The sequence below is a fragment of the Acinetobacter rudis genome (genome assembly GCF_000829675.1).
Classification (GTDB): Bacteria; Pseudomonadota; Gammaproteobacteria; order Pseudomonadales; family Moraxellaceae; genus Acinetobacter; species Acinetobacter rudis.
This window is the reverse complement of record NZ_BBRX01000025.1, coordinates 1-57,671: the sequence shown is the minus strand read 5'-3', so window position 1 is coordinate 57,671 and position 57,671 is coordinate 1. Positions and strand designations below refer to the sequence as shown.

Below are 57,671 nucleotides of genomic sequence, written 5' to 3'. Positions count from 1 at the left end.
AACTGTAGTAGAAAATAATTACCCATGCGACTCCTAACCATTAGTTTTTATTTCAAATTTGGTTGCCACCAGCAATTGATGGACACGATATTGTATATTGATAGAACCAGCAAAAAAAACAAAAGTATTATTTTTCACTATTTTTTAACTTTATGCTTATAAAAATTAACGCTCATATCTATGATTTATGAATCAATTTACTGATTTGGGTCTCTAATCAAGGATTAAAAAATACTGGTGAGCACAAAGTTAAGCAATTCACACTATTTTTTACTTGAGTTTATCTACGATTTGTTTTTTTCTTACTGACATAAAAAAAAATATTCCCGTACAATGTACGCTATTCATCAAAGCACAATCATTGAGCAATGTGCATTTACAGAAAGATTGGAATAGTTAATGAGTAATCTAGATTCGCGTCCTATTATTTTGACTGGAGATCGTCCAACAGGACAATTACATTTAGGCCATTTTGTTGGTTCACTACGTTCACGCGTTGGTCTACAAGACTCTCATCACCAACACTTACTATTAGCTGATGCTCAGGCGTTCACTGATAATGCTGATAATTTTGAAAAAGTTCGCCGCAATATTATCGAAGTTGCAACTGATTATTTAGCTGTTGGTATTGATCCAACTAAAACAACAATTTGTGTTCAATCTAGCTTACCAGCACTTAATGAACTCACCATGCTATATCTGAATTTTGTCAGCGTGGCACGTCTTGAGCGCAACCCAACCATTAAAGCTGAAATTCAATTACGTGGTTTTGAACGTGATATTCCAGCTGGATTTTTATGTTACCCAATCGCTCAAGCAGCAGATATCACAGCATTTAAAGCCACTGTGGTTCCTGTTGGTGAAGACCAAATTCCAATGATTGAGCAAACCAATGAAGTTGTGCGTCGTATTAATCGCCAGATTGGACACGACCTACTTCCAGAATGCAAAGCATTACTATCAAACATGAGCCGTTTGCCTGGTTTTGATGGTAAAGCGAAGATGTCTAAATCATTAGGCAATACCATCGTCTTGGATGCCACGGATAAAGATATTAAAAAAGCTGTCAATGCGATGTATACCGATCCAAATCATTTGCGTATTGAAGATCCAGGTCAAGTTGAGGGTAATATTGTCTTTACTTATCTCGATGCCTTTGATCCAAATAAAGAAGAAGTTGAAGAGTTGAAAGCGCATTATCGTCGTGGCGGTTTAGGCGATGGTACTGTCAAAAAGCGTCTTGAAGGCGTATTAAAAGAACTCATTGGACCTATCCGTGAGCGTCGCATGGAGCTTGCAAAAGATCCTGATTACATCTTGGACATCTTGCGCACTGGTACAGACAAGTGTCGAGATATTACACAACAAACTTTAGATGAAGTGAAAGCAGGTTTAGGGGTTTTTCGCTTCTAAGTCGATTTATATTGTTGAATATCAATTCATAATATAAATATAGCCTACATGTAGAGAGGATACCTACTTGCGAAAACCTCATATAAATTAACGTGATATTACACTTAATTACGCGAATACCAATGAGTCTGCAGGTGAATTTATCTATTATCTCTACATGGCATGGACTCAGTTGATTCCATATCCTCCAACTTAACCGAAGCTGTGAAAGCAGATTCGTTGTTCTACGCAATGATCACCCCAATCATTGCGTATTTTTTTATCTAAAATTCATAATTTCTTTTTTTCTTGCAAGCCGCTGCTGTAGCTTATAATATGTGCTAATTAAATTTTAAATAAATCTAACTCATTTATTTATCTAATACTATTTCAAATAATTAACTTATTTTACAGATATTACGGGTAATTTATATCTTATGTTATGGCAATTATTTATAGAGCCTGCCAATTTAGTTTTTAGCATCAGTTTATGTTTAATGCTGTTTTTAGGTATTACTGAGGCCATTCTTTTATTAGTTGGCTCAAGTAGCCAAGGTTTATTAGAACAATTTCTTCCTGATCAAATTACTGGCCAACATGTTGAATTACAAACTGTAGAAAATAATTCAGCATTTGTAAGTCTTTTAGAATGGCTATATCTCGGCAAAGTACCTTTGCTGATTTGGTTCGTCATTTTCCTCACGGTATATGCCCTATTTGGCTTCATCGGCCAGTCCTTAATTTATACAGTGTCTGGACACTATTTATCTATCTGGATTGCTGCACCTGCAAGTTTGCTATTGTGTATGCCTCTAGTACGCTTTAGTGCTCTCATAATTGCCAAAATTTTACCTCAAGACCAAAGCACAGCGATCTATAGTGATGAACTTATTGGCAGAACAGGGATAATTATACTAGGTGAAGCTAAGCCTAATTCTCCAGCACAAGCCAAAGTGAAGGATCAATTTGGTTTAACCCACTACGTTTTAGTCGAACCTGAAACAGATACTATTTATGTTCAAGGACAACACGTTGTCTTAACACAACGCACTACACTGGGTTTTAAAGCTACATCAGAATTTATTTAAAAGAGACAATAAATGTTTAATTCAACTTTTTATCAAATTATCACAATTGCAGGGATTATCTTAGCGGCACTCGTTGTTATAGGGATCATTGTTGCACGCCTTTATAAGAGATCAAGTAAAGAAGTTTCTTTCGTACGAACTGGTTTAAGTGGTGAAAAAGTCATACTAGATGGTGGTGCAATCGTACTGCCTGTCTTACATGAAGTTATTCCTGTAAACATGAATACCCTACGTCTTGAAGTAAAACGTGCTGCTGATCAAGCACTCATTACGCGTGATCGTATGCGTGTTGATGTAATGGCCGAATTTTATGTGCGTGTAAAACCGACAGCCGAATCTATCGCCACTGCAGCACAAACGCTCGGTAAAAAAACCATGTCACCGCAGGAACTTAAAGATTTGGTCGAAGGTAAATTTGTCGACTCTTTACGTGCCGTTGCTGCTGAAATGGCGATGGAAGAACTTCATGAGAAGCGTGTAGATTTTGTTCAAAAGGTGCAACAAGTCGTTTCTGAAGATCTATTTAAAAATGGTCTCGAACTTGAAACAGTATCGTTGACCGGTCTAGATCAAACTGGTTTTGAGTATTTCAACCCACAAAATGCCTTCGATGCAGAAGGTTTAACGAAGTTAACTGAAACGATTGAAGATCGTCGTAAAAAGCGTAACGATATTGAGCAAGATGCGGATCTCGCAATAAAAGCTAAAAATCTAGAAACAGAACAAGCACGTTTACAGATTTTACGTGAAGAAGAGTACGCAAAACTTCAACAAGAGCGTGAAATCTCAATTCGCCGTGCAGAACAACTTGCAGAAATTTCAACTCAAGAAGCTGCAAAAAAACGTGAAGCCGAAGAAGCTCAAATCGCTGCAAATCGTGAAGTCGAATTAAAACGTATTGCTTCTGCGCGTGATGTTGAAAATGAAAACATTATTAAAGCTCAGCAAATTCAAAAAGCCCAAGTTGAACAAAAGAAAACCATCGAGCTTGCTGAACAAGACCGTGCAATTGCAATTGCTGAAAAATCTCGTGCAGAGTCAGAAGCCAAAGCTCAGGCTGATTTAGCACGTGCTCAAGCAGTTAAAGCAGAGGAAGAAGTACTTACTGTACGTGAAACACAGCGTGCAGAGCGTGCCAAAGCTGTAGATTTGGTTGCCGCAAAGCAAGAAGCTGAAAAAGATGCAATTTCGATTACAGTTGCGGCAGAAGCAGGTAAAAAAGCAGCAGTCGACGAAGCTGAGGCAATCCGCATTAGTGCTGAAGCTGATGCTGAAAAACAGCGCCTCAAAGCCAAAGGTGAATCTGATGCAAAAATCTTATTGGCCCTTGCACAAGAAAAACAATATCAAGTTGATGCTGAAGGTACTCGTGCTGTCAACGAAGCCAACAATATTTTGTCTACAGAACAAGTAGAAATGCAAGTACGTTTAGCATTAATTAAATACTTGCCTGAGATCATCCGTGAAAGCGTTAAGCCGATGGAAAATATTGATGATATTAAGATACTCCAAGTCAACGGCTTAGGTGGTGTAGGTGGCTCTACAGCTTCGAGTACTGATGAATCAGGACAAGTTGCTCTATCAGACCAAGTCGTAAATAGTGCCTTACGCTATCGTTCACAAGCACCATTAATTGATAGCCTGATGAATGAGTTAGGTATCCAAGGTGGTGACATCAATGGACTAACTCAAAGTCTAAAAAAAACAGCTAGTCCACAAGACTAAACTATTCAGCGTTGAAATGGATTCTCTTTTCAACGCTGTATTTTTATAGAAATTTCCTTATGCAATAATTTTGCAACAAAAGTAAACGAATACTCAAACAGTTAAAAAAATAAAATAAATATTTAATATTCAGCAAGTTATTAACAAACCAACTTCAACCTAGTTTAAAACTTAGGTTGAATTTTTTTTGCAAAATTATTGATAATATTGTTTAGTATGCAAACGTAGACTTTTATTTTATATAGGAAAAATCATGAAAAAAACATTACTTGTTCTATCACTGAGTACACTTGCCTTAGCAGCATGTTCAAAAACAAATCAAAATACAACTGACAGCACGAGTACATCACAAACAGCTGAAGTTACTGCAAGTCAAGTTGTTGAAACAGTAGCTAGCCAAGTCACCGAAACGGCTGCTAGTGCAGTAGAAGCCATTAAACCGTCTGTTGAAGGCAATGCACAAGCCAGCCTTGATTGGAATGGTAGCTATAAAGGTATATTGCCATGTGCAAGCTGTGAAGGTATAGAAACCAAGCTTACTTTAAATGCAGATAAAACATATGAGTTATCTCAAACCTACCTCGGAAAAGGTGATGCCAAAGCGATCATCACTAAGGGTAAGTTTAGCTTTGATAAAACAGGCAACATTGCAGTACTCGATGAAGCAGCAGAGAAAAGCCAATACTTCGTTAGCGAAAATCACATCATTGCACTCGATCAAGATGGCAATATTATCCAAGGTAACTTAGCTAAAAACTATGAACTACAAAAACAAAGCCACTAATCTTTCTTTTTAACAGTATTTGTTTTTTAAAATTACGAGGTGCCTATTGGCACCTCGTTTTTATTTAAACATCAGATATAAAAAAACCCTGTAGTTGATAACTACAGGGTTTTTTGATTACCAATCGCTACTTAAGCAGAGAATTGGTTCATTGTGTTTTTAGCATCATCATGTGCTTTCAACGCGTTGTCACCAGAGAAGATTTCTTTGTGATCATCACCGATGTCAGAACCCGCCATTGCTTGGTGTTTAACACAAGCGATACCACCACGGATTTCTTTACGTTGTACGCCAGCAACATAAGCCAACATACCTTCTGAACCGAAGTAACCTTGTGCAAGCTCATGAGTAGAAAGCGCTGCAGTGTGGTAAGTCGGAAGTGTGATCAAGTGATGGAACACACCAGCTTCACGAGAAGCATCAGCTTGGAATGTACGAACTTTTTCGTCAGCATCAGCAGCTAATTCAGTGCTGTCATACTCAGCGCTCATTAATTTAGCACGGTCATATGCAGAAACGTCTTTACCTTCAGCAACCCAACGGTCATAAGCTTGTTGACGGAAGTTCAATGTCCAGTTAAATGATGGGCTGTTGTTATAAACAAGCTTCGCATTTGGAACAACTTCTTTAACACGGTTAACCATGTGAGCGATTTCATCTACGTTTGGAGTTGCAGTTTCGATCCAAAGTAAATCAGCACCGTTTTGTAAGCTAGTTACGCAGTCAAGTACTACACGGTCAATTTGCGTGTTTTCACGGAATTGATATAGACCAGAAGCTAAACGCTTAGGACGGTGTAATTTACCATCACGTTTAATTAAGATTTCGTCTTCTTCTGCATCAGCGATATCAACTTCAGAAGTTTCTAAGTAGCTAATGTACTGAGAAGCAATGTCACCTGGCTCTTTAACCACTGGGATTTTTTGAGTCAAGTCAGCGCCTTCAGAGTCAGTACGTGCAACGATCACACCGTCATCTAGACCCATTTCAAGGAATGCATAACGTAATGCATGGATTTTAGCGATGAAGTCTTCATGTGGAACAGTAACTTTACCAGCTTGGTGACCACATTGTTTAGCATCAGAAACTTGGTTTTCGATTTGTAGTGCACAAGCACCCGCTTCGATCATTTTCTTAGCAAGTAAGTAAGTTGCTTCTTCGTTACCGAAACCAGCATCGATGTCCGCAATGATTGGCACAACGTGAGTTTCAAAGTTATCGATTTGTGCAGTGATTTCAGCTGCTTTAGCAGTATCACCAGCATCTTGTGCTTTTTTAAGTGCACGGAACAAATCGTTTAATTCTTTAGCGTCAGCTTGACGTAAGAAAGTATAGATTTCTTCGATCAATGCAGGAACAGAAGTTTTCTCATGCATAGATTGGTCAGGAAGTGGACCGAACTCTGAACGAAGTGCAGCAACCATCCAACCAGAAAGGTAGATATAACGTTTATTTGTAGTGCCAAAATATTTTTTGTTGGCAATCATTTTTTGTTGTGCAATAAAACCGTGCCAGCAGCCTAAAGACTGAGTGTATTTGCTTGAATCAGCATCATATTCAGCCATATCACGACGCATAATTGCTGCAGTGTATTTTGCAATGTCTAAACCAGTTTTGAAACGGTTTTGTAATTGCATACGTGCTGCATCTTCAGGACTGATGTCCGCCCAAGTATTTCCAAATTTCGCTTTTAATTCACGAATTGCATCAATCGCTGTTTGGTAAGTTGTCATGATATTTTCCTGTATTAATTTTAGGATTTCATCAGTCGAAGTACTAAATCCAATGTATAGGATACTGTTTAGATTTAGACCGCTCCATTGCTATGAACACAGCTTAGTTTGAGTGGCCTAATTAATCCAATATTCTAGCCTGATTCTCATTATTTATTTAAAAAATACATAGATCAAAGTCGTATTATAATTATGATGACTTTTATAATATATTGTTTTTTAATATTTTTATTTCAGGCATATGATATAAAAAAGTTCAAAAACCAACCATTTCACTTTAGTTTAATATTTTTATGCCTTCACGCTGACCATTTAACTTAGGACTTTGGCCTAACATAAATGAACCTTTAACTCTTTATTGATCGATCAAAAAAACATCTAAAAAATTAAGTGCATAATCATCAGTGCTTTTTATAAAGCCTTTACACAAAAGGCTTTAGTTATGGCATAATGCTGGACGATTTCAAAAGTTTATTTCCGGTATTTATTTTATGAATCTAGAGCGGGTCGATCTCAACCTCTTAATTTATCTAGACATACTTTTACGTGAAAAAAATGTAACTCGCGCAGCAGAACAGTTAGGGGTAACCCAACCTGCTATGAGTAATATTTTACGTCGCTTACGTAATCTATTTAATGACCCTCTTCTGATTCGCTCTTCTGAAGGTATGACGCCAACTGAACGTGCATTAGAGTTACAACCACGTATTCGTGATGCACTATCTGATCTGTCGATGATCTTGGAACCACGTACTGAGTTTAGACCTTATACCAGTAATCGTGTTTTTCGAATCATGACTTCCGACTACGCCGAAGCCACCTTAGTTCCTCGTTTAATTAAAGCATTACGTTCAGAAGCTCCTAATGTTGTTCTTGATTTCCTTACTCCGAGTGATGTTTCATATCGTGATATGGAACAAGGAAAAGTTGATCTTGCCATTAACCGTTTCAATGAAATCCCACAAAGCTTTCACCAAGTACTTGTTTGGCGAGATAGTTTTTCTTGCCTGCTAAATACCAAACACCCTGCTGCAAACAATCTAAATTTAAAAAGTTATTTAGATGCACAGCATATTTGGGTCTCTAAAACAGGTATGGGCGTTGGTTTTGGTGTTAATCCTGAAAAACAAGCAGGTTTAGGTTGGATTGATCAAGCATTAGATCGTATTGGACAAAAGCGTAAAATTTCTGTTTTTACTCGACACTATCAAATGCCTGCACTGCTCGCAGCGAACGTAGATTTAATCGCAACGCTTCCTTCGCGTATCGCTCGTCTACAAGCCCAAAGTCAAACGTTGAATATTAAGGATCCTCCTTTTTATATTCCAGAATTTGAACTTAAAATGGCTTGGTGCCCACTTTTACACCATCATCCTGCGCATCGTTGGTTACGTCAGTTAATTCTATATGTTGCACGACAAATTATTGAAGAGGAAAATCGCGAATATTTACTCAACAATAATAATTCACAATTGCCTAATACGTTCTTCTAATCGGCAAAATATGCTATGATGCCAGTCCTAATCAAGCTTTAAGACTGGTGTCAAAAAGGCATATGTTGTTTGAAATTATAAAAAAAAATATGTTTAGCAAGACAAATACTTTATAGTTTTATTTAAGTTATCTAAAGCTTGTTATACAAGTTCCTTGTAATTCATCATGCGCTGTTTGATAGTTGCATCGACTTAGTTTAATTTTAACTACAGCCTATTATCCTTATACAGATTTTCGGCTCAAATCATTTTACTACAGCGATTAATCCTTATAACTACAGGTGGGGCATGGATATTTTTCAAAGCATGATAATACTGATCATATTGGTATCATGCTCATTCTTTTTATCTCTATCTGAAATTGCTATCGCTGGCTCACGCAAAATAAAGTTAAGACTCCTTGCTGAGACAGATGAGCGTGCAAATAAAGTCATTTTATTACAAGAAAACTCTGCAGACTTTTTTGCTTCTACGCAAATAGGTGTCAATGCTGTTGCCATTTTAGGTGGTATTGTCGGTGAAGCATCGTTACGTCCTTATTTTTTTGAATTAGTAAATGAGTTTTATCAAGGTAAATGGGCTGAAACAATTGGTTTTAGCTTATCATTTATCACTGTAACGACTTTATTTATTTTATTTGCAGATTTAATGCCAAAACGTTTGGCCATGATATTTCCAGAGAAGCTCTCGATTATGGTGGTTAATCCCATCAATATCTTTATTAAAATCTGCAAACCTTTAGCATGGGTAATTAATATCATTGCTAACTCTATTTTTAGAGTTTTTAAAGTGACAACTAAACGTGATGATAGCCTTACTTTTGATGATATTTCAGCGACAGTAAATGCTGGTGCTCAAGCGGGTGTACTTCAAAAGCAAGAACATCACTTTATTGAAAACGTATTTGAACTTGAAGAACGTAATGTCCCTTCGAGTATGACAACACGTGAAAATGTTGTGTATTTTACTTTAAATGAATCTGAAGAAAGTATTCGCTCTAAACTCGCTGAGTTTCCATTTTCAAAGTTTTTAGTCTGTAATGAAAACATCGATCATGTCATTGGTTATGTAGATGCCAAAGATATTTTGGTGAGAATTTTAAATAATCAAAAACTAAACCAACTCAATGAATCTACAATACGAAATGTACTTACGATTCCAGATACATTAACCTTATCCGAATCTCTAGACCGTTTTCGCTCAAGTAAAGAAAAGTTTGCTGTTGTCATCAATGAATATGCGCTCGTCGTGGGCGTAATTACCTTATCTGACATTATGAGTACTGTCATGGGGGATTGGGGTACACCAATTGAAGATGAGCAACAAATTATTCAACGAGACCCTGACTCCTGGTTAATTGAAGGCAGTACACCAATTGAAGATCTAATGCATGCATTGGCTATTGATAGTATGCCTGACAATGAGAATTATGAAACGCTGGCTGGTTTTATGATGTACCAACTGCGTAAAATTCCACGTCCTGCTGACGTTGTCATCTATGGTGACTATAAATTTGAGGTTGTTGATGTAGACAACTATAAAATCGATCAACTCTTGGTGACTCGCTTACTTAAACAAGCCAATCCACTGACAACTGAAGATGCGAAGGAAAATACCAAAGACTGATTCATTTCTTCACTACAGATTCTTTTGTATTTATAAGGCAGTTAATTGACTGCCTTTTATTTGCCTAAAATAATTAAACACCTCTCTAACTCATTATTTTTTAAGTACCATTTACCATAAAAATGCAAAACACCTTAACATTAAAAATAGATTGTTTAATATTTCTTAAACAATCATTAAAATAATGAATGGTTATGGAGATATCAGTTCAATTTAAATGGGCTGGCTGGTCCAAGATAGGATCAGTACTCTCACCAAAAGAAAATCTCATTAAAAAATAGATCAAAGGACTGCATTATGCTTGCACTTGTAGGGATCTCAATGATCCTCTGCTTTATGTATTTAATTATGTCGAAGCGCTTAAATGCATTGGTTGCATTAATACTCATCCCTGTAATTTTCACTGTCTTGGCTTATTGTCTAGGATTTTACTTCGATAGCTTAAGTCATATCGAAATTACAGCTCTGGGTGAAATGATGTTAGATGGCATCAAAAAACTCGCTCCCACAGGCATTATGCTTTTATTTGCAATTTTATATTTTGCTATCATGATCGATACAGGCTTATTTGATCCCTCAGTAAAATGGATTTTAAAAAAAGTCAAAGGAGATCCACTTAGAGTAACACTAGGTACAGTTTTTTTAACGCTTATAGTTTCTCTTGATGGAGATGGCTCGACCACATATATGATCTGTGTTGCAGCAATGCTCCCCCTTTATCGCCGCTTAGGCATGAGCCCGTTAATTATGGCCGGTCTAATGATGATTGCCAGCGGGATTATGAATCTAACGCCATGGGGTGGGCCTACAGCTCGTGCAGCAAGTGCTTTAAAAGTCGACCCAAGCGCCGTTTTTGTTCCAATGATCATTCCTATGCTTATTTCAATTGCATGGTTATTTTTCGTGGCTTATATGTATGGCCGTTTTGAACGTAAACGTTTAGGAATTATTGAACTGGACATTAGCCATGCTGATAATATTCAGATTTCAAAAGACCCCAGTGCAAATCGAGCAAAATTACGCTGGTTTAATGGACTACTCACATTTGCATTAATGGTTAGTTTAATTTGGGGAATACTGCCTTTACCTATTTTATTTATGCTGGCACTTTGTATTGCACTGGTCGTAAATTATCAAGATTTAGACCTGCAAAAGCGTTTAATTGCCAATCATTCTGCTAGTGCGTTGGCTGTAGTCGGTATTATCTTTGCAGCAGGTGTCTTTACAGGCATATTATCAGGTACGGGTATGGTTGCTGCGATGTCCAAAGAGCTCATCGATATTATTCCAACGAGTATGGGACCTTATCTAGCCCCTATAACAGCCATACTCAGTATGCCCCTCACCTTCTTTATGTCTAATGATGCTTTTTATTATGGTGTCTTACCTATTTTATCTGAAGCAGCCTCTCAATATGGCATTAGTCCAGTAGAAATGGCTCGTGCATCTATTGTGGGTCAACCTGTACACTTACTTTCACCTCTGGTACCTTCAACATATTTACTGTGTGGCCTTGCAGCAATTGAATTTGCTGACCATCAAAAGTTTACCCTTAAATGGGCAGGCCTTACCTGCTTGGTTATGTTGACATCAGCACTCATATTTGGAGTATTTCCTTTTTATTCTGTGCTGTAAATTAGATTTTACTGAAAAGCAAAGGCCATAGATTTACTATGGCCTTTGTATATCAAGAAATATAACAACTATACGATCAAGTATTAATTTACATTAGCCGTAAATTTCAATCAGACGATCTAAGGTAGCCTGATAGTGTATATGAATGTCATCATTTAATAATTTATAGGCGTTATCCAATTGCACCATTGGCCAGCCTTCTTTCCAGAAAGGAAAAATATTATGTAAGTCATAAGTCACGACTGAATCCTCTAGGGTAATTGCTTGAGCAATCTGTGCCAGTACTTGTGCGGTTTCTGCCCCATCAATAGCCAAATAATCAATACCTTTGGCACGCATAATACGAATACGATCTTTTTTATAACGAATTTTTTTAGCTTGGCTGCTATTTAAATGCAGTGCTAAAACAACAGCTTCAATAAACTTCGTTTCAAAGCTTTGATACAAAGATAATAATGCTTGCTTATGTGCCTCTTGACGACCTGCTTTGCCTCCCTGACGAATAAGCTCTTCTGCTTCGCTATTGAGTACATCATCTTTCATTGCTTGTAGGACATCTAAAATTTCAATATCACTTAAAGATGAGGGAGTTTGATCTTGCATGATCGACCTAATTGAGAATAAAAAAGCAATTGTCGCATAAAATTCATTGAAATACTGCGATTAACCACATCAATTAATCCGCCGAAGCGATGAGCTGTACTACAACAGTAATACAGCCTCATCAACTTAAGCTTAGTTCTCAGCAGCAATCACTTCGACCACGATTTTACCGACATGATCACCCTGATCCATTGCGATATGTGCCTGTTGAATCTCATTGAACTTAAAGGTCTTAAAAATCATTGGCAAGCACTTAGCTTGTTGCCATAGTGGCAAGACATGCTCAACAAGTCCTTGATTAATTTCAGCTTTTTCAGAAGTGTTACGTGCACGCATCGTTGAACCAGTGATGGTTAATCTTTTCATCATGATCTGGCCCAGTTTAACTTCTTTGGCCTTTGCCCCACCTAAAAATGCGATATAAACCAAACGTCCATCACGACGTAATAAGTTTAAGTTACGTTCTAAATAAGGTGCTCCAACGATATCTAAAATTACATCCACACCCGCATCTTCGGTTTGCTCACGAATTACCGCTTCAAAATCCGCTGTTTTATAGTTAATTGCATGCGTAAGATGTTCAATTGCTGCAACTTTCTCATCAGAACCAACAGTTGCAAAACTTTTTATACCCAGTGCCTGACACAACATTAATGCTGTTGTACCAATCCCACTACTTCCACCATGAACCAATACAGTCTCTCCTGCTTTGGCACGGCCCATTTGAAATACATTGGCCCAAACCGTAAAGAAAGTTTCAGGAATTGCAGCGGCTTGAACGTAACTTACTCCCTCAGGAATAGGTAAAACTTGTGTCGCTGGAACAACACAATATTCAGCATAGCCACCGCCATTGGTCAAACCACATACACTGTCACCCACTTTAAATTGGTTAACTTCTGCACCTACCGCAACCACTTCCCCAGCAACTTCTAAACCAGGTACTGGCGTTACCCCTTTAGGCATTGGATAAAGCCCTTGGCGCTGTAATATATCTGGACGGTTCAAACCAAAGGCATGTACTTTAACTAAAACTTCATTGGCAGCGGGAGTTGGAATCTGAGTTGTTTCAATCGCTAATTTTTCTGGTCCACCCGCTTCAGTAATAATGACTTGTTGCATTTGGTTTGACATAAGATTTCCCTAAATAATGTTTAATGATCATTTCAACATAAAGCGAGTTCAGAGAGAAGTAAAACACTTCGTGTATTCGCTTTTATTGAATTTATACACTTTAACTTTTATATCCTTTGCTGGACATTTAAGACAAAGCTTAACTTTAGCTTATACTCACTTTAGCCCTGATTTAGATATACCATTAAACTTATGAACACCGTTACTGAATACAATGAAAATAATTTTCAAGACTTTGAACATCATAGCGGATTAGCAGTCATTCGCTTCTATGCCCACTGGTGCACACCTTGTGTACAAAGTAAACCAACCTTTATACGATTGGCGCAGCAGAGTTCAAACAACATTAAGTTCGGTCAAGTTAATATTGATCAATCACCGATATTAACTCAACGTTATCAAATCTATGGTCTACCCAGTATCTTATTTTTTGATCATGGACAGATTGTAAAGCGCATGACAGGCCTCCTGACTTTACAACAATATATACAGACCCTTGAACAACTCGAACTTCGCTCTGAGGTTGATTCAAACTTAAACGATCATCAAGCATAAATAGCAAAAGGCCAATACAAAAATTGCATTGGCCTCTTTTCAAGTTGCATCAACAATGATGAGTCATCATTGACTACGCATTTTGATCAATTAAAGCTGTGTCAGTTGTACAAGCTCGATAATAACTTCATCTAGATTCTCGGCTTCAATTGTTTGATCCGCTACCGCTCCTGAATTTGTCAGTACCAATACACCAGTTTCACGCAGTAAAGCCTGTTGCTCTACAGTTAAATCTGCACGAACAATTGAAACAATACCTTGTTGTAATAACGCACTTTCCAATAACTCAGCCTGTGCAATTACACTATTTGCTACAGCAACTAAAGCCGGTTTTTGTCCCAAACGAGCAGCACGATCTGTAGCGGTGACAACTTTATGTTGTGCTTGCCAATCCTCACTATCTTCAACCATACCCGCAGCAATCGTGACATTACTGAGTCGGTCAATAAAGATAAATGAGCCTGTTGCTCGACTATCGAGATATCGATCAAATACAACGGCTTTATCAAACTCAACAACAACTTCGGCAATCGCATTGAGCTCTAATTGCTCAACCTTGGTATGTTCAAGTGTGTTTACATCTATGCGATAGTTAATCTCAACCACTTTTGCAGGTACAGTTTGTGTACCTAACTTAATGTTATATAGCTTACCAATCGCTAGCGGTTGTTCATTCATCCACACTAAAGTTGCACGTGCACGGCGCGAAATGAGTGGCTGCTCACCCACTTTAACCAGCATATTGCCACGTGAAATATCAATCTCATCATTCAGTGTCAATGTCACAGCTTGACCCGCAAAAGCACGGGGTAAATTACCATCAAAGGTTACAATTTCTTTTACACTTGAACGTTTGCCTGAAGGTAATGCAACAATCTCATCTCCTACAGCAACTTCACCTAAAGCAATTGTGCCTGCAAAACCACGGAAATCTAAATTTGGACGATTGACATACTGTACAGGGAAACGGAACTCATGCTTATTGGCTTGGCGACGTACATCTACTGTTTCTAAAATTTGCATCAAAGTCGGTCCTGTATACCACTTTGAACGTTCAGAAGCATTAACGACGTTATCGCCATTTAAGGCTGAGATTGGCACAAATTGAATGTTGTCTGGTTTACGCTCAGCCAATTGCTCTACAAATTGATGATATTGTGCTTGGATTTCATTAAAGCGATCTTGTGAAAAATCAACTAAATCCATTTTATTGATTGCAACAATAATATTTTGAATACCCAAAAGACTGGCAATAAAACTATGACGACGTGTCTGAGTTTGTACGCCATATCGTGCATCGATTAAGATAATTGCTAAATCTGCGGTTGATGCACCAGTCGCCATATTGCGCGTATATTGTTCATGCCCTGGAGTATCTGCAATGATAAATTTACGTTTATCGGTCGAAAAATAACGATAAGCAACATCAATCGTAATGCCTTGCTCGCGTTCTGCTTGTAAGCCATCAACCAATAATGCGAGATCAGGAGCATCTCCTGTCGTCCCTACTTTTTTGCTGTCTTGTGTAACGGCTTGAAGCTGATCTTCATAAATTAATTTTGAATCATACAACAAACGGCCAATCAGTGTACTTTTACCATCGTCGACATTACCGCAAGTAAGAAAGCGCAATAAGTCTTTTTGTTCATGCTGTTTTAAATAAGTCAAAATATCTTGACCGATCAATTCTGATTGATGAGACATTGCTCAAACTCCAAAAATACTGAAATAGAAAATGAAAGCTGCGTGGTTTAGAAATAACCTTCCTGTTTTTTCTTTTCCATCGAGCCTGCTTCATCGTGATCAATCATGCGACCTTGTCGCTCTGAACTGGTCGCTAACAACATTTCTTGAATAATTTCAGGTAAATTTGCAGCTTCGGACTGTACAGCACCAGTCAATGGATAACAGCCCAATGTACGAAAACGCACTGATTTCATCTCAGGTACTTCATTTGGTTTTAAACGCATACGTTCATCGTCAACCATGATTAAAGTGCCATTACGTTCAACCACTGGACGAGGTGCAGCAAAATAAAGTGGAACAATCGGGATCTGCTCTAAATAAATGTACTGCCAGATATCTAACTCAGTCCAGTTTGAGAGTGGGAAAACACGAATACTCTCACCTTGATTTACTTTGCCGTTATAAATATTCCATAGTTCTGGACGCTGGTTTTTAGGGTCCCAACGATGTTTAGCATCACGGAACGAATATACACGTTCTTTAGCACGTGATTTTTCTTCGTCACGGCGAGCACCACCAAATGCAGCATCAAAACCATACTGATCCAAAGCCTGTTTTAAGCCTTGAGTTTTCATAATATCGGTATATTTAGAGCTACCATGATCGAAAGGGTTAATCCCTGCATCACGGCCTTCTTTGTTTTGATGAACAATAAGATCAAAACCATGTGTTTGTGCCATGTGATCACGAAATGCGATCATTTCTTTAAATTTCCATCCTGTATCGACATGTAATAATGGAAATGGCAACTTCGCTGGGTAAAATGCTTTCAATGCCAGATGAAGCATGACCGCAGAATCTTTACCAATCGAATACAACATCACTGGGTTTTCGAATTCTGCAGCAACTTCGCGAATAATATGAATACTCTCAGCTTCTAGCTGTTTTAAGTGAGTAAATCTTTCCTGATCAATAGACATCGGCAGCACCAAACAATACGCTCTAAGCAACGTAGATAATAAAAATTTGTTTTCATTATAGAGAGTTAGTCTTAGTGGCAATTGCTTGTTTTAAGATATAAATATTACTTTTCGTCATATGATCATTTTGTCGATTTCAAATGTGCACATATAAACCTGTTCAATCTATGATAAACAACTGTAGTTCAGTGCTTGCTTTATGTCACGACACCTATAGATATAACTTATTGTTAATTATATAAAATTACCAATTCTTTCCGATAAAAACTCAATAAATAAACGTACCCGTTTTGGGACATGTTCTTGCTGATAATACACAATATGAATCTTTTGCTCGTTCATTTCTAATTGCTCTTCAAATAAAGCAACCATTCGATTTTGTTGTATATCTTGCTCAACTAAGAAGGCAGATAAACAGGCGATCCCCAATCCTTGCAATACCAATTGGCGTACAGTCTCTCCACTAGATGCTTTGATTTTGGCCTGACTTTGTAAACGCTCACCTGCTATATACAACGGCCATTCATTTAATTTAGGGACTTTGCTAAATCCAATTTGTGTATGTTTTAAAATCTCTGCTGGACTTTGTGGATAGCCATACTGCTGTAGATATGCAGGACTCGCAACGATATATAAACGACTGGTACAGAGTAATTTGGCATGTAAACTTGAGTCATTCAGCTCACCAAATCGAATCGCCACATCTGTTTTATGTTCTAACAGATCAATAACTTGATCATGACTATTTAGCTCAATCTCAATATGAGGATAAAGTGCGGTAAACTCGATCAGCAAGGGTGCAATAACATGCAATACAAAGGGTGTTGCTGAGTCAACTCGAATCAAGCCCGCTGTATCCCGATCAGACTTGAGTAATGCATCCTCAGCTTCATTGAGATCATGTACAATCTTACGTGAGCGTTGTAAAAACAATTGCCCTTCTTGGGTCAGTTTAATTTTTCGAGTCGTGCGCTCTAATAAGGTCACATTTAACTTACTTTCTAAACGTTGCAAAGAGCGACTCACCCCTGAGGTGGTTAATCCTAATTGCTCAGCTGCTGCGACAATTGATCCACTATCAACAATACTTATAAACGCGACTAATTCATCTAGACTTGATTTCATTACAGGCTCTTTCATCAGCTATTGTTGACTTAAAATCAATAATATTTTGCTTATCCTCCTATTTTTTAGCAAGATAAATCACTAGAAAATAGCACTAATTTCAAATTATAGAGTAAATCAACATGTCTCGTATTGTTCCTCAATTTGGTTTAGGTACCTTTCGCCTTTCAGACCAGATCCTTATTGATTCAATCAAAACAGCCTTAGACTTAGGCTATCGTGCGATTGATACCGCACAAATCTATGGCAATGAAGCAGAAGTCGGTCAAGCAATCACTGAAAGTCAGGTCAATCGCAATGATATCTTTTTAACCACCAAAATTTGGACTACACACTACACTGCTGATCAACTAATTCCCAGCTTAAAACAGAGCCTACAAAAATTACGCACAGATGCAGTGGATTTAACTTTAATTCACTGGCCAGCACCTCAGCTTGGTATCAGCGTTGAAGAAATGATGAAAAACTTATTAGAAGCTAAACAATTAGGTTTAACGCGCCATATTGGGATTTCAAACTTTAATATTGATTTAACCCAACAGGCAATTGATGCGATTGGGCGTGAACACATTGCCACCAATCAAATCGAACTTAGCCCTTATTTACAAAATCAAAAACTGGTTGATTTTTTAAATCAGCAAAATATTGATGTAACCTCTTATATGACCTTAGCCTATGGCAAAGTGTTACATGATCCCGTACTACAGCAAATTGCACAGCAACACCAAGCCAATAGTGCACAAATTGCCTTGGCTTGGGCACTACAGCTCGGCTATAGCGTAATTCCCTCCTCAACTCAAGCAGCCCATTTATTGCAGAATTTACAAGCGCAGCAAATTCAACTAAGTGCAGAGGAAATGCAGCTTATAGCAGCACTAGAGCGCCAAGGTCGTGAGGTTGACCCTGCGGAACTTGCACCAGTTTGGGATAAATAAGGTCAACTACCTGAATGAACAAAATCAATTTACCATTACTCGCATTGGCAGTAGGTGCTTTTGCTATCGGAACAACTGAGTTTTCTCCAATGGGTTTTCTCCCAGAAATTGCTGAGAGCTTAAATATATCTATTGCTACTGCAGGTATGCTAATCAGTGCTTATGCACTGGGAGTGATGTTAGCTGCACCGTTTATGACCCTTTTGTTTGGACATTTGCCACGACGAAAAACACTGGTCATACTCATGGCAATATTTACCATTGGTAACTTACTTGCTGCAATAGCCCCTAGTTATTGGGGACTGATGGGCGCGCGTATTATCACGAGCCTCAATCATGGAGCATTCTTTGGGATTGGCTCTGTCGTTGCAACCAGTGTCGTACCGAAAGAACAACAAACCAGTGCTGTGGCTGCGATGTTTATGGGCCTGACTCTGGCTAACATTGGTGGTGTACCGCTTGCGACATGGGTCGGTCAAAATATCGGTTGGCGTACATCCTTCATGGCAATTGTATTACTTGGTGTAATAACCATGTCTGCGCTCTACAAGGCTATTCCAGCAGATTTAGTTGGCCAACGTCCAGATGTTAAAGCTGAGCTTAAAGTACTGATCCGGCCAGCAGTGCTAACGGCCCTGCTGACAACAGTCTTTAGTGCAGGTGCGATGTTCAGCCTTTATACGTATATTGCGCCTAGCCTACAAAATCTCACCCATGCCACGCCAATGTTTATTACATCGATGCTGATCATTATCGGTATTGGTTTTTCAGTGGGAAATCATTTAGGTGGAAAGCTTGCTGATCGATCTTTATATAAGACTCTCATCGGTTTTCTCATCTTGTTAATCGTGGTGATGCTAGTCTTCCCAATCCTTGCTACAACTACTGTCGGCGCGAGTATCGCTCTATTTGTTTGGGGAGTTGCCGCTTTCGCAATTGTTCCTCCTATCCAAATATGTGTTATGTCTGTTGCTCATGAAGCACCTGGACTTGCTGCATCAGTCAACATCGGTGCATTTAATCTTGGGAATGCATTGGGAGCAGCCGCTGGGAGTGCCGTTTTAAGTGTTGGAATGGGCTATGCTGAAATTTCAATCGTTGGTGCTATTCTCGCAGCCTTTGGATTAGTCTTAGTTTACTATCAGGCGAAAACTACGCAGCGTTCAAATGCTGTATTTGAAAGCTAAAATGCCCCTATTCAGTATTATTGGTTAAATGTAAAAAAAAGCTGCTCAATTGAGCAGCTTTTTTGTGTAAATTTTATAGGTGTTAATTAAACATCTTTACGGCGCATATGCGGGAATAAGATCACGTCACGGATACTTGCTGCATCAGCAAATAACATCACTAAACGGTCAATACCAATACCCTGACCCGCAGCTGGTGGTAAACCATACTCAAGCGCTTCAATGAAGTCTGCATCGTAATGCATTGCTTCATCATCTCCTGCGTCTTTTTCAGCAACTTGTGCTTGGAAACGTTCTGCTTGATCAATTGGATCATTTAACTCAGAGAAGCCATTTGCAAGTTCACGACCACCAATAAAGAACTCGAAACGGTCAGTAATATGTGGATTATGATCGTTACGACGTGCAAGAGGTGATGTTTCTGCAGGGTATTCAGTAATAAATGTTGGTTGACGTAGCTCAGTTTCAACTGTTTCTTCAAACACGATTGTTTGTAGCTTACCTAAACCAAAACCAGGCTTAACTTCTTGCTTGAGTTCTTCTTTGGCAAACTTAGCTAAAAACTCACGATCCGCTACATTTTCTGCTGTTAAACTTGGGTTATGTTCCAAGATCGCATCAAACATCGAAATTTTCTTAAATGGACCTTTGAAACTAAATACTTCACCTTGGTATGGCACATCAGTACTTCCCAAGATATCAACAGCCAGTTTCTCTAGCATATTCTCTGTTAAAGCCATCAGATCTTTATAATCTGCATAAGCTTGGTAGAATTCAATCATGGTGAATTCTGGATTGTGACGAGTAGAAACACCTTCGTTACGGAAGTTACGGTTAATCTCAAACACACGCTCAAAACCACCAACCACTAAACGCTTCAAATACAGCTCAGGCGCAATACGTAAATAAAGTGGCATGTCCAAAGCATTGTGATGTGTTTCAAATGGACGCGCAGAAGCACCACCTGGAATCACATGCATCATTGGAGTTTCAACTTCCATGAAGCGTTCTTTGGTCAAAAATTCACGAATACCAGAAACCACTTTGGCACGGATTTCAAAAGTTTTACGTGACTCTTCGTTTACGATTAAGTCTAAATAACGTTTGCGATATTTAACTTCAGTATCGTTAAGACCATGAAACTTATCTGGTAATGGACGTAAAGATTTAGTTAATAACTCAAAATCTTCAATATGTACGTAAAGATCACCTTTACCTGAACGTCCGATATAACCTTGAACCGCGATAATATCACCAAGGTCTAAACCTTTAATTGTCGCCAACACCTCTGGGTCCAATGCTTTACGGTCAACATAAAGTTGAATACGACCCGTCATATCTTGGATCACGATAAATGAACCACGGTTGAGCATCACACGACCAGCAACTGCAACATGAACATGCTCAGCAGCTTCAATTTGTGCTTTATCTTGATCAGCGAATTGATCTTGTAGATCTTGCGCATAATCTTTACGTTTAAACGTGTTTGGCCAAGGGCTTACACCCTTCTCGGCAGCACTATCTTGGATCTGTTTAAGCTTGGCATGACGCTGTGCGATTAAATCGTTTTCGGAAATAGTGGGTTCAGAAGTCGATTGAACGTTTTGTTGCGTCATGTCTGCCTCGATAAGATAAAAAAAGTAAGTTGCGTAGCATAGCAGGTTTACTTGATAATGCGTACAACTTTAGCGTTTTTATCACCACAACCACATGATTAAAATCAGAAAATTCTATATTGAAAGTACTAAAAAAATGCTTCTTACTGGCGTTACAAGTTTATTTATCAGCCATACTTATGCGCAAAGCGTACCCACCACAGCACAATTGTTCAAAATATATAGCCCAGCTGAATCTACAAATATCAAAACTGAAGGTTATATTTGGAAGTTTATACTTCATGCTCATCCTGATTCAAAAACAGTCAGTGCAAAATTACTCAATCCCCATCCAGAACTTATACAGCTTAACCAGCGTGCCTTAGAAATGGCTAAGGCAACGGATTTCATAACATTACAATCAACATATAACTCGAAAAAGATGCATGAAGAAGACCCCAAAAAAATACGTGAATTAACTGATCAAGATGCGTTTAGTTTGGAGATTAAATTTGTTGATGGCCCAGCCTATACCCGAGCACCTCGATTTACCCGCAGTCAAATCTACATTCATCAGATTTGTAAATTTGAAGCTGAAGCGCAACAGTCACAACAAATAAAACTTGAACCATCAAACCAATTTACCCTGCAAATACTCTTGCAAGTTTCACAATCTGGTCAACCTCAGCAATACAAAATACTTACCCCGATTTCAGATACAGCATTTTTAAAGGCTTTTGATTACGATCTAAAATCTGCACGCTTCTATCCTTACAATCACAATGGACAACCCACAAGTTTCACGGTTAAACAGCCATTTACATTTAAATGCCCTGAGATTGCTAAATATGAAAATAATTTCAAATAATCTTTAAAATACTTATGAATTCAAAGTGTTTAAACTATGTTTGCTGTTAAGTTATTGCAATAATTAGCCCAACAAACACACATTTTGACCTATTCAGCCATTCAGATTTTAATGTCAGCGGGTAAACTCCAGTTTTTCTTTACATTTGTATAAGAACTGCGTAACAATTTCATTGCGTATGTACATCAACACGTCATAGCAATATCATGCGGTAAAAGGTATATATCCGACGAGGAATAATGATCCTCTTTAGGTTTTGGAGAAATAGATGAAAAAGTATCAGTGCATCGTTTGTGGATGGATCTATGATGAAGCTGAAGGTTGGCCTGCAGACGGTATTACAGCCGGAACAAAATGGGAAGATATCCCAGATGACTGGACTTGCCCAGACTGTGGTGTTTCTAAAGTAGATTTTGAAATGATCGAAATCTGATCCTCTCTAAGACCATGATTTCATGGTCTTTTTTTATGTACATTTCGCTTAATCATCTTGGAGAACAGCATGCATCCAATCATCATTATTGGTTCTGGTATGGCGGGTTACACCCTAGCTCGTGAATTTCGTAAACTTAATCCAGATCAAGAACTCATCATGATCAGTGCTGATGATGCAGCGAACTATGCAAAACCGACCTTGTCGAATGCACTAGCAGCTAACAAACACCCCGATCAAATTGCATTGGCTGATGCTGAAAAAATGCAACAACAACTAAATATGCAAATCAAAACGCATAGCGTAGTCACAGCGGTTGATGCCGAAGCACATCAGATCCAGATTGAAACCAATGACCAAAGTGAACGTCTTCATTATTCAAAATTGATTCTGGCACTCGGTGCGAGTCCAATTCGGTTGGCACTTTCTGGTGTTAGCCAAGATGAAGTTCCTGCGGTGAACTCACTGGTTGATTACCGAGTGTTTCGTCAGCGAATTGAGCAAAGTCAAAATAAAAATATCGTGATTTTAGGTGCTGGTTTAATCGGCTGTGAATTTGCCAATGATCTACAACATACCGGCCATCAAGTGACTGTTATTGACCTCGCTGCACATGCTTTAGGTCGCTTAATGCCAAGTCATGTGGCACAGGCATTTCAAGAAAAATTAGAGCAAGCAGGTATCCGTTTCCACTTTGAAACGACTGTAAACCAAATTGATAAACAAGATCATGGCTATAAAGTGAGTCTCTCAAATGGCCAAAATATTGAAGCTGACCTAGTCCTCTCAGCTATTGGCTTAAAACCCAATACTCAATTGGCTGAAAATGCACAGATCCATTGTAATCGAGGTATCGTGACCAATCCTATGCTAGAAACCAGTCAAGCTGATATCTATGCCTTAGGTGACTGTGTAGAAGTCGCTGATTTGGTTCTTCCTTATGTAATGCCACTGATGCAACAAGCACGTGCCTTGGCAAAAACCCTCAACAACCAAGCCACAGCAATTCACTATCCAGCAATGCCTGTAGCCGTCAAAACACCTGCTGCACCCTTAACGGTGTTACCTGCTCCACTCAATGTTGAACTCGACTGGCAAACAGAACAATTTGACGACGGTATGCTCTCTAAAGCCACCGATACTCATGGTACACTGAGGGCCTTTGTATTATTAGGTGCGACTGCGGCAAAACAACGTTTAGCGTTAACCAAGTTAGTGCCTGATCTTGTACCTGCACTCTAACTGTCAATTCCAAGGCATGTTCTAACTCAACATGCCTAACTGAAGGACTCATACCATGAACAGTGCTTTACGTTTTGATGTGTCACCTTATGCTTCTTTTATGCAAGAAACAAAAATTGACTTAGGTAACGGAATACAATTGCATGTTGAAATGGGTGGTAAGGAAGATGATCCCGCCATTCTTCTGATTATGGGATTGGGTGCTCAGTTATTATTTTGGCCAGATTTTTTTTGTAAGTTATTAATTGATCGTGGTTTTCGTGTTATTCGATTTGATAATCGTGATATCGGACTCTCTACAAAAATATCACCCACTCACAAACCACGCATTCGTTTACAACAAATGGGCCGCTTTGCACTTGGTCTGAAAAACCAAGGAGCGCCTTATAATTTATATGACATGGCCAATGATGTTGCGTTATTGATCGATCAACTTGGTTTAAAACAGCCACACTTGATCGGTGCCTCAATGGGGGGAATGATTGCTCAAATCGTTGCAGCGCAATATCCTGATAAGGTAGGAAAGCTCGCAATATTATTCAGTAGCAACAACCAAAGTATGTTACCTCCCCCATTTCCTAAACAATTAAGTTGTTTATTGGCCAAACCCAAATCTCGTGATGCAAATACTATTATTAATCACTCATTGAAGGTTTTTCAGGCAATTGGGTCGCCTGGATATATTAATCAAATTGATACATTACAAACTTCGCGTAAGCTTTACCAACGAAGTTATTATCCAACGGGTATACTTCAACAGTTTTTAGCAATATTATGTACTGGTTCTTTATTACATTTGAACAAAAAAATCAGTACTGCCACATTGGTGGTACACGGCTCTCGCGACCGCTTACTGCCACCGAGCCACGGTAAAGCGATTGCTAAAGCAATTTCGGGTGCTAAGTTTGAGTTAATTGAGGGAATGGGACATGACCTCCCACCGCATTTTATCCCTAAACTTAGCAGTTTATTTGCGGATCACTTTCAATCTTAGACTAGGATATTATGGCTGCATTACCCTCTCTTAGACAGCTGTCATACTTGGTGACATTGTCTGAAACCTTACATTTCACACAAGCTGCACGTCGATCATTTGTAACTCAATCGACTTTATCTGGCGGCATTATGGAATTAGAACGTTTGCTTGGTGGTGTCCTGGTTGAGCGCGACCGTCAAAATGTGCGTTTAACGCCATTAGGCGAGCAAGTTGTCGCACGAGCCCGAGTCCTTCTTGCTGATGCTCAAGATTTAATGCGTCTAAGTCGTGAAATGAGCGAACCATTAACGGGTGATTTACATCTGGGTATTATTCCAACGATTGCCCCATTTGTTTTATCGCGCTTACTCGAAGAAGTACATGCACAGCTGCCTAAAATTAAATTGCATCTGCACGAAGCTCAAAGTGAAAAAATCATTGAACGCTTGGAGCATGGCCACTTAGATATGGTGTTCTTAGCACTGCCTTTTGATACGCGTGGCTTAAAAGTTGCAGAGGTTGCTAAAGAAAATCTGTATTTAGTCTGCAACGTCGATGACAGCGAATCAGCAGATGCCAAAAGCTTAAATGATCTTAACTTAGCGCATCTGATGTTGCTTGAAGAAGGACATTGTTTACGTGATCACGCACTAAGTGCCTGCCCAATAGACGAACGTAAAAGTGAGCATCATTTAAAAGCCAGTTCTTTACCCACTCTGGTCGAGATGGTCAATGCAAATCTTGGCTTTACCTTGATGCCTCAAATTGCAACACACGCGAGTATGCTTAAAAATAACGAGCATATTTTAATTAAATCGATTAATGATGCACCTTCACGATCATTGGCCTTGATCACACGTAAAAGTACGCCATTGCATAATGAGTTTGAAGTGTTACTAGAAATCCTACAAAAAATATGTAAAGAAATCTGCTAATTCCAGCTTTCTATACACAGTAAAAAGCCTCAGTAAATAAATTTGCTGAGGCTTTTTACCGTGTAAGCTTAGATCTATTTAGCTTTTACGCGACAACAAGAATTGTGCAATTGCACTCAACTCTGCTGCATCATCGCCCCAAAAACTTAAAGTCTGCATCGCTTGCTGATGCAGTTGCTGTAAATAATCTTGTGCTTGTGCAAGTCCAAGTAATGCCGGATAGGTCGACTTTTCTACTTGCTCATCTTTACCAGCAGTTTTACCCAGCATCTCGGTATTTGCCGTCACATCTAAAATGTCATCTTGTACTTGGAACGCAAGACCGATGGACTGACCAAACTGACGTAAACGAGGTAAAGCCTCATCTGTACCAGAGTAAATGGTTACAGCCGCCATCATAATCGCTGCTTGAATCAAAGCACCTGTTTTATTACGGTGAATTTCCTCAAGATGTGCCTGATCTACTCGTTTTGACTCAGCTTGTAAATCTAACACCTGACCACAGACCATTTTAGAACTTGCTGTCGCTAAAATTTGCATTTGTTTTAATACAATTGATGCATCCACAGTTTGCGCAGTATCAAATAATCGGCTACCCAAAACTTCAAATGCCATCGACTGTAAAATATCACCTGCCAACAAAGCACTATCTTCGCCATAAGCAACATGACAGGTGGGTTGTCCACGACGTAATTGATCATCATCCATGCATGGCAGATCATCATGAACCAATGAATAACAGTGAATCAATTCAACGGCAACGGCTGCACGGCGCACCGCTGCATAATTTGGATTATTCTTAATCAAATGAGAGGTTGCATAACTCAGTGCAGGGCGCACACGCTTTCCACCCAACATCACGGCGTGGTACACCGCAGATTTTAATGGTTCAGGAATTGAAAATGCGGCAAGCGTCGTTTGTAAGTCCGCTTGAATCTGTTGCTGTGCCTGATCAAGCACTTCTACATTAAGCTTTAGAGGGGTCGTCACATTGGCCTCGAATTTTTACTATGCCGAGCATTGAATTGAAGCTCAATCCTCGCACGGTCAAGGAGATTTTCAAGTTAAATCACAGTGATCATGACAATTCATGACTGCAGCGAGTGTATACCAAAAGCAAATGAATTATCGAGTAATTTAGTGCAAGTATATTGAAATGCTTGATTTTAATTCTTGTTTGTAAGACAGAAAAAAGCTGATCTATTAGACCAGCTTCAATGATAAAAGAAAAATGATCGCTATTTAAATTCAATCTATAAATTAAAAACTATCCGCAGGAATACGTACCCAACCTTCCATCAGCACACGCGCACTACGACTCATAATGGCTTTTTTCACCTGCCATTGGCCTGCTTCAACTATTGCCTCAGCACCTACACGCAGTGTTCCAGAAGGATGGCCAAATCGTACAGCTTGTTTTTCACCACCCCCAGCAGCAAGATTGACCAAAGTCCCAGGTATGGCAGCCGCAGCACCAATAGCTACAGCTGCAGTTCCCATCATGGCATGATGCAATTTACCCATTGATAACGCTCGGACCAAGACGTCGATGTCTTGTTGCTCAATCGCCTTACCACTTGAGGCAGTATAGCTTTTTGGCTTTGCAACAAAAGCCACTTTCGGTGTATGTTGGCGTTTTTCTGCTTCTGCTACATCTTGAATCAAGCCCATTTTCAATGCCCCATAGGCACGAATCTTTTCAAAGCGAGCTAAAGCCGCTGAGTCAGCATTGATATCATCTTGTAATTCAGTACCGCTATAGCCCAGATCTTCTGCTTGAATAAAAATAGTGGGGATACCCGCATTAATCAGTGTCGCCTGAAAAGCACCAACTTCAGGAACTTCTAGTGTGTCCACTAAGTTACCTGTCGGGAACATTGCGCCACCATCTTCACCATCATCAGATGGATCTAAGAACTCAATTTGTACTTCTGCAGCGGGGAAAGTTACGCCATCTAACTCAAAGTCACCTGTTTCTTGAACTTGACCATTGGTGATTGGTACATGTGCAATAATGGTTTTACCAATATTGACCTGCCAAATACGTACAGTGCATATCCCATTTTCAGGAATACGCTCGGCTGCAACCAAACCTTGGCTAATCGCAAAAGAACCAACAGCAGCAGTTAAGTTGCCACAGTTACCACTCCAATCAACAAAGGCTTTATCTATTGAAACCTGACCAAACAAGTAATCAACATCATGATCAGTTTTGGTGCTTTTACTCAATAACACGGTTTTACTGGTACTTGAGGTTGCCCCGCCCATGCCATCAATTTGCTTACCATAAGGATCAGGACTACCAATTACACGCAATAATACCTGATCACGTGCTGCACCTGCTTGTTGTGCGGCTAAGGGTAAATCCTCGACCTTAAAGAAAACCCCTTTACTTGTGCCTCCACGCATATATGTGGCAGGTATTTTTATTTGCGCTGCATAACTCATGATCTTACATTCCTTTATATTGTTGTGCTGTATATAACGACGTTATCGACTGTATCATATCCTTTTTTTTCATCAATCTTGAATGGCATGACTTAAGTATTAAAAAATATTTTAATACTCATAAAAACATTCATTAGTAGAGCTAAAATATAAGTAAAGTCTTTTATCTGTCATGATCGCTTAATCTAGGTTTATTACTAGGCTTACTGTGACCAATCTATTACAATCTGTCATTATTTCTCCATAATGAGCGAAGTTAAGTGAGCGAAACATCAGGACAATTAAAAAGGGGACTAAAAAACCGTCATGTACAATTAATCGCCATGGGTGGTGCTGTTGGTACGGGTTTATTTTTAGGTTCAGGACAATTAATAGAACAAGCTGGACCCGCAGTCATTTTAGGCTATGCCATTGGTGGTCTTATCGTTTTCCTCATTATGCGTCACTTAGGGGAAATGATCGTTCATGAGCCTGTTGCAGGCTCATTTAGTCATTTTGCCAATAAATATTGGGGCAAATTCCCTGGCATGCTTGCTGGCTGGAACTATTGGATTTTATTTATTTTAGTTGCAATGACTGAACTCACAGCGGTTGCCAAGTTTATTAGCTATTGGTGGCCCGATGTGCCTGCTTGGAGTAGTAGCTTATTCTTCTTTATCTGTATCACCTTAATTAACTTCGCCAATGTTAAAGTCTATGGTGAATCTGAGTTTTGGTTATCTTTGATTAAAGTTGTATCGATTATCGCGATGATCATCTTTGGTCTTTATTTGATTTTGGTTCCTGGTGTAAGTGATACAGCAAGCTTTAGCCATCTTTGGGCTCATGGCGGTTTCTTTCCAAATGGATTTGAATCATTATTTTGGATGATGGCCTTCTTAATGTTTGCCTTCGGTGGTATGGAACTCATTGGAATGACGGCTGCCGAAGTTGAAGACCCTGAAAAAAATATTCCTAAAGCGATTAACCAAGTCGTATGGCGTATTTTAGTATTCTATATTGGTTCGATCACGATTATCTTATCGTTAATTCCATGGAATAGTTTAGAACTCGGCACACTCGACAAAAGTCCATTTGTTTATATTTTTAATCAACTCGGAATTGACTGGGCTGCTAACCTGCTTAACTTTATTATCTTAACAGCTGCATTATCGGTATATAACAGTGCTATGTATGTGACGAGCCGCATGTTATTTGGTCTTGCTCAACAAGGTAATGCACCTAAAGCTTTTGGTAAGTTAAATAAACATGGAACACCAACCACAGCCGTAATCTTCTCATCTGCATTAATCTTTGGCTGCGTACTTTTAAACTATGTTGTACCAGAAGATGCATTAAGCCACTTGATTTATGTCACTGTTGCGGCATTAGTACTAAACTGGGCAATGATTAGTATTACCCACTGGATCTTTATTCGTAAACAAAAACAATTGGGTATTCAATCAAAATTTAAAGCAATTGCTTCTCCGTTGAGTAATATCGTTGTACTGATTTTTATTGCCATGGTCCTTGGTATTATGTGGAAAGTTGGCTTTAAAGAATCGGTCATTATGATTCCTATTTGGATCGCTTTAATGTGGGTACTCTTTAAAGCTCTCAAACCTAAAAACGACTCAACTTCTTAACTTTTTCTGAGGCAGTATGATTACTGCCCCTTCTTACCTTTTCTTGGGTACAGACATGTGAAAAACTGAAGTCGACGCTTATCATTTATCTTTAAATCACTGGACGACAACCTTGAGCACAACAGATTCCGGACTTAAAAGAGGTCTTAAAAATCGACATATACAGCTCATTGCCATGGGCGGCGCAATTGGTACTGGACTCTTTCTAGGCTCTGCGCATGTCATTCAATCTGCTGGTCCTGCAACCATTTTAGGCTATGCCATCTGTGGTTTTATTGCCTACCTCATTATGCGCCAACTTGGCGATATGATCGTACATGAACCTGTTGCAGGTTCTCTCAGTTATTTTTCAAATAAATACTGGGGACCTTTTGCAGGCTTCTTAGCTGGCTGGAATTACTGGATCCTTTATGTATTAGTTGCAATGACCGAGCTCACAGCCATTGCCACTTTTATTCAATACTGGTGGCCTGATATTCCATCATGGATTATTGTACTGGTCTTCTTTTGTATCGTGACCGTTATCAACCTAGCAAATGTACGCTTCTATGGTGAATCTGAGTTTTGGCTAGCAATCATTAAAGTCTTTGCAGTCATTTCAATGATCTTATTTGGCTTATATTTATTACTTTCTGCTGGCCCAAATTCTACAGCAACGATCAGCAACCTTTGGAGCCACGGCGGTTTTTTCCCTAACGGTTTTAGTGGCATGTTCTACATGCTCGCCTTCATGCTTTTTGCATTTGGTGGGATTGAACTCATTGGAATGACCGCAGCAGAAGCAGAAAACCCAAGTAAAAATATTCCAACTGCAATTAATCAAGTCGTCTGGCGTATATTGGTATTTTATATCGCTTCCCTCGCCATTATTTTATCCCTTGTACCTTGGAACCAATTACAACTTGGTAGCTTAGATCAAAGTCCATTTGTGATGATCTTTAGTCAGCTAGGCATTGGTTGGGCTGCTCACCTACTCAACTTTATTATCTTAACTGCTGCTATTTCTGTTTATAACAGTGGCATGTATGGAAATAGCCGTATGCTTTATGGCTTAGCAACTCAAGGTAATGCGCCTAAAATATTTGCAAAAGTGAATGCACAAGGTGTTCCAAGACCTGCTGTGATCTTTTCATCAATTTTGATTTTTGGCTGTGTGCTGCTTAACTACTTTGTTCCAGAACAAGCTCTTAAAAACTTAATGTATGTTGCAGTAACAGGACTGGTACTCAACTGGGCGCTGATTGCACTCACACACCTTAACTTTATGAAGCAGCTTAAAGCAGAAAATATCACACGCAGTTATCCTGCACTTTGGGCACCACTGAGTAATATTTTGGTCTTGGTGTTTATAGCTATCATTTTATTTATCATGTGGCAGGAAGGACTAAAACTTTCAGTTATTCTAATTCCTGTTTGGATAACAATTGTTTATATTTTATTCCGCATACTTAAATCTCAACAAAAATAATCTGAATTTCAATTTTAAAAGTTATTGTTAAGCAATAACTTTTTTTTTGCTTCGTTTTCCGTTAAATTAGCGATCATCATACGCCCTTAGCTTAACTGGATAGAGCAGTTGCCTCCTAAGCGACCGACGTGGGTTCGAGTCCCGCAGGGCGTACCATTATAGAATACAGCATAATCCTTAATAGTCCTTTAAGCCCTTTATTTATATTGATTTAAACCAATCATTAGTCTTTAATAGTCCATGATGATCCACAACAATCAAGTGTTTTTAGCGGTGTTTTTGACGGTATCGCTAAATCTACCGTTAAAGTGATACCGTTAAAATAGCTAAAACAGTTACACCACTTACAGATTCAAAGATTAAGAAAGCAAAGTTCATAGATAAGACTGTGAAGCTTTCCGATGGTGGAGGCATGTATTTATTGATCGATAAGAACAACAATAAATTTTGGAGATTTGATTATTACCACCCCTACACTAAAAAAAGAAATACCATAAGTTTTGGCTCTTACCCCGAAGTATCTCTTGCAGATGCTAGATCGCGAAGGGATGATGCAAGATCATTACTTGCTCAAAATATAGATCCAAGTGAAAGCAGAAAATTAGAAACCATCAATCAAGTTAATTCTCTTAAAAATACATTTTCTGCTGTTTCTGAAGAATGGATGACTAAGCAAAATTTAGCCGAATCAACTATCGCCAAAAATAAAAAATTCTTTCAGGTTATAGTCGATAATATTGGAGACAAACCAATTAATTCCATTACCCCTATGGATATCTTAAATGTTTGTCGAATCTATGAAAGAGAAGAGAAATATGAAACAGCCAAAAAGATTAAGGTTAAATGCGGTCAAATTCTGCGTTATGGTGTTGCAATTGGATTATGTGAGCGCGATGTAACTCAGGATCTACGTGGTGCACTAAAGACACCAGTCGTTAACCACATGGCTGCCATTACATCACCTAAAGAGTTTGCAGTACTCCTAAGTGATATAGATCACTATGAAGGGACTATTATCACCAAAACTGCACTCAAGATCGCCCCTCTTGTTTTTGTTCGCCCTGGTGAATTGCGGCATGCAAAATGGAGTGAGATAGATTTTGAGAAAAACATATGGTCCTATACACCACCTAAGACAAAATCAAAGACTGGCGTAGAGTTAATCGTTCCATTATCAACGCAGGTAGTTGATCTGCTTAAAGTGCTACAACCAATCACATGTAATAGTGAATATGTATTTCCTGCTATTACTTCAGCATTAAAGCCAATGTCAAAAAATACAATCAATCAAGCTTTACGTCGCCTTGGTTATGAAAAAAAGCAAGTGAGTAGCCATGGTTTTAGGGCATCAGCTCGAACCATGCTTGATGAGGTTATACAGTTCCCAGTGGAAATTATCGAAATGCAGCTTGGTCACCAAGTCCGTGATATGCATGGTCGAGCATATAACCGGACTAAGCACCTAAAAGAGCGCAAAGAAATGATGCAGAAGTGGTCTGATTACTGTGAAGAGATTAAAAGTGGGGTTAAATGAAAAAATCAATCAATGAATCTATAAAGTGTGCTTTGGCTTTGGTGATAGCAACTACACTCACATTTATTGTTGTCATGATTGTTTTTATGGGGTGTTTTCCTACAGAACAAGGAAAACCAAGACCTATTTATGATGCTCTGTATATTGGTGGAACATTCTTTGGTGGTTTTGCTACATTAACTGCAGCTTATATTGCGTCAAGAATGTTCAATGACTGGAAGGATCAACATAACAAAACTATTTACTCTGATTTTTCTATAAAAAACATTTCAATGCTTCAGGAGTTAATAATTAGTTTGAATAAGCATATATCTATAAAAAATGATGTAAATTTTTTTTAGATAGGTTTCCTTTAATAGATTTAAATAATTCACACATCAAAGATAATTTTAATTTAATTTCAGAACTATATGACCGTCAACTTATCCAAACAAAAGAAAAATTAAATAACTACAAAACCTCATCAGAATTAATTTTATTAACTATTGGCGCAAAAGAAGAGGAGTTGCAGCATATTAATGAGATTAATAATAAAATAGAGTTAATATTAGAAGTCAATTCTAAAATATTCATTGATAATATTTTTTTCAGGGAATACCTGAATGCAATTATCACTGAATGTGAAAATTTAAATACTATTCTAAATAGTAAAATTCATATTAATATAATTAAAACACTAACACCTTACATAAAAGCATAAGCAAAGTGCCTTCACTTAAGGGCTTTCACCACAGCACTATGCTTCGCCTGACACTCATTGTATTTAACTACAACATCAATAGCCCACAACAAGATAATACCACCCTGCCCTGATTCTAGTTGCTGTAGATCGGGACAAAGTTTTATATTGGTTCTAACAAAAACATTTCGCATAACGCCCATTATGTTAAATAAGATATATCTTTTTAATATTTTCAATTTTAAAAGGTTCAGTTAATGAGGATGAATCTCCCACAAAGCTATCTATTTCTCTAGGGATAAAATTTCTATCAATAAACAAAGCAATATTTACATATTTTCCATGATCTGAATAATCAATTTGGGTTCCCGTTGTCGTAAGTTCCCCAAAATCAGAGCATATTTCTTCGGGATAAATGATTTTAAAGGATCCCATTCCACCATCATTCATTGGTATGGAGTAGCACTTATCTAACGCTACTGGAATGTTAATTTTTATTTGTGAAATTTCTATTAAGCTCTTGATAATGAATATTTCATCTATCGTTAATAGCTTCATAAATTATCCTGTGTATATTAGTACTGTTTATTTTAAAGATTTCCTAAAATCAACATAATACACCTTATACGAAATTAAGTTAACTATTCATTTTAAATCATATAGTTAAATTATTTCCAAGCGCCTTATTCCGTTGAATAAGGCGTTTTTATTCCTTTATATAGTTTCACTCCTACTATTCAACCAATGTTCCACACTTATTATAAAGAAGACACGAACTATTCAGGCCACCCTCACTCAATCGCTCGATATCAACTGCGTGTCCATCAGCTGCTTCCGCCATCGTTCGATATTCAGCAATACACTTTTGGAGTATATCTGAACTGGTATTGACCTAGTTAATGATGGTTTCGCGGGGAGCTTTGGACATACAGCTTTTGGCTATATCGAATTGCTTTGACAAGCGATCAGCAGTGGACTGAATTCTAAAATCTTCAACCACGACTTGTTTAATTTTAATATTGTAATTTTCTCTGCTTTTAAAAGTTGTTCAGACCATGATTTTTCTTGGCTTCGGCTTTGGTCTTTTCAGTACATTTTGTAATGAAAAACACTTAACCTTCCCTGTTATTTTTTAATTTCCTTCCCCAATACATTAAGATCACACCGAGAACAAATGGAAGATGAATAAATGGAATGAGTTCAACTTCGCGTAATGCTCTTATCGGATTATTACAACCTGGGCTTGAACCTGTAGAGGACATACACCCCATACCACTAAAATACAGAAGTATCATGATCGATAAAAAAATCAGAATCGCACCGAGTGATATTAAAAATATTTTTTTCATGATAATAGTCTTCTTATCAAAAAATGAATCGCTAATAATATTGCCCATATTAAAATAGGAATTCTAAATGTTAATATCTTCAAAGCCATTTTTTTGCTTGTCTATAACATTAGTCAGTCTGATTCAATTTACAACACAAATCCAAGCTGACACATCTACCCAAGTTCCAACAGAAGAACACTGTACAGCATTAATCAATGCCGAAAAATATGAAGAGGGTAATCAATGTTTAGACGCTTTCTTTGAAAATCTTCCAGAATTAATCGTAGATCCAAGTGAAGAATTACTCTCAAAAGCACTTGAACTTAAAATGGACCCAGATCCCAAAAAGCAAACCCAAGCTTTAAAATACTATCTACAAGCAGCACAGACCAATAATCCCGAAGCACAAGTTCAAATGGCCATGCTCTATATGGAAGGTGAATTGGTTCCCCACAATTTAGAACAAAGTTATTATTGGCTAAACAAAGCAGCACAACAACATAATGCTCAAGGACAATTATTACTAGGACGACTCTATCAATCTAACCAATTTAGTAAAAAAGATGGTCAACAAGCCATTTATTGGTTAACTCAAGCGGCAAAACAAGACAATCGTGTGGCTACAGAATTTTTAGGTGATACCTATAGAGATGCTATTTTAGTACCAAAGGATTTGAAAAAAGCCCTGTATTGGTATAAAAAATCTGCGAAGCTTGGTAATAACTCAGCCTTATTACAAGTCGCTCTATTTTATGCACATGGTTATGCGGTCAAAAAAAATCCTGCTAAATCTGAGGAACTGCTAGAGATGCTGTTCTCACCCAGTACATCCAAGCATTTTGAAATGATTGCGGAGCATTATGAACGTGGTACTGAAGGCTTTCCTAAAGATCCTGTTATTGCCAAAAAGTGGTATAAAAAGGCTACTGACTTAGCTAAAACGGAACAATGAATCGTCTTTCAAGACCAGATCAATCAATTTAGGAAATCAAATATGAAAAAAGCAGTTATATTCATCGGCCTGTTATTGCCTATGTTTGCTCAGGCACAAGACTTTAAGTACCAAAAAACTGATAACGGTTATAAACATTACCAAGGACAAAGCACATTGACTGGGGTCTACTCTAGAAATCTAGATCCTGAGTATCTCGATTTTATGGGTGATGCAATTTGTTTTTTTCCAGACAAAGCCTCCGAAAAACTTGTTCCAAATTTTGATCCTAATGTTCGTAGTGCTTGGTTTTGTTTTAGTAATTTCGAGACAGCCAAAAAGACCTTCAAGTTACCTGACAATATTAAAAAGGGTTATTGCAGCTATGAAGGTAAGGCAACCATCACCATCAAAAACTATCAATCCTATATTGAAGAGTCTGAAGGCTTTGACATCACCCAACTGGTTTCTGCTAAAAATATAACCCCTGTTCAGGCCATTAAATGTAATGTCTCTTAAACTTAAGCATTAATTCCACACCATTTAACAATTCACCCTAGCAAAAAAGTTAATTAGAGACAGATATGACCATTCAAAACACTTTAGTTTTACAGCATGCTTTTTTAGAGCAAATGTATAATGATGCCTATTTTCCGAATCACCTTGTAGATCAGGTGAAAGATATTTTACTTAAGCTCTGTGGGCAAATTGAAACTGAACAGCCACAAGATCTTGATAGCTTATATGCTCTGACTCATCAAGCCACTGAAAAAATTAATGATTTACAAGAGGCTTTTGATGAAGAAAATAGTGAAATTGAAACGGTTGCACGTGAAAGTATCGCTGAAGAATTTGATTTTATTGCAGAAGCGTATAACTTTAAAGATGCAGATATCGAAGAACTCATAGCACCTAGAGACTGGTAATAGCTATTCTTTTTGGTCTTTTATGCTGAATTCAATAAAAGGCCAAATTGATAAATTAGACAAAAATGAGTTTCTACAGTGCATGTATTTTAATTCTGAAAAAAAGACAGTGGATTTTTACCCTATAGCCGCATAAAATTGCCCAAGTTTAATTGGTCCTCACGATGATTCATCCTCTATGATGTTCTCAGCCACTCGATGACTGCTTTTTAATTCATATTCAAATCGATCTCTCTGATCCATCAATTGGATCAATCTTCCATTTCAAATACTTATGTCTGTTCAACACATAAGAAAAGTTAGGTACCTGCATGGAAATCAAAGTCAATTTTCTCGATAACCTTCGACTTGAGGCTAAGTTCGATGATTTTACGGTAATTGCCGATCAACCCATCCGTTATAAAGGGGATGGTTCTGCGCCTGGTCCATTCGATTATTTTCTTGCTTCTTCAGCAATGTGCGCAGCCTACTTTGTTAAAGTCTATTGTGCTGCGCGTGACATCCCTACAGATAACATTCGCTTATCACAAAACAATATTGTCGATCCTGAAAATCGCTATAAACAAATTTTTAAAATCCAAGTTGAACTTCCTGCAGATATTTCTGAAAAAGATCGCCAAGGTATCTTGCGCTCTATCGATCGTTGTACTGTGAAGAAAGTGGTACAAACTGGTCCTGAATTTATTATTGAACAAGTAGAAAGTATTGATGCAGATGCACAAGCGCTGCTCATGCCAAATTTAACCTCCGAGCAAAATACTTTTATTGCTGGTAAAGATTTACCACTTGAGCAAACCATTGCCAACATGTCTTCAATTTTAGCTGGTCTCGGCATGAAAATTGAAATTGCATCTTGGCGTAATATCGTACCGAATGTCTGGTCGTTACATATTCGTGATGCACAATCACCGATGTGTTTTACCAATGGTAAGGGTGCAACCAAAGAAAGCGCATTGGCTTCTGCATTAGGCGAATTTATTGAGCGGCTTAACTGTAACTTTTTCTATAATGATCAGTTCTGGGGTGAGGAAATTGCCAATGCAGATTTTGTACACTATCCAGAAGAAAAATGGTTCAAACCTGGCCCAGATGATGCCCTACCGACTGAAATTTTAGATGAATATTGCCTAGAAATTTACAATCCTGATGATGAGTTACTTGGTTCACATTTATACGATACCAACTCTGGCAATACTGCACGGGGCATTTGTTCACTGCCATTTGTGCGTCAATCAGATAAAGAAGTGGTCTACTTCCCTTCTAACCTGATCGAAAACTTGTACCTGAGCAATGGTATGAGTGCAGGTAATACTTTGGCTGAAGCTCAAGTTCAGTGTTTATCTGAAATATTTGAACGCGCTGTAAAACGTGAAATCATTGAAGGTGAAATTACCTTACCTGATGTACCACAAGAGGTTCTCGCTAAATACCCAAGTATTCAAGCAGGTATCGAAGCACTTGAACAACAAGGCTTCCCTGTACTGGTCAAAGATGCATCACTAGGTGGTCAATACCCAGTAATGTGTGTCACCTTAATGAATCCTCGTACAGGAGGTGTTTTTGCCTCTTTTGGTGCCCATCCAAACTTCCAAGTCGCACTTGAACGTAGTCTTACTGAGCTACTACAAGGTCGTAGCTTTGAAGGTTTAAATGATCTGCCTCAACCTACATTTAGTACAAATGCAGTGACTGAACCCAACAACTATGTTGAACACTTTATTGACTCAAGTGGTGTAGTGTCATGGCATTTCTTTAGTGCTAAATCAGACTATGACTTTGTTGAATGGGATTTTACCAACCAAGGAACAAACAGTAATGCTCAAGAAGCAGCTGCCCTCTTTGCCATTTTGGAAGACATGGGTAAAGAAGTCTATATGGCAGTTTATAAACACCTTGGGGCAACCGCTTGTCGTATCTTGGTACCTGATTACTCTGAAGTTTATTTAATTGAAGATCTGGTTTGGGACAACACCAACAAAGCATTAGGCTTCCGTGAAGACATTTTAAATCTACATCGTTTAGACAATGATCGCCTTGAAGCATTGGTTGAACGCTTGGAAGAATGTGAATTAGATGACTATACCGAGATCAAGACTTTGATCGGTATTGAGTTTGATGACAATACAGAATGGGGCCAACTGACCATATTAGAACTAAAACTGTTAATTTACCTCGCATTGCAGCAGTTTGAAGAGGCAAAAGATTTGGTCGAAGCCTATCTACAATACAACACCAACACTGTGGAACGTGGATTATTTTATCAATGTCTTAATGTTGTGCTTGAAGTCGTGATCGATGATGAGCTTGAGCTCGATGACTATGCTTATAATTTCCGTCGTATGTTTGGTGACGAACGTATGGATGCAGCAGTGGGCTCAGTTGAAGGTCATGTCCGCTTCCATGGCTTAACACCAACCAGTATGAAACTTGAAGGTCTAGACCGTCATTTACGTCTGATCGAAAGCTATAAGAAATTACATGCAGCCCGTGCCAAAGCAGGTCCTTTGAGTATTGCTGTCTAATTTACAGTTATTTTAAGCAAAATGAGCCCAGCAGTTGCTGGGCTCATTGTTTTGTCCCTTAATCTACTTCAATTCAACAAAATTAAAATTATATACGCTACAATCTTAGCTTTATTCCTTTGAAATACCACGTTTTATTATCATGAAATACCTGTTACTAAGCTGCCTCATGCTATTCCCCCTCACCAGTTATGCCAAAAAATGTGCAGATTTTAAGACGCAAAAAGAAGCACAAGACTGGTATGAGAAACGCAAAAAATCCGGTCAAACAGGATGGAAAAGTTTAGATCGTGATGGTGATGGTCAGGCTTGTGAGTGTCTGCCAGGTGGAAATGGACAATACTGCCCGAAAAAATAAACTGGGCTGAATAAATCAATGCCCTCCATCGAGGAGGGCATTGATACCATTACAATCTATTGTTAAGAATTAACAGCGACCTTTTTTCTCTTGTCCAGGTGGGCAGTAATAACCTTGACCACGGCGATGATCTCGATTGTTATAATGTCCACGGTGCCCTTCACGATCATACTTTTTATACTCACCATTGCCACGATGTTCATAGCGATCATAACCACCACGATGCTCATAGCGACCAGAATAATCATGACCATCAGGATATACAGCACACGCTGTTAAGAAACTCAAAGGCAATAGAGCCACAGCAATTAAGATTTTTTTCATCGTATTATTCCATGCCTAGATATAACTCCATTATAGGCAGCCCTAGCCTATTGTCATGGTTTATTGCCCTGCTCTGACAATAAACCATCATGCTCTCCATCTGTATGATTAATCCTACACAAAATCTTCTCAGTTCAAATGAAATTAGGCTTTACCCCTGTTTTTGAATTGGTTATGTTGTGTTATTGCTTCTAGATCAATCCAATCCACCTATGACTTCTGTGCTTTTGGCATTACGTAAACAACTTCGATTACAGCGACGCCAACTCAATCGTTTTCAACAGCATCAAGCTGAACAACGTTGTTTACAACATTTACTACGATTACCTGAATATCAATCAGCACAGCATATTGGATTGTATTTACATGCCTTTGGTGAGGTTGCAACACAAGCCCTGATTTGGATGTGCTTAAAACGTGGTAAAACAGTCTATCTACCTGTCATCTGTAATATGAACCAACAATTACGTTGGGTTAAATTGAGTACTGGACTTTATCGTGGGAAGCGTTTTAGTCGTCACCCTCTCGGAATGCAACAGCCAATGCTGCCACATTCTTGGCCTGTTTCTCATTTAGACCTACTGGTTATGCCTTTATTGGCTTGCGACACGCGTGGTCTCAGATTGGGCATGGGCGGTGGCTATTACGATCGAACCTTAGCACATGCACCTCATCGACCATTTCGACTCGGTTTAGCACATGAATTTCAATGGCTAAATGAACAACTCCCAGCCCGTGCTTGGGACCAAGCTATAGATGCATTAATCACACCAAAGCGTCTGCGTCGATTTTAGTATTGAGCAGTCTAATTCATCCACTTTTTAAGTTTTAATTCTTAAAATTGCTATATTTTATAAAATAAATTTGGTCATACCCTTGTAATTTTATAAATACACATCACTATTAAAAAATGGCAACACAGTTGTTACTCATTTGGAGTGCCCATGTCTGAAATCAATATGAATGAAAAAGTCTTAGAATCAGAGATTCCAAGCGTATTACCTCTCTTAGCATTACGTGATGTAGTGGTTTATCCACATATGCAAATCGCGTTATTCGTTGGTCGTGAAAAATCGATTAATGCAGTCAATGTGGCCCGTAACAGTGACAATTTGGTATTTGTGGTTGCTCAAAAAGATTCTCTTACTGAGGAAATTGATCACGATAATCTATACCAATACGGTACTGTCGCTAAAATTGTACAAGTAGTGAATCATGAAAATGATGAAAACTGCATTAAAGTTTTAATCGAAGGGTTATACCGTGCCAAGCTCGAAAAAATCATCGATTGCGATGAATACCTTACAGCTGAACACAGTCTAAATCCGATTCAAGTTCACACTGATGAAAATACTCAACAAAATCAATTACAAGAGTTGCGTAGCCTGTTTGCTCAATATGCAGAAGCAAAACTTCGCAATTCACGTGAATTGATTGCTGCGGCAAACAAAATTGAAGATCTACTTCAATTATTGTTCTTTGTTGCAACACGTGTACCTTTGAACATTGATATCAAACAAAAATTCTTAGAACACGACGAATTTGAAGCACATCTCCAAGAATTGATGGGCTATTTATTGCAACAATCTGAAGAACAACAGATTGAACAAAATTTACATGAATCTGTAAAACGCCAGATGGAAAAAAACCAACGTGAATACTTTCTAAATGAAAAAATGAAAGTCATTCAACGTGAACTTTCTGACATGAATGGTGGTGCAGAAGATGATGTTGCAGAGATTGAGAAACGTCTAGCAGAAGCTGATTTACCCGAACATGTCCGTAAAAAAGCAGAAGCTGAGTTCCGTAAATTAAAAGCAATGCAACCTGTATCTAGCGAAGCAGCTGTTGTTCGTAACTATATTGAAGTGATCCTTGATACACCTTGGAACAAAGCCAGTAAAGTTAGTATTAACCTGAACAAAGCACAAGATATTCTCGATGCTGACCACTATGGTCTAGATGAAGTTAAAAAACGTATTGTTGAATATTTAGCAGTGCAATCACGTGTGAAAAAACTACGTGGACCAATTTTATGTTTAGTCGGCCCTCCTGGGGTGGGTAAAACCTCTTTAGGTGAATCAGTTGCAAAAGCAACAGGACGTGAATTTGTCCGTATGGCCTTGGGTGGTGTACGTGATGAAGCTGAGATCCGTGGTCATCGCCGTACTTATATTGGTGCGATGCCAGGTAAAATCGTGCAATCACTGACCAAGTCTGGTGTAAAAAACCCGCTGTTCTTGCTCGATGAAATTGACAAGATGGCACAAGACTACCGTGGTGATCCAGCATCAGCATTGCTTGAAGTACTTGATCCATCACAAAATGATAAGTTCAATGACCACTATCTTGACTTGGACCTTGATCTTTCAGAAGTGATGTTTATTTGTACCGCAAACAGTATGAATATCCCTGAAGCACTACTTGATCGTATGGAAGTCATTCGTCTCCCGGGTTATACCGAAGATGAGAAAGTCAAAATTGCTGACCGTTATTTAGTGCCTAAAGCCATTAAGAACAATGGCCTTCGCCCTAAAGAACTGACGATCCACGAAGAAGCGATTCGCGATATTGTACGTCGTTATACACGTGAAGCAGGTGTTCGTAGTCTTGAACGAGAAGTTTCAAGTATTGCACGTAAAGTCGTGAAAGAAGCTGTGAGTAAGAAGTCAAAAAACCTACAAGTCGATGTCGATGCGAATAATCTTCCAGACTACTTAGGTGTACACAAATTTGACTATGGTATTGCTGAAGAAGAAGCACAAGTTGGCCGTGTCAATGGTCTGGCTTGGACCTCTGTAGGTGGAGAGTTACTGACTATTGAAGTAGCAACCATGAAAGGTAAAGGTACCTTTATTACGACAGGTTCTCTGGGCGATGTCATGCAAGAGTCGATCAAAGCAGCAATGACTGTTGTTCGTACACGTGCTGATGCACTTGGTATTGAAACGGAGCGCTTTGCTGAGACAGATGTCCATGTTCATTTACCTGAAGGTGCAACACCTAAAGATGGTCCGTCAGCAGGTCTTGCTCTGACCACGGCTTTGGTCTCTGCATTTACTGGTATTGCGATTCGTCCAGATATCGCTATGACAGGCGAAACGAGCTTAAGTGGCCGTGCAATGCGCATTGGTGGTTTAAAAGAGAAGCTACTTGCTGCACATCGCGGTGGCATTAAACTGGTCTTTATTCCTCAAGAAAACGTTCGCGATCTTGTTGAGATTCCAGATAATGTTAAAGAAGGCTTAGAAATTAAAGCAGTGAAAAGTGTCGATGAGATTCTTGAACTTGCTTTAGTTGAACAACCAAAACCTTTAGTCAAAGCACCAATCGTCAAGGCTGAAAATAGCGGTAAAGCTGCACGACACTAAGTTTGAAATATTTGCACACATTTAATCGAGAGGAGTTCGCTCCTCTCGATTTTTTTTGACTTGTAATTATTTCGAGCATCCCCATTTAAGTTTATATCATTTATTTATAGATCCATCTTTGCTTAGCGGTGGTACGAATCTCCAGACGAATCATCGCGTTTTATCGCAGTTTTAAATCCCCCTTTAAAACTGCGTTTTTTTATGCCCATGATCTAGATGATTCAAGGTTATAATAGCCACCTGTTTTTCTTACGCTAAACTTATGAAAATTCGTATCTTGACCATTGGTCAAAAAATGCCGAGTTGGGTCACAACTGGTGTTGAAGATTATCTCAAACGTATTCAACCCTTTGTACAAACTCAAATCATTGAAATACCGATGGCTAAACGCGGCAAAAATGACTCTGAAGCAGATATATTAAAGTATCGTCAAATAGAGGGCGATGCCATACTCGCAGCACTTAAGAACAATGAAGTCTTGATTGCCCTAGAAGTTGGTGGTCGTGAAATGAGTACAGAGCGTTTAGCAGACACCATGAAAGGTTGGATGCTAGAAGGCCACGATATTGTCTTAGCCATTGGTGGACCAGATGGCCATAGTGATGCGGTACGCAAAAAAGCGGCATGGCACTGGTCACTTTCAAAACTCACCCTGCCCCATCCACTGGTACGAGTCATGCTCATTGAGCAACTTTATCGAGCAATGAGTATTAACCACAACCACCCTTACCATCGCGCAGGTTAAACAGCAGTAGCGTTGCATATTTAGCTCGCTCTGTTGAGAGGCAACACCTTCTATCACAATAGATTTTTTTGCAAGATAGTCCATATCTTGCAACATCTTAGGCAGACTCAACATGCACTTACAAACACTTCCAGGCTTATTTATTTCCCATGGTTCGCCCATGCTGGCACTCAACCCTGAACAAGTGGGTCCAGCTTTAGCACGTTTGAGTCTGAATCTACCTCGCCCTCAAGCAATTATTGTCATGTCTGCACATTGGGAAAGTGAGGCGCTTGAGCTTAGCCATGCTATTCGTCCTGAAACTTGGCACGACTTTAGAGGCTTTCCCGAAGAACTCTATCAGATTCGCTATCCTGCACCCGGTCATCCTGAATTGGCTGAAAGTATTATTCAACGCCTAGCAGAAGCAGAGATCACTGCGCATGCCAATAGCACTCGTCCACGTGATCACGGCGTATGGATGCCATTACTACATATGTATCCTGAAGCAGATATTCCTGTGGTAGAAATTTCGATCCCTCATCACTTTTCTGCTGATCAGCTGTATCAACTAGGCCAATGCTTAGCATACTTTCGTGAACAGCAAATACTGATTATTGGCTCGGGTAGTATTACCCATAATCTTGCTGAACTTAGTTGGAGTCGTGATACCCCAACACCGGTATGGGCTGCAACCTTCAGTCAACAAATTATTAGTGCATTAAAAAATGGGGACTATGACAAGGTGCTGCAGTGGCAAACCTTACCCTATATCAAACAAAACCACCCGAGCTTAGAACATTTAGCACCGCTATTTTTCAGTATGGGAACAGGTTCACGTTTTAGTTTGGTACATAGCAGTTTCAGCATGGGTGCTTTAGGCATGGATATTTATCGGTTTGACTAATCAATCACAGCAGATATGTAAATTTAATTTTCAAAACTGATACAGTTTGAAACTTTTAAAAACAAGTTACTACCTTTTGTTTAACGCTGAATACGTTAAGCTAAGCGTACACTCTACTTATGATATTGTTTTGAAATGAAAATTAAATACTTAGCCTTAGCTTTAATTCCTTTTGCTTTAGCAGCTTGCCAGAGCACAACTACTCAACAAATTAAGGATGTAGTAAGTAACGTGGTAACACAACAAAATGCTGCTCAAATTCTACCAAATTATAATTGGAGCTACCAACCAGCTGGTACGAACCACCCTGTCACTCTGAGCTTTTTACAAAAAGACCAGCTTCTAAGCATCGATACCGGCTGTAATATGCAAGGTACTAGTTGGAAAATTGAAAATAACCAACTTGTTACAGGTAACGTTGCTTCAACAATGAAGGCTTGTGAACCTGCACTGATGAAGCAAGAACAACAAACTGGAAAAATCTTCAACCAAGCTAAAATTCCTTTTAACATCACTTGGAATAACGAAGAACAACCTGTGTTAAATCTAACCACCGCTACTGGTGAAAAAATCAGCTTAATCGGTGAAATGACTGATGAAGCAAAATACCAATCAGCTGGTGAAATCATCTTCCTTGAAGTTGCACCTGAAACACGTTCTTGTGTAGGTGTAGGTCCACAAACTTGTTTACAAGTTCGTGAAATTAAATACGATGCTAACGGCCTAAAAACTCATGCTGATAAAGAGTGGAGCAACTTCTACAGCAGCATCAAAGGCTTTGAACATAAAGCGAACCAACGCAATGTATTACGTGTAAAACGCTTTGAAATCAAAAATCCAGCAGCTGACCAATCTAAGTACGCTTATGTACTCGATATGGTTGTTGAAAGCGAGCAAGTAAAAGCGAAATAAGCCTTTACGTTAAGCGCAAAAAAGCCGATGCAAATGCATCGGCTTTCTTTATATGGGTGTATTAAAACTTAAAACACACCTTGAGCAAGCATAGCATCAGCGACTTTAACGAAGCCTGCAATGTTCGCACCATCAACATAGTTGATTGTACCGTCTTCTTGAGTACCAAACTTCACACAGTTACGGTGAATCTCTTTCATGATCGCATGTAAACGCTCATCAACTTCTTCAAACGTCCAGCCTAGACGAATCGCATTTTGAGACATTTCAAGACCAGAAGTTGCCACACCACCAGCATTTGAAGCTTTACCTGGTGCATACAAAATTTTAGCTTCAATAAATTTCTCTACTGCTGCCAAAGTAGATGGCATATTCGCACCTTCTGCTACACACATTGTGCCGTTAGCAAGAAGTTTTTCAGCATCATCACCATCAAGCTCGTTTTGTGTTGCACATGGAAGTGCGATATCACACTGAATACCCCAAGGACGTTGACCGTCTAAGTACTCAAAACCATGTTTAGCAGCAAACTCAGAAATACGACCACGTTGAATGTTTTTCAGTTCCATTACTTCAAGCAATAACGCGTCGGTTAAGCCATCTTTCATGTACACTGTGCCATTTGAGTCAGATAAAGATACAACTTTAGCACCCAAGAACATTGCTTTTTCAGCAGCAAATTGTGCAACGTTACCTGAACCTGAAATAGCAACTACTTTATCTTTAAAAGTTTCACCACGAGTTTTCAGCATCTCTTCTGCAAAATATACAGTACCAAAACCAGTTGCTTCAGGACGCGCTAAAGAGCCACCAAATGACATTCCTTTACCCGTAAATACACAAGCTGTGTCATTACTGAGTTTCTTCATCATACCAGCCATGTAGCCAACTTCACGACCACCGACACCGATATCACCAGCAGGAATATCTGTATTTGCACCAAGATGGCGATAAAGTTCAACCATCAAAGCTTGGCAAAAACGCATAATTTCGCCTTCTGACTTACCTTTAGGGTTAAAGTCAGAACCACCTTTACCACCGCCCATTGGCAATGAAGTTAAGGCATTTTTGAAAGTTTGTTCAAAACCTAAGAACTTCAAAATGGATAAGTTAACTGATGGGTGGAAACGCATTCCGCCCTTAAATGGTCCAATCGCTGAGTTGTATTGAATACGAAAAGCGCGGTTAACTTGAGTATTTCCTTGATCATCTAACCATGAAACGCGAAATTGAATCGCGCGCTCAGGCTCAACCAAACGCTCCAGCAAACCGTATTTTGCATATTGCGGGTTTTTTTCAATGAATGGCCATAGGCTAGTCATTACTTCTTCAACCGCTTGCAAAAATTCAGGTTGATTAGGATCTCTCGCTTTCACGTAGTTTAAGAAATCATTCAAGCTTGTATATTTCAACGCTTTATCCTCAGCAGAATGTGACAAAATATTGCCACTCATTACAATTGTGTTTCGTTTTAGCGAAAATCATTAAATATGTTTTACAAATAATCTACAATAGCTTTCCCAAATAATTTTTAAATAACCATGAATTTCAACATGCTAAATAACAATAAAATTTGTCTATTTAGTCAATTTTCCGATTTCAGTGTGATTTTTTGAGCTACACAAAATCAACATAGCATAGATATTATACGAAACTTGAGCAAGCACTATCATACAGCACATCCCCTAAACTCAGCATTTCGTGCTAGACTGTTTTGGTTTTAATGCACTGTTTTTCCAACCAATTGCCCTTGCTCTGATCTGTTTTACATGAATTTAAATATTACCCTCACTCAACAAGTCGATGCTGTTTTACCACAAACACAATGCGGCCTATGTGGTCATCGCGATGGCTGTTTGCCCTATGCCCAAGCAATTGTGGAAGGTGAAGATGCCAATAAATGCATTCCTGGGGGACAACCTGTTGCAGATCAACTTGCTGAAATTCTCAATAGGCCGATCTTAGTTGCAGAACAAAGTGTTTGGCCGATACAAGCAGATGGTCGCCCACAACGCATGAAAGCTGTCATTCGTGAGGATGAGTGCATCGGCTGTACCAAGTGCATAAGTGCTTGTCCTGTCGATGCTATTATTGGTAGTGGCAAACTCATGCACAGCATCCTGACTGATCTGTGTACTGGCTGTGAACTCTGTATCCCCCCTTGTCCAGTTGACTGTATCGATCTGGTAGAAGATCACTCAACACTTCTGACGGAACAACAGCGCCTAGTCGAACAGGATGAGTTACGTAATCGTTATTACGCACACATTCAACGCCAAGAAAAGCGTCAAAATACCCGTAAAGGTCCTATTGTACGTGCTGCAATTGAAAGTGAAGTCTTTAGCCAATTTGCAGATGTAGAAACACAAGACAACACTGTTGTTGCCAGCGCAGCAATTGCACCAGAACAAGATGCTAAACGTATTATTGAACTTGCTAAGATTCGTTCACAAATTAAGAAACTTGATAAACAATTATCTGTACGCCCAGAGCCTGCTAAGCAACAGCTTTTAGATGAACTCAAAGCAAAACTCACTGTGATTGAGGGAGCCTAATCATGGCAGTGAAAAATATGACCAAAAAGCAGATTCAAACATTTTTTGAACGCCTGCGAGAACAACGACCAAATCCTCAAACCGAGCTAAACTATTCAAGTCCCTTTGAATTACTCATTGCAGTGATGCTATCTGCACAAGCAACTGACCTGAGTGTAAATAAAGCAACTGATCGATTATTTCCAGTTGCTAATACACCTGAAGCAATTTATGCACTGGGCGTTGAAAATCTCAAACATTATATTAAAACCATCGGTCTTTATAACAGTAAGGCTGAAAATGTAATTAAGACTTGTCAAATTTTAATCAGTAAACACCAATCACAAGTTCCTGATAACCGAGTGGATTTAGAGGCTTTGCCGGGTGTTGGGCGTAAAACTGCCAATGTTGTCCTCAATACTGCCTTTGGCCAAGCAGCCATGGCTGTAGATACCCACATTTTTCGCCTAGGTAATCGTACAGGTCTTGCGGTGGGTAAAAACGTGCTTGAAGTTGAACAGCGTTTAATGAAAGTGATTCCTAAAGAATTTATACTTGATGCACATCACTGGTTAATTTTACATGGTCGTTATTGTTGTATTGCACGTAAACCTAAATGTGCTGAATGTATCGTATCTGACCAATGTAATTGGCCAGAACGTTTTGACTTCGGTGCCACAGTACCTACGGGCATTCGTCAAACAAAAAAATCAGTTTAATCACTGAATCATTTTTTGCGTTTTTTACTATTTTGACCCACGTGTTGCTGCGTAGATTTAAGCGCACGTGCTTGCTGTTTTTCAAGTTCAGTTTGTTTCTGTGCGGTACGCAGTAATTTAAAACTTAAAAAACTTAAATAGAGCACTACAGCACTACTTAATAATAACAAGACCACGATCATCATCTTAGACATGTGTAGTTTCCATATTGAAATCTGCATAAACATATAAAAAGAGCCCTAAAACAATAAGGGCTCTTTAATGATTGCAGATTTAAAATCAATCACAAGCAATATAATGATTATGCTTGATCTAAAATAGCAAATAACTCAGCTTGAACTACATCAATTGGACGTAAACCATCGAGTTTGTTGTACTGTGCAGAAACTTCTGACACACCAACACGACCTTGATAAAAACCGACAAGTTTTGCAGTATCGTTATGATAAGCCACTAAACGTTTACGGATAGTTTCTTCTTGATCATCTGGGCGTTGAACAAGGTCTTCACCAGTTTCATCATCTTTACCTTCCACTTTAGGTGGATTATAAACGATGTGATAAACACGACCAGAAGCTGGGTGTTGGCGACGACCAGATAAACGCTGAATAATCTCTTCATCAGGTACAGCAATTTCAATCACATTATTAATATGAATGCCTTCGCTTTCCAAAGCTTCAGCTTGTGGAATTGTACGAGGGAAACCATCTAAAATAAAACCGTTTGCGCAATCTGCATGTGCAATACGCTCTTTGACTAAGCCAATAATTAACTCATCAGAAACTAAACCACCTGATTCCATTACAGCTTTAGCCTTTAAACCCAATTCGGTACCTTCACGAATTGCAGCACGTAGCATATCACCGGTTGAAATTTGTGGGATATTGTAGCGCTTACAGATCAACTGAGCTTGCGTCCCTTTACCTGCTCCAGGTGGTCCTAGTAATATAATGCGCATATAAAAACATCCTCTTCTGTAACATAGTGTTTATGATACCTTTTATCCTAAGTTTGCGAGAAGCACAACCTACTTTAAAGGTACCTCATTATAAGAAAGCCACAAACAAATGAATTAAACCTGCTAAAAAGCCTGTTACCCCACCCAGTAAAATTAAAATCCATTCATCCTCACGAAATGCGGGACGAAGTAAATTTTGGAATTCAGCTGGCGTCAGCTCGCGGATTCGATCTTTAAACATTTGAAATATTTTCTGTGCACGGCTCGCATTAAACTCCGGGTCGCATACAGGCACCATCGTAATTTCAATTGAACGATCAATCAAGTCCGTCTTCAGTCTTGCATATTCACGTGGCCCTAAAGAAAGCTGTAAAGACGTACGAACTAATGGTGTTTCCATAATTTGGTTGATATGGCGTTTAATAATTCGACGTGTTTTATCTTTTTGCGGACCATACATCATTTCGCTCATGATTGACTTTAATGTAATCAAATCTTCAGTTACAACGCTAGCAAAAACATCTGACACTTCCTCTTGACGCTTCATGAAAGCACCTTGGATATTATAAGTACCTAGACGTGGAATCACAGGTTTAATCCATGGGAATTTATGTGATTTTGTTCGCTCAAAAAACTGTGGATAGCGCACATAATGAGGTTCTACAGGGTTAAACACCATCCAGATAGCAATCCAGTTTGTGAGGAAACCCCAAACAGCAGCCCAAAACGGTACGGTCCAATGCCATGGTACTAAAAACCATACCATCATCTGGAAGATACCAAAGATCATTCCAATCACCGCACTGATATGCCAAATGAAATTAATCTCTTTTTGCCCCACTTTAAGGAACATACGAACCATTAATCGACGGTCACCTTCCATTTGGCTCACGACCATATTACGCATGTCGACAAGTGACTCAACGTTCATGACCAGCTCAGTCACTAATTCTCGTAGCACTTTAGGTAATTGTTTTTGAGCCTGAGCATAAATCCGACGCTTAATCGAATAAGGTAAGTTTTCCCAAAGGACTGCATTGCGATCCATCATCACTTCATCGATCAAATGCTCAAGTTCGAAACCAACCTGCTCACCAATAATCCGTGCCATGTCATCTGGGTCCATTGCATCAAGGAACTCGCGCAATGATCCCAATTTTGAAAGCGTATTATCGGTAATAATACCTGAGATTCGACCTGCCTTTCTTGGGACAATGCCCTGCCAGCCAATAGGTAGAGGCCCTAGATGAAATCCCCAAAAATTAATTGGGTAAAACACCATTTTTAATGCCATCCAAACGTGTGCCCAAGTGACCACAGCAGTAACAGGTATAATACTTAAAACTGCAAGATGATCGGGTCGATTTAAAAAGGTTTGCCACAAATCACTGAGGTATTCAAACATGCATGACTCTCGTATTTAATTCTATTCGTAGTCAAATGAAGTATTAAACTGCATCATTTACAAACCAAGACTAAAAGTATAGGCAAACTGAATCACTGGCTTAGATTCAAAAACAGTTACATTGCCTTTAGTAACTTTTTGGCCAGCACCTAAACCAACACTCAGGGTACTTATTCGCTCTTTATTTAAAAACACATAAGAAAAGTCAGCCCCCGCCCCAAGTTGGGTTTCAGTCTTTTGAGCATAGCTTGTGCTTTTTAGATGCCCCATATATGCCCCCAGATAATACCCATTTTGCTCAGTACCTGTAAGTACTAAAGGATATCGAAATCCCACTTGGCCCCCAAATGCATGATCGTTGTTTAAAAAAGCACCTGCTTTAATATAAGCGATCCCATAAGGATTAACCCATTCCATATTTACATGCGCTAATTTCATCGTTAAACCAGCACCAGCGTTCCATGCTGAAGCAGCCTCTTGGGTTTTGAGTTTTGCTTGAAAAAACTCAGATTGAGTCGCTGCATGTGATTGAGTTATAGATATTCCTAAAAATATAAAGGGAAGGATTATTTTCATTCTACCATCCTAGTCTATCATTCTACTTCATCGAAGTTATGTGTTCCCTGCCAAGGACTTTAACAGAATTGATGATGGTCTTATATACAATAAGCCAGAAATTTGATGTCTAAAATGTCAAAACCCTTTTTAATTTACCTAGCTATTTTATTTTTTATTTTTTCACCTCAATCTAAGGTAAAATACAGTGTTTTGCGACTTTCCACCGTATAGAGCTAGCCGAATCCACCTATGAAGCATCAGTTTCCATTAAAAAATGTTCAACAAGAAAAACGTATTTTTCGTAGTCGCGTATTCTTTGCTATCGCCCTAGTTCTATTTAGTTTACTTATTCTTATTGCGCGTTATGCCTATCTTCAGATAGTACATTATGAAGAATTAAGTACAGCTTCAGACAAAAACCGTATTCGTTTACAACCTATTCCACCTGCACGTGGGTATATTTATGACCGTAATGGCATTTTATTGGCTGATAATTTTCCAGTATTTACTGCAACTTTAAGTAAATCAGATATTCTTGAACTTGATGATATTGATGAGATGATCACTCGTCTCACACCGATTTTACATTTGACAGAAGATGATATTCAGCGTTTTAAAAGTCGTATTAAAACAGCAAAAAAAACTGAACGAGTAACGCTTAAACTCAATTTAAATGAAATCGACATTGCTAAGTTTAGCGAAGTTAAATTTCAATTTCCCGGTGTAAATATTGAAACGCAAATGACGCGTTATTACCCTCATGGTGAATTGTTTGCCCATGTGATTGGCTATGTCGGGCGTATTAATGACAAAGAATTAAAAAGTATCGATAAAGAGGCTTATGCTGGAACCAACCTCATCGGTAAAATTGGTGTAGAAAAATCATATGAAGATTTACTACATGGTGTGCCCGGCTATGAATCAATTGAAGCCGATGCCCACGGCAACGTTTTACGTCATTTAGGTCGTAAAGAATCAACGCGTGGCAATGATCTCTATTTATCTTTAGATTATGGCTTACAACAGGTTGCTGCAGAGCAACTCAAAGATAAACGCGGTGCGATTGTTGCGATTGATCCCCGCACGGGTGAGCTTCTGGCACTGGTGTCTAGTCCAAGCTTTAACCCCAATTTGTTTGTAACAGGTATTGGTCACGAAGATTATAGTGCTCTACGTGATAACCTCGACCAACCACTTTATAACCGTGCTTTACAAGGCTCCTACCCACCTGGCTCAACCATTAAACCTATGGCAGCCTTAGCTGGTATCCACTACGGTACAACCGATTGGAATACCTCTATTTCTGATCCTGGATATTTTCACTTACCTGGCGACTCGCATAAATTCCGTGACTGGAAAAAAACGGGACATGGTGTCGTCAATATGCATAAATCAATAGTCGTTTCATGTGATACCTATTTTTATGTTCAAGCTTATCAGTTAGGTATCGAACGTTTAAATACTTGGATGCGTCAATTTGGTTTTGGTGAACAAACTGGAGTAGATTTACCTAACGAAAGTTCAGGTCTTTATCCAAACCCAGAGTGGAAAATGCGAACTCGTAAAGCCAAATGGCTTAAGGGTGAAACCATTTCCGTCAGTATTGGTCAGGGTGCTTTTATTGCAACCCCACTTCAACTGGCGATGGCCACAGCAATTACCGCCAATCATGGCGCCCATGTCACCCCTCATGTACTTCGTGCAACGCGTGGTGCTAAACCCCATGAAATTATTAATGCGCCTACAGGTCGTATCCAATTTAATGGGACTGATGATGACTGGGTAAAAATGCGTAATGCAATGGTTGATGTTATTGAGTCTGGTACTGGCCGGAGAATCAAAACGTCTAATTATCTCATTGCAGGTAAAACAGGTACAGCACAGGTAAAAAGTATTGCTCAAGGCAAGCGTTATAATGAGGCGCTACTCACTAATCGCCAACTTGACCATGGTTTATTCGTTGGCTTCGCCCCTGCTGATAATCCTGAAATCGCGATTGCTGTGGTTTGGGAAAATGGCCGACATGGTGGGTCTGCAGCAGGCCTAGCACGTCCAGTGCTTGACTATTGGATAATGCAACGTAAAAAGAATCCACTTTTACCTGCCAACCATCAAATCACGGGTGGTCTCATGACAGCAGGAATTAAACCTGAAGATGTTCAAGCAAATTTTGCAAGTGGTACAGCTGCTGCAGCAAAAGCAAAACCTACAGTACAACCAACGGTACAACCAGAAAATGACGAAACCATCAGTGAGTAAAAGTACAAATCAACTTCGTATTATTGGTGGCGAGTGGAAACGCCGCCAACTCCCCTTTGCAAGTATTGAAGGTCTACGTCCGACTCCAGATCGTATACGTGAAACCTTGTTTAACTGGTTAATGTGGGACATTCAACAGTCGCAAGTTTTAGATCTCTGTGCAGGCTCAGGTGCTTTAGGTTTTGAAGCACTTTCACGTGGTGCTGCACATGTCACAATGATTGAACCGAATAGCAGTCAATGTCAGTTTTTAAAGCAAAATATTAGCTTACTAAAAACAGAGCAATGTGAAGTCATGCACAGTACCGCTGAACAGGCCTTGACTCGACTGACCGATAATCAGTTTGATCTGGTCTTTTTAGATCCACCTTATAGCCTTGACCTCTGGTCCACACTTGCGAGCAATGTTGATCCAATGATTAAGAAACAAGGATTGATCTATGTTGAAGCGGATCGTGATCTGTCTCAGTTACAGCTGCCTGCTCACTGGAATTTGCTCAAACAAACAAAGGCTGGGGTTGTTCGTGCTGGGCTTTATCAAAAAGCAATATAAACTGGTGATCGGTCTCAGTCCATCTACCAAATATGCACCCAAAAAAATCGTATCAGTTGTCCACGATCGTAGGGAAAGGTTGAGAGATATTCATAACCAATTTTATTAAAATTGTTCAGTCTAAATTCTAAGCCATATCCAAATGAAATATATAAGCTGCCACTGAGTGATTCTAAATCTAGGTTACCAGACTTAAGCCGTGTATTCATTTCATTCATATCATAAGCGGTATAACTAAAGATACGGATTCGATCATTACGATAGACAGGGCTATTTAATACTGAATAGTCCTTTTCTTGGGTGTCATAGGCAATATCTAAAATATCTTCAGCAGCCTGCGTATTAAAATCAAAAATCACCCGTTTTGCGGAATCAGCCACATCAGCATATGTTGCACGGCAAATGGTTGTAGCCAGCAATATAGTGAGCAGTAATGTGATTTTCAAATAATACACAAAGGTTCTCGATTTAATTAGGGTAAAAAGCTTCAATTCCACTGACTGTATTTTTAAATTCAATTTTAATCAAGTAGATATCATTTAATTACTGAACGAATGTACCATAAAAAAGAAGCGCCCTACTGGCGCTTCTTTTCAATCAGTTCAGTTAATGACTTAAGCTAAACCTTTTTCTTTTAACACTTGCAGCATTGTCGAACCAAGTTCTGCCGGGCTACGTGTATATGCCATTCCAGCGCGCTCAAAGGCAGCAAATTTTTCTTCAGCAGTACCTTGACCACCAGAAATAATCGCACCAGCATGCCCCATACGTTTGCCTTTAGGTGCAGTTACACCAGCAATATAACCCACAACAGGTTTAGTCACATCAGATTGAATAAACTCTGCTGCCTCTTCCTCGGCTGTACCGCCGATCTCACCGATCATGATGATTGCGTCAGTATCTGGGTCTTCTTGGAATAGTTTCAATGCATCGATTTGGTTCATCCCTGGAATAGGGTCACCACCGATACCGATACATGTAGACTGACCTAAACCAAGCTTCGTTGTTTGAGCAACAGCTTCATAAGTCAATGTACCTGAACGTGAAATAATACCAATACGTCCTGGTTGATGAATATGTCCTGGCATAATACCAATTTTACATTCATTTGGCGTGATCACGCCTGGACAGTTAGGACCCACTAAACGTACATTATTACCATAAGTTTCAAGGTAGCGTTTAGCTTTTAGCATATCAATTGTTGGAACACCTTCAGTGATTACAACAATTAGACCAACACCAGAGTCAACCGCTTCAACAATTGAGTCTAAAACGAATGGAGCTGGAACATAGATCACAGAAGCATCCGCCTCTGTTTCACGCACAGCTTCTTTCATGGTGTTAAATACTGGCAAACCAATATGTGTTTGTCCACCTTTACCCGGTGTTACACCACCAACAACTTTGGTGCCATAAGCTAGCGCTTGCTCAGAGTGAAAAGTACCATTTTTACCCGTAAAGCCTTGAACCAAAACTTTAGTGTTTTTATTAATTAATACGCTCATGTGATACTCCTTACGCCTTTACTGCAGCAACAATTTTCTCTGCAGCATCAGCTAAGCCATTTGCAGAAAGTAATTTAAGACCCGATTCATCGAGTAACTTAGCACCTAGTTCAGCATTGTTCCCTTCTAAGCGAACAACTACTGGCACAGTGACATGTACTTCTTGAACCGCTGCAATAATTGCTTCAGCGATCATATCGCAACGAACGATCCCACCAAAAATATTGATGAGTACACCTTGTACTGAGGTATCAGCCAAGATGATTTTAAATGCTTCAATTACACGCTCTTTAGTCGCACCACCACCAACGTCAAGGAAGTTTGCTGGTTGACCACCATAGAGTTTAATAATATCCATAGTCGCCATAGCCAAGCCTGCACCATTGACCATACAACCGATGTTACCTTCTAATGCAACATAGTTAAGATCAAATTCAGAGGCTTTAAGCTCACGCTCGTTTTCTTGTGATTTGTCACGTAATGCCGCAACTTCAGGTAAACGATATAGTGCGTTTGAGTCGATACCTACTTTAGCATCTACACAAAGAATATCGCCGTTTTCACGAACTGAAAGTGGGTTGATTTCGAAAAGTGCAAAGTCATTTTCTACAAATGCTTGGTAAGCAGCAGACATGATTTTCACGAACTGGCTCACTTGCTTATCTTTTAGACCTAAAGCAAATGCAACTTCGCGTGCTTGGAATGGTTGTAGGCCGACTAAAGGATCGACTTCAACTTTAATAATTTTTTCAGGTGTTTCTTCTGCAACTTTTTCAATTTCCACACCACCTTCAGTAGATGCCATGAAAGTAATACGACGGCTTGAACGATCAACAACTGCACCTAAGTACAATTCACGTTCCACAGGATAAACATCTTCAGCCACGATGATGCTATTTACAGGCTGACCGGATGCGTCTGTTTGATAAGTGACTAAACGAGTGCCAATAATATTATTTGCAAACTCAATAACGTCTTCTTTTGATTTAGCAACTTTTACGCCACCAGCTTTACCACGACCACCAGCATGGACTTGAGCTTTCATGACTGCAAATTTGCCGCCTAATTGTTCAAAAGCTGCAACAGCCTCATCGGCATTTGTTGCAAGAATACCTTCTTGAACAGGCATTCCATACTTTTTTAACAGCGCTTTAGCTTGATATTCGTGTAAATTCATTTAATTACCTTCAACTACTTGTTACTTTGTTATGACCTACTCAATACTTAAACGTCCTTCGCAATAAGCATGAGCATTTATTTAATATGATTTATGTATATGGCAAAACAGTGACCACATAAAAGATGAGCGGCCTAGACCGCTCAACAATTTAATTACTTACGTTTACGTTGAATCGCATGAATGGCACGACCATCTACTGCAAGTGCAGCT

The 57,671-nt window shown here is 39.0% G+C and carries 55 protein-coding genes and 1 tRNA gene (1 of these 56 running past the window's edge); 34 read left to right on the top strand and 22 right to left on the bottom strand.

Going from position 1 to position 57,671, the window contains the following annotated elements; genetic code table 11:
• Positions 1-26: the 5' end (the start) of a cation:proton antiporter gene (locus Aru01_RS07320; RefSeq protein WP_016655325.1), read on the bottom strand. 1,474 nt of this gene lie to the left of the window's left edge; 26 of the gene's 1,500 nt are visible here — the first part of the coding sequence; its start codon is at positions 24-26; its stop codon lies beyond the left edge, outside the window.
• A gap of 373 nt (positions 27-399) precedes the next feature.
• On the opposite strand from Aru01_RS07320, the gene trpS reads away from it, so the two are divergent.
• The 4 genes from trpS (at position 400) to Aru01_RS07300 (ending at position 4,989) form a co-directional block, all read left to right on the top strand.
• Complete coding sequence (trpS, locus tag Aru01_RS07315; protein ID WP_016655324.1) at positions 400-1,413, top strand: tryptophan--tRNA ligase; 1,014 nt, start codon at positions 400-402, stop codon at positions 1,411-1,413.
• A gap of 416 nt (positions 1,414-1,829) precedes the next feature.
• On the top strand, positions 1,830-2,480 hold the full coding sequence (locus Aru01_RS07310; protein ID WP_016655323.1) for a YqiJ family protein: 651 nt from the start codon (positions 1,830-1,832) through the stop codon (positions 2,478-2,480).
• 12 nt (positions 2,481-2,492) lie between these two features.
• Entirely contained in the window at positions 2,493-4,205 is a 1,713-nt protein-coding gene (locus tag Aru01_RS07305; protein WP_016655322.1) for a flotillin family protein, read from the top strand.
• A gap of 253 nt (positions 4,206-4,458) precedes the next feature.
• A complete protein-coding gene (locus Aru01_RS07300; RefSeq protein WP_016655321.1) occupies positions 4,459-4,989 on the top strand; it encodes a copper resistance protein NlpE in 531 nt (176 codons plus the stop codon).
• 131 nt (positions 4,990-5,120) lie between these two features.
• Here the strand turns inward: Aru01_RS07300 and Aru01_RS07295 are convergent, their stop codons facing one another.
• Positions 5,121-6,722: an isocitrate lyase gene (locus tag Aru01_RS07295; RefSeq protein WP_016655320.1), complete on the bottom strand. Its 1,602-nt coding sequence runs from the start codon at positions 6,720-6,722 to the stop codon at positions 5,121-5,123.
• 491 nt (positions 6,723-7,213) lie between these two features.
• Here Aru01_RS07295 and Aru01_RS07290 point away from each other — a divergent pair, with 491 nt between their 5' ends.
• The 3 genes from Aru01_RS07290 (at position 7,214) to Aru01_RS07280 (ending at position 11,476) form a co-directional block, all read left to right on the top strand.
• A complete protein-coding gene (locus Aru01_RS07290; RefSeq protein WP_016655319.1) occupies positions 7,214-8,215 on the top strand; it encodes a LysR family transcriptional regulator in 1,002 nt (333 codons plus the stop codon).
• A gap of 288 nt (positions 8,216-8,503) precedes the next feature.
• Positions 8,504-9,841 carry a polyamine export protein PaeA gene (gene paeA / locus Aru01_RS07285; protein WP_016655318.1) on the top strand — a complete coding sequence of 446 codons (1,338 nt, stop codon included), beginning with the start codon at positions 8,504-8,506 and terminating at the stop codon, positions 9,839-9,841.
• Positions 9,842-10,138: 297 nt separating this feature from the next.
• Positions 10,139-11,476 carry a CitMHS family transporter gene (locus Aru01_RS07280; protein ID WP_016655317.1) on the top strand — a complete coding sequence of 446 codons (1,338 nt, stop codon included), beginning with the start codon at positions 10,139-10,141 and terminating at the stop codon, positions 11,474-11,476.
• A 93-nt stretch (positions 11,477-11,569) separates the two neighbouring features.
• Here Aru01_RS07280 and Aru01_RS07275 read toward each other — a convergent pair whose 3' ends face one another.
• Positions 11,570-12,079 (bottom strand): hypothetical protein, encoded by a 510-nt coding sequence (locus Aru01_RS07275; protein ID WP_016655316.1) that lies wholly within the window; start codon positions 12,077-12,079, stop codon positions 11,570-11,572.
• Positions 12,080-12,211: 132 nt separating this feature from the next.
• The gene (locus tag Aru01_RS07270) at positions 12,212-13,213 is read right to left on the bottom strand and encodes an NAD(P)H-quinone oxidoreductase (RefSeq protein ID WP_016655315.1); all 1,002 of its coding nucleotides are present in this window, start codon (positions 13,211-13,213) and stop codon (positions 12,212-12,214) included.
• Between the two features lie 192 nt (positions 13,214-13,405).
• On the opposite strand from Aru01_RS07270, the gene Aru01_RS07265 reads away from it, so the two are divergent.
• A complete protein-coding gene (locus Aru01_RS07265; RefSeq protein ID WP_016655314.1) occupies positions 13,406-13,768 on the top strand; it encodes a thioredoxin family protein in 363 nt (120 codons plus the stop codon).
• A gap of 90 nt (positions 13,769-13,858) precedes the next feature.
• On the opposite strand, the gene cysN is transcribed toward Aru01_RS07265, so the two are convergent.
• The 3 genes from cysN to Aru01_RS07250 all read right to left on the bottom strand — a co-directional run bounded on the left by cysN (position 13,859) and on the right by Aru01_RS07250 (position 17,559).
• Positions 13,859-15,472, bottom strand: coding sequence for a sulfate adenylyltransferase subunit CysN (gene cysN, locus Aru01_RS07260; RefSeq protein WP_016655313.1), 1,614 nt, complete (start codon positions 15,470-15,472; stop codon positions 13,859-13,861).
• A 47-nt stretch (positions 15,473-15,519) separates the two neighbouring features.
• A complete protein-coding gene (cysD, locus tag Aru01_RS07255; RefSeq protein ID WP_016655312.1) occupies positions 15,520-16,434 on the bottom strand; it encodes a sulfate adenylyltransferase subunit CysD in 915 nt (304 codons plus the stop codon).
• 234 nt (positions 16,435-16,668) lie between these two features.
• Positions 16,669-17,559: a LysR family transcriptional regulator gene (locus Aru01_RS07250; protein WP_016655311.1), complete on the bottom strand. Its 891-nt coding sequence runs from the start codon at positions 17,557-17,559 to the stop codon at positions 16,669-16,671.
• A gap of 122 nt (positions 17,560-17,681) precedes the next feature.
• On the opposite strand from Aru01_RS07250, the gene dkgB reads away from it, so the two are divergent.
• A complete protein-coding gene (dkgB, locus tag Aru01_RS07245) occupies positions 17,682-18,494 on the top strand; it encodes a 2,5-didehydrogluconate reductase DkgB (protein ID WP_016655310.1) in 813 nt (270 codons plus the stop codon).
• 14 nt (positions 18,495-18,508) lie between these two features.
• Entirely contained in the window at positions 18,509-19,681 is a 1,173-nt protein-coding gene (locus Aru01_RS07240; protein ID WP_016655309.1) for an MFS transporter, read from the top strand.
• A gap of 86 nt (positions 19,682-19,767) precedes the next feature.
• Here Aru01_RS07240 and lysS read toward each other — a convergent pair whose 3' ends face one another.
• Positions 19,768-21,297 (bottom strand): lysine--tRNA ligase, encoded by a 1,530-nt coding sequence (lysS, locus tag Aru01_RS07235; protein ID WP_016655308.1) that lies wholly within the window; start codon positions 21,295-21,297, stop codon positions 19,768-19,770.
• Between the two features lie 136 nt (positions 21,298-21,433).
• On the opposite strand from lysS, the gene Aru01_RS07230 reads away from it, so the two are divergent.
• The 5 genes from Aru01_RS07230 to oxyR all read left to right on the top strand — a co-directional run bounded on the left by Aru01_RS07230 (position 21,434) and on the right by oxyR (position 25,730).
• Positions 21,434-22,144: an energy transducer TonB gene (locus tag Aru01_RS07230; RefSeq protein WP_155757931.1), complete on the top strand. Its 711-nt coding sequence runs from the start codon at positions 21,434-21,436 to the stop codon at positions 22,142-22,144.
• A 268-nt stretch (positions 22,145-22,412) separates the two neighbouring features.
• Positions 22,413-22,577, top strand: a complete 165-nt coding sequence (gene rubA / locus Aru01_RS07225; protein WP_016655306.1) for a rubredoxin RubA — start codon at positions 22,413-22,415, stop codon at positions 22,575-22,577.
• Positions 22,578-22,646: 69 nt separating this feature from the next.
• Positions 22,647-23,819, top strand: a complete 1,173-nt coding sequence (locus Aru01_RS07220; RefSeq protein ID WP_016655305.1) for an NAD(P)/FAD-dependent oxidoreductase — start codon at positions 22,647-22,649, stop codon at positions 23,817-23,819.
• A gap of 55 nt (positions 23,820-23,874) precedes the next feature.
• Positions 23,875-24,813 carry an alpha/beta fold hydrolase gene (locus Aru01_RS07215; RefSeq protein WP_016655304.1) on the top strand — a complete coding sequence of 313 codons (939 nt, stop codon included), beginning with the start codon at positions 23,875-23,877 and terminating at the stop codon, positions 24,811-24,813.
• An 11-nt stretch (positions 24,814-24,824) separates the two neighbouring features.
• A complete protein-coding gene (oxyR, locus tag Aru01_RS07210; protein ID WP_016655303.1) occupies positions 24,825-25,730 on the top strand; it encodes a LysR family transcriptional regulator OxyR in 906 nt (301 codons plus the stop codon).
• Between the two features lie 78 nt (positions 25,731-25,808).
• On the opposite strand, the gene Aru01_RS07205 is transcribed toward oxyR, so the two are convergent.
• On the bottom strand, positions 25,809-26,720 hold the full coding sequence (locus tag Aru01_RS07205; RefSeq protein ID WP_016655302.1) for a polyprenyl synthetase family protein: 912 nt from the start codon (positions 26,718-26,720) through the stop codon (positions 25,809-25,811).
• A 270-nt stretch (positions 26,721-26,990) separates the two neighbouring features.
• Entirely contained in the window at positions 26,991-28,178 is a 1,188-nt protein-coding gene (gene prpF / locus Aru01_RS07200; protein WP_016655301.1) for a 2-methylaconitate cis-trans isomerase PrpF, read from the bottom strand.
• A 260-nt stretch (positions 28,179-28,438) separates the two neighbouring features.
• Here prpF and Aru01_RS07195 point away from each other — a divergent pair, with 260 nt between their 5' ends.
• The 5 genes from Aru01_RS07195 (at position 28,439) to Aru01_RS07175 (ending at position 33,146) form a co-directional block, all read left to right on the top strand.
• Positions 28,439-29,803, top strand: a complete 1,365-nt coding sequence (locus Aru01_RS07195; protein WP_016655300.1) for an amino acid permease — start codon at positions 28,439-28,441, stop codon at positions 29,801-29,803.
• Positions 29,804-29,915: 112 nt separating this feature from the next.
• Positions 29,916-31,271 carry an amino acid permease gene (locus tag Aru01_RS07190; RefSeq protein ID WP_040331055.1) on the top strand — a complete coding sequence of 452 codons (1,356 nt, stop codon included), beginning with the start codon at positions 29,916-29,918 and terminating at the stop codon, positions 31,269-31,271.
• Between the two features lie 80 nt (positions 31,272-31,351).
• Positions 31,352-31,427 (top strand) — tRNA-Arg (locus Aru01_RS07185).
• Positions 31,428-31,593: 166 nt separating this feature from the next.
• Positions 31,594-32,805 carry a tyrosine-type recombinase/integrase gene (locus Aru01_RS07180; protein ID WP_040331054.1) on the top strand — a complete coding sequence of 404 codons (1,212 nt, stop codon included), beginning with the start codon at positions 31,594-31,596 and terminating at the stop codon, positions 32,803-32,805.
• Complete coding sequence (locus tag Aru01_RS07175) at positions 32,802-33,146, top strand: hypothetical protein (protein WP_016655297.1); 345 nt, start codon at positions 32,802-32,804, stop codon at positions 33,144-33,146. Before Aru01_RS07180 ends, Aru01_RS07175 begins: the two co-directional genes overlap by 4 nt.
• 370 nt (positions 33,147-33,516) lie before the next feature.
• Here Aru01_RS07175 and Aru01_RS18330 read toward each other — a convergent pair whose 3' ends face one another.
• The 3 genes from Aru01_RS18330 to Aru01_RS07165 all read right to left on the bottom strand — a co-directional run bounded on the left by Aru01_RS18330 (position 33,517) and on the right by Aru01_RS07165 (position 34,746).
• Positions 33,517-33,678 (bottom strand): hypothetical protein, encoded by a 162-nt coding sequence (locus Aru01_RS18330; protein ID WP_162183604.1) that lies wholly within the window; start codon positions 33,676-33,678, stop codon positions 33,517-33,519.
• A 13-nt stretch (positions 33,679-33,691) separates the two neighbouring features.
• Positions 33,692-34,042: a DUF6984 family protein gene (locus Aru01_RS07170; protein ID WP_016655295.1), complete on the bottom strand. Its 351-nt coding sequence runs from the start codon at positions 34,040-34,042 to the stop codon at positions 33,692-33,694.
• A 554-nt stretch (positions 34,043-34,596) separates the two neighbouring features.
• Positions 34,597-34,746: a hypothetical protein gene (locus Aru01_RS07165; RefSeq protein WP_155766232.1), complete on the bottom strand. Its 150-nt coding sequence runs from the start codon at positions 34,744-34,746 to the stop codon at positions 34,597-34,599.
• Positions 34,747-34,900: 154 nt separating this feature from the next.
• Here Aru01_RS07165 and Aru01_RS07160 point away from each other — a divergent pair, with 154 nt between their 5' ends.
• The 5 genes from Aru01_RS07160 (at position 34,901) to Aru01_RS07140 (ending at position 39,552) form a co-directional block, all read left to right on the top strand.
• On the top strand, positions 34,901-35,767 hold the full coding sequence (locus tag Aru01_RS07160; RefSeq protein WP_016655293.1) for a tetratricopeptide repeat protein: 867 nt from the start codon (positions 34,901-34,903) through the stop codon (positions 35,765-35,767).
• Between the two features lie 42 nt (positions 35,768-35,809).
• Positions 35,810-36,265: a hypothetical protein gene (locus Aru01_RS07155; RefSeq protein ID WP_016655292.1), complete on the top strand. Its 456-nt coding sequence runs from the start codon at positions 35,810-35,812 to the stop codon at positions 36,263-36,265.
• Between the two features lie 65 nt (positions 36,266-36,330).
• Complete coding sequence (locus Aru01_RS07150; RefSeq protein WP_016655291.1) at positions 36,331-36,672, top strand: DUF5713 family protein; 342 nt, start codon at positions 36,331-36,333, stop codon at positions 36,670-36,672.
• Positions 36,673-36,983: 311 nt separating this feature from the next.
• Positions 36,984-39,194, top strand: coding sequence for an OsmC domain/YcaO domain-containing protein (locus Aru01_RS07145; protein WP_016655290.1), 2,211 nt, complete (start codon positions 36,984-36,986; stop codon positions 39,192-39,194).
• 142 nt (positions 39,195-39,336) lie between these two features.
• Positions 39,337-39,552, top strand: a complete 216-nt coding sequence (locus Aru01_RS07140) for an excalibur calcium-binding domain-containing protein (protein ID WP_040331053.1) — start codon at positions 39,337-39,339, stop codon at positions 39,550-39,552.
• A gap of 69 nt (positions 39,553-39,621) precedes the next feature.
• On the opposite strand, the gene Aru01_RS07135 is transcribed toward Aru01_RS07140, so the two are convergent.
• Positions 39,622-39,876: a hypothetical protein gene (locus tag Aru01_RS07135; RefSeq protein WP_016655288.1), complete on the bottom strand. Its 255-nt coding sequence runs from the start codon at positions 39,874-39,876 to the stop codon at positions 39,622-39,624.
• Positions 39,877-40,088: 212 nt separating this feature from the next.
• On the opposite strand from Aru01_RS07135, the gene Aru01_RS07130 reads away from it, so the two are divergent.
• The 5 genes from Aru01_RS07130 (at position 40,089) to Aru01_RS07110 (ending at position 45,790) form a co-directional block, all read left to right on the top strand.
• Positions 40,089-40,670, top strand: a complete 582-nt coding sequence (locus Aru01_RS07130) for a 5-formyltetrahydrofolate cyclo-ligase (protein WP_016655287.1) — start codon at positions 40,089-40,091, stop codon at positions 40,668-40,670.
• A gap of 150 nt (positions 40,671-40,820) precedes the next feature.
• A complete protein-coding gene (gene lon, locus Aru01_RS07125) occupies positions 40,821-43,247 on the top strand; it encodes an endopeptidase La (protein WP_016655286.1) in 2,427 nt (808 codons plus the stop codon).
• 262 nt (positions 43,248-43,509) lie between these two features.
• Entirely contained in the window at positions 43,510-43,992 is a 483-nt protein-coding gene (gene rlmH / locus Aru01_RS07120; RefSeq protein WP_016655285.1) for a 23S rRNA (pseudouridine(1915)-N(3))-methyltransferase RlmH, read from the top strand.
• Between the two features lie 112 nt (positions 43,993-44,104).
• Positions 44,105-44,878, top strand: a complete 774-nt coding sequence (locus tag Aru01_RS07115) for a DODA-type extradiol aromatic ring-opening family dioxygenase (RefSeq protein ID WP_016655284.1) — start codon at positions 44,105-44,107, stop codon at positions 44,876-44,878.
• 135 nt (positions 44,879-45,013) lie between these two features.
• On the top strand, positions 45,014-45,790 hold the full coding sequence (locus Aru01_RS07110; RefSeq protein WP_016655283.1) for an META and DUF4377 domain-containing protein: 777 nt from the start codon (positions 45,014-45,016) through the stop codon (positions 45,788-45,790).
• Between the two features lie 68 nt (positions 45,791-45,858).
• On the opposite strand, the gene gdhA is transcribed toward Aru01_RS07110, so the two are convergent.
• Entirely contained in the window at positions 45,859-47,244 is a 1,386-nt protein-coding gene (gene gdhA, locus Aru01_RS07105; RefSeq protein ID WP_016655282.1) for an NADP-specific glutamate dehydrogenase, read from the bottom strand.
• 315 nt (positions 47,245-47,559) lie between these two features.
• Here gdhA and Aru01_RS07100 point away from each other — a divergent pair, with 315 nt between their 5' ends.
• Both Aru01_RS07100 and nth read left to right on the top strand, forming a co-directional pair.
• The gene (locus Aru01_RS07100; protein WP_016655281.1) at positions 47,560-48,345 is read left to right on the top strand and encodes an RnfABCDGE type electron transport complex subunit B; all 786 of its coding nucleotides are present in this window, start codon (positions 47,560-47,562) and stop codon (positions 48,343-48,345) included.
• A gap of 2 nt (positions 48,346-48,347) precedes the next feature.
• Positions 48,348-49,043: an endonuclease III gene (gene nth / locus Aru01_RS07095; RefSeq protein ID WP_016655280.1), complete on the top strand. Its 696-nt coding sequence runs from the start codon at positions 48,348-48,350 to the stop codon at positions 49,041-49,043.
• An 8-nt stretch (positions 49,044-49,051) separates the two neighbouring features.
• Here the strand turns inward: nth and Aru01_RS07090 are convergent, their stop codons facing one another.
• The 4 genes from Aru01_RS07090 to Aru01_RS07075 all read right to left on the bottom strand — a co-directional run bounded on the left by Aru01_RS07090 (position 49,052) and on the right by Aru01_RS07075 (position 51,982).
• Positions 49,052-49,237, bottom strand: coding sequence for a hypothetical protein (locus tag Aru01_RS07090; RefSeq protein WP_016655279.1), 186 nt, complete (start codon positions 49,235-49,237; stop codon positions 49,052-49,054).
• Between the two features lie 107 nt (positions 49,238-49,344).
• A complete protein-coding gene (gene adk / locus Aru01_RS07085; protein ID WP_016655278.1) occupies positions 49,345-50,001 on the bottom strand; it encodes an adenylate kinase in 657 nt (218 codons plus the stop codon).
• 88 nt (positions 50,002-50,089) lie between these two features.
• A complete protein-coding gene (locus Aru01_RS07080; RefSeq protein ID WP_016655277.1) occupies positions 50,090-51,406 on the bottom strand; it encodes a DUF445 domain-containing protein in 1,317 nt (438 codons plus the stop codon).
• A 57-nt stretch (positions 51,407-51,463) separates the two neighbouring features.
• On the bottom strand, positions 51,464-51,982 hold the full coding sequence (locus Aru01_RS07075) for a hypothetical protein (protein ID WP_016655276.1): 519 nt from the start codon (positions 51,980-51,982) through the stop codon (positions 51,464-51,466).
• A gap of 231 nt (positions 51,983-52,213) precedes the next feature.
• Here Aru01_RS07075 and mrdA point away from each other — a divergent pair, with 231 nt between their 5' ends.
• On the top strand, positions 52,214-54,223 hold the full coding sequence (mrdA, locus tag Aru01_RS07070; protein ID WP_016655275.1) for a penicillin-binding protein 2: 2,010 nt from the start codon (positions 52,214-52,216) through the stop codon (positions 54,221-54,223).
• The gene (rsmD, locus tag Aru01_RS07065; RefSeq protein WP_016655274.1) at positions 54,201-54,776 is read left to right on the top strand and encodes a 16S rRNA (guanine(966)-N(2))-methyltransferase RsmD; all 576 of its coding nucleotides are present in this window, start codon (positions 54,201-54,203) and stop codon (positions 54,774-54,776) included. Before mrdA ends, rsmD begins: the two co-directional genes overlap by 23 nt.
• Positions 54,777-54,799: 23 nt before the next feature.
• Here the strand turns inward: rsmD and Aru01_RS07060 are convergent, their stop codons facing one another.
• The 3 genes from Aru01_RS07060 to sucC form a co-directional block, all read right to left on the bottom strand.
• Positions 54,800-55,222, bottom strand: a complete 423-nt coding sequence (locus Aru01_RS07060; RefSeq protein WP_228128725.1) for a hypothetical protein — start codon at positions 55,220-55,222, stop codon at positions 54,800-54,802.
• Between the two features lie 168 nt (positions 55,223-55,390).
• Positions 55,391-56,281, bottom strand: coding sequence for a succinate--CoA ligase subunit alpha (gene sucD / locus Aru01_RS07055; protein WP_016655272.1), 891 nt, complete (start codon positions 56,279-56,281; stop codon positions 55,391-55,393).
• Between the two features lie 10 nt (positions 56,282-56,291).
• Positions 56,292-57,458, bottom strand: a complete 1,167-nt coding sequence (sucC, locus tag Aru01_RS07050) for an ADP-forming succinate--CoA ligase subunit beta (protein WP_016655271.1) — start codon at positions 57,456-57,458, stop codon at positions 56,292-56,294.
• Between the last annotated feature and the right edge of the window lie 213 nt (positions 57,459-57,671).

Bases quoted from the DNA above. Each gene is read 5' to 3' on its own strand.
- trpS (WP_016655324.1), top strand. From the start codon at position 400: ATGAGTAATCTAGATTCGCGTCCTATTATTTTGACTGGAGATCGTCCA.
- Aru01_RS07310 (WP_016655323.1), top strand. From the start codon at position 1,830: ATGTTATGGCAATTATTTATAGAGCCTGCCAATTTAGTTTTTAGCATC.
- Aru01_RS07305 (WP_016655322.1), top strand. From the start codon at position 2,493: ATGTTTAATTCAACTTTTTATCAAATTATCACAATTGCAGGGATTATC.
- Aru01_RS07300 (WP_016655321.1), top strand. From the start codon at position 4,459: ATGAAAAAAACATTACTTGTTCTATCACTGAGTACACTTGCCTTAGCA.
- Aru01_RS07295 (WP_016655320.1), bottom strand. From the start codon at position 6,722: ATGACAACTTACCAAACAGCGATTGATGCAATTCGTGAATTAAAAGCG.
- Aru01_RS07290 (WP_016655319.1), top strand. From the start codon at position 7,214: ATGAATCTAGAGCGGGTCGATCTCAACCTCTTAATTTATCTAGACATA.
- paeA (WP_016655318.1), top strand. From the start codon at position 8,504: ATGGATATTTTTCAAAGCATGATAATACTGATCATATTGGTATCATGC.
- Aru01_RS07280 (WP_016655317.1), top strand. From the start codon at position 10,139: ATGCTTGCACTTGTAGGGATCTCAATGATCCTCTGCTTTATGTATTTA.
- Aru01_RS07275 (WP_016655316.1), bottom strand. From the start codon at position 12,079: ATGCAAGATCAAACTCCCTCATCTTTAAGTGATATTGAAATTTTAGAT.
- Aru01_RS07270 (WP_016655315.1), bottom strand. From the start codon at position 13,213: ATGTCAAACCAAATGCAACAAGTCATTATTACTGAAGCGGGTGGACCA.
- Aru01_RS07265 (WP_016655314.1), top strand. From the start codon at position 13,406: ATGAACACCGTTACTGAATACAATGAAAATAATTTTCAAGACTTTGAA.
- cysN (WP_016655313.1), bottom strand. From the start codon at position 15,472: ATGTCTCATCAATCAGAATTGATCGGTCAAGATATTTTGACTTATTTA.
- cysD (WP_016655312.1), bottom strand. From the start codon at position 16,434: ATGTCTATTGATCAGGAAAGATTTACTCACTTAAAACAGCTAGAAGCT.
- Aru01_RS07250 (WP_016655311.1), bottom strand. From the start codon at position 17,559: ATGAAATCAAGTCTAGATGAATTAGTCGCGTTTATAAGTATTGTTGAT.
- dkgB (WP_016655310.1), top strand. From the start codon at position 17,682: ATGTCTCGTATTGTTCCTCAATTTGGTTTAGGTACCTTTCGCCTTTCA.
- Aru01_RS07240 (WP_016655309.1), top strand. From the start codon at position 18,509: ATGAACAAAATCAATTTACCATTACTCGCATTGGCAGTAGGTGCTTTT.
- lysS (WP_016655308.1), bottom strand. From the start codon at position 21,297: ATGACGCAACAAAACGTTCAATCGACTTCTGAACCCACTATTTCCGAA.
- Aru01_RS07230 (WP_155757931.1), top strand. From the start codon at position 21,434: ATGCTTCTTACTGGCGTTACAAGTTTATTTATCAGCCATACTTATGCG.
- rubA (WP_016655306.1), top strand. From the start codon at position 22,413: ATGAAAAAGTATCAGTGCATCGTTTGTGGATGGATCTATGATGAAGCT.
- Aru01_RS07220 (WP_016655305.1), top strand. From the start codon at position 22,647: ATGCATCCAATCATCATTATTGGTTCTGGTATGGCGGGTTACACCCTA.
- Aru01_RS07215 (WP_016655304.1), top strand. From the start codon at position 23,875: ATGAACAGTGCTTTACGTTTTGATGTGTCACCTTATGCTTCTTTTATG.
- oxyR (WP_016655303.1), top strand. From the start codon at position 24,825: ATGGCTGCATTACCCTCTCTTAGACAGCTGTCATACTTGGTGACATTG.
- prpF (WP_016655301.1), bottom strand. From the start codon at position 28,178: ATGAGTTATGCAGCGCAAATAAAAATACCTGCCACATATATGCGTGGA.
- Aru01_RS07175 (WP_016655297.1), top strand. From the start codon at position 32,802: ATGAAAAAATCAATCAATGAATCTATAAAGTGTGCTTTGGCTTTGGTG.
- Aru01_RS18330 (WP_162183604.1), bottom strand. From the start codon at position 33,678: ATGCGAAATGTTTTTGTTAGAACCAATATAAAACTTTGTCCCGATCTA.
- Aru01_RS07170 (WP_016655295.1), bottom strand. From the start codon at position 34,042: ATGAAGCTATTAACGATAGATGAAATATTCATTATCAAGAGCTTAATA.
- Aru01_RS07165 (WP_155766232.1), bottom strand. From the start codon at position 34,746: ATGTCCTCTACAGGTTCAAGCCCAGGTTGTAATAATCCGATAAGAGCA.
- Aru01_RS07160 (WP_016655293.1), top strand. From the start codon at position 34,901: ATGTTAATATCTTCAAAGCCATTTTTTTGCTTGTCTATAACATTAGTC.
- Aru01_RS07155 (WP_016655292.1), top strand. From the start codon at position 35,810: ATGAAAAAAGCAGTTATATTCATCGGCCTGTTATTGCCTATGTTTGCT.
- Aru01_RS07150 (WP_016655291.1), top strand. From the start codon at position 36,331: ATGACCATTCAAAACACTTTAGTTTTACAGCATGCTTTTTTAGAGCAA.
- Aru01_RS07145 (WP_016655290.1), top strand. From the start codon at position 36,984: ATGGAAATCAAAGTCAATTTTCTCGATAACCTTCGACTTGAGGCTAAG.
- Aru01_RS07140 (WP_040331053.1), top strand. From the start codon at position 39,337: ATGAAATACCTGTTACTAAGCTGCCTCATGCTATTCCCCCTCACCAGT.
- Aru01_RS07135 (WP_016655288.1), bottom strand. From the start codon at position 39,876: ATGAAAAAAATCTTAATTGCTGTGGCTCTATTGCCTTTGAGTTTCTTA.
- Aru01_RS07130 (WP_016655287.1), top strand. From the start codon at position 40,089: ATGACTTCTGTGCTTTTGGCATTACGTAAACAACTTCGATTACAGCGA.
- lon (WP_016655286.1), top strand. From the start codon at position 40,821: ATGTCTGAAATCAATATGAATGAAAAAGTCTTAGAATCAGAGATTCCA.
- rlmH (WP_016655285.1), top strand. From the start codon at position 43,510: ATGAAAATTCGTATCTTGACCATTGGTCAAAAAATGCCGAGTTGGGTC.
- Aru01_RS07115 (WP_016655284.1), top strand. From the start codon at position 44,105: ATGCACTTACAAACACTTCCAGGCTTATTTATTTCCCATGGTTCGCCC.
- Aru01_RS07110 (WP_016655283.1), top strand. From the start codon at position 45,014: ATGAAAATTAAATACTTAGCCTTAGCTTTAATTCCTTTTGCTTTAGCA.
- gdhA (WP_016655282.1), bottom strand. From the start codon at position 47,244: ATGAGTGGCAATATTTTGTCACATTCTGCTGAGGATAAAGCGTTGAAA.
- Aru01_RS07100 (WP_016655281.1), top strand. From the start codon at position 47,560: ATGAATTTAAATATTACCCTCACTCAACAAGTCGATGCTGTTTTACCA.
- nth (WP_016655280.1), top strand. From the start codon at position 48,348: ATGGCAGTGAAAAATATGACCAAAAAGCAGATTCAAACATTTTTTGAA.
- Aru01_RS07090 (WP_016655279.1), bottom strand. From the start codon at position 49,237: ATGTCTAAGATGATGATCGTGGTCTTGTTATTATTAAGTAGTGCTGTA.
- adk (WP_016655278.1), bottom strand. From the start codon at position 50,001: ATGCGCATTATATTACTAGGACCACCTGGAGCAGGTAAAGGGACGCAA.
- Aru01_RS07080 (WP_016655277.1), bottom strand. From the start codon at position 51,406: ATGTTTGAATACCTCAGTGATTTGTGGCAAACCTTTTTAAATCGACCC.
- Aru01_RS07075 (WP_016655276.1), bottom strand. From the start codon at position 51,982: ATGAAAATAATCCTTCCCTTTATATTTTTAGGAATATCTATAACTCAA.
- mrdA (WP_016655275.1), top strand. From the start codon at position 52,214: ATGAAGCATCAGTTTCCATTAAAAAATGTTCAACAAGAAAAACGTATT.
- rsmD (WP_016655274.1), top strand. From the start codon at position 54,201: ATGACGAAACCATCAGTGAGTAAAAGTACAAATCAACTTCGTATTATT.
- sucD (WP_016655272.1), bottom strand. From the start codon at position 56,281: ATGAGCGTATTAATTAATAAAAACACTAAAGTTTTGGTTCAAGGCTTT.
- sucC (WP_016655271.1), bottom strand. From the start codon at position 57,458: ATGAATTTACACGAATATCAAGCTAAAGCGCTGTTAAAAAAGTATGGA.